At 70.3% G+C, this 57,671-nt stretch carries 49 protein-coding genes and 2 pseudogenes (1 of these 51 running past the window's edge); 24 read left to right on the top strand and 27 right to left on the bottom strand.

The features are described 5' to 3' along the window. From ACIRVH_RS06870 to ppgK, 10 genes are all read right to left on the bottom strand, one after another. A protein-coding gene (locus ACIRVH_RS06870; RefSeq protein ID WP_403948895.1) for a YbhN family protein crosses the window boundary here: on the bottom strand, positions 1-187 show its start. 821 nt of this gene lie to the left of the window's left edge; the window shows 187 of its 1,008 coding nt (coding positions 1-187); its start codon is at positions 185-187; its stop codon lies off the left edge, out of view. 502 nt (positions 188-689) lie between these two features. Next, positions 690-1,259: a transposase gene (locus ACIRVH_RS06865; protein WP_403948892.1), complete on the bottom strand. Its 570-nt coding sequence runs from the start codon at positions 1,257-1,259 to the stop codon at positions 690-692. A 230-nt stretch (positions 1,260-1,489) separates the two neighbouring features. Continuing rightward, a complete protein-coding gene (locus ACIRVH_RS06860; protein ID WP_403948890.1) occupies positions 1,490-1,702 on the bottom strand; it encodes a hypothetical protein in 213 nt (70 codons plus the stop codon). Between the two features lie 64 nt (positions 1,703-1,766). Beyond that, a complete protein-coding gene (zwf, locus tag ACIRVH_RS06855) occupies positions 1,767-3,176 on the bottom strand; it encodes a glucose-6-phosphate dehydrogenase (protein WP_403948887.1) in 1,410 nt (469 codons plus the stop codon). 42 nt (positions 3,177-3,218) lie between these two features. Further along, positions 3,219-3,920 (bottom strand): 6-phosphogluconolactonase, encoded by a 702-nt coding sequence (gene pgl, locus ACIRVH_RS06850; RefSeq protein WP_403948885.1) that lies wholly within the window; start codon positions 3,918-3,920, stop codon positions 3,219-3,221. A gap of 5 nt (positions 3,921-3,925) precedes the next feature. Continuing rightward, positions 3,926-4,957, bottom strand: a complete 1,032-nt coding sequence (gnd, locus tag ACIRVH_RS06845; protein ID WP_403948884.1) for a phosphogluconate dehydrogenase (NAD(+)-dependent, decarboxylating) — start codon at positions 4,955-4,957, stop codon at positions 3,926-3,928. Between the two features lie 10 nt (positions 4,958-4,967). Next, entirely contained in the window at positions 4,968-6,596 is a 1,629-nt protein-coding gene (pgi, locus tag ACIRVH_RS06840) for a glucose-6-phosphate isomerase (RefSeq protein ID WP_403948882.1), read from the bottom strand. Between the two features lie 50 nt (positions 6,597-6,646). Beyond that, complete coding sequence (gene tal / locus ACIRVH_RS06835) at positions 6,647-7,720, bottom strand: transaldolase (protein WP_403948880.1); 1,074 nt, start codon at positions 7,718-7,720, stop codon at positions 6,647-6,649. After that, positions 7,717-9,783 carry a transketolase gene (tkt, locus tag ACIRVH_RS06830; protein ID WP_403948877.1) on the bottom strand — a complete coding sequence of 689 codons (2,067 nt, stop codon included), beginning with the start codon at positions 9,781-9,783 and terminating at the stop codon, positions 7,717-7,719. The genes tal and tkt overlap by 4 nt, the downstream gene beginning before the upstream one ends. 51 nt (positions 9,784-9,834) lie before the next feature. After that, positions 9,835-10,575 carry a polyphosphate--glucose phosphotransferase gene (ppgK, locus tag ACIRVH_RS06825; protein WP_403948875.1) on the bottom strand — a complete coding sequence of 247 codons (741 nt, stop codon included), beginning with the start codon at positions 10,573-10,575 and terminating at the stop codon, positions 9,835-9,837. A 429-nt stretch (positions 10,576-11,004) separates the two neighbouring features. Here ppgK and ACIRVH_RS06820 point away from each other — a divergent pair, with 429 nt between their 5' ends. From ACIRVH_RS06820 to ACIRVH_RS06800, 5 genes are all read left to right on the top strand, one after another. Next, on the top strand, positions 11,005-11,610 hold the full coding sequence (locus tag ACIRVH_RS06820; RefSeq protein ID WP_403948873.1) for a hypothetical protein: 606 nt from the start codon (positions 11,005-11,007) through the stop codon (positions 11,608-11,610). 108 nt (positions 11,611-11,718) lie between these two features. Continuing rightward, positions 11,719-13,605, top strand: coding sequence for an SMI1/KNR4 family protein (locus ACIRVH_RS06815; protein WP_403948870.1), 1,887 nt, complete (start codon positions 11,719-11,721; stop codon positions 13,603-13,605). A gap of 217 nt (positions 13,606-13,822) precedes the next feature. Continuing rightward, positions 13,823-14,626 (top strand): polyphosphate kinase 2, encoded by an 804-nt coding sequence (gene ppk2, locus ACIRVH_RS06810; RefSeq protein ID WP_403948867.1) that lies wholly within the window; start codon positions 13,823-13,825, stop codon positions 14,624-14,626. 189 nt (positions 14,627-14,815) lie between these two features. After that, a complete protein-coding gene (locus ACIRVH_RS06805) occupies positions 14,816-15,019 on the top strand; it encodes a cold-shock protein (protein ID WP_055635265.1) in 204 nt (67 codons plus the stop codon). Between the two features lie 87 nt (positions 15,020-15,106). Next, positions 15,107-16,804, top strand: a complete 1,698-nt coding sequence (locus ACIRVH_RS06800; RefSeq protein WP_403948864.1) for a DEAD/DEAH box helicase — start codon at positions 15,107-15,109, stop codon at positions 16,802-16,804. 144 nt (positions 16,805-16,948) lie between these two features. Here ACIRVH_RS06800 and narI (ACIRVH_RS06795) read toward each other — a convergent pair. The 3 genes and pseudogenes from narI (ACIRVH_RS06795) to ACIRVH_RS06785 form a co-directional block, all read right to left on the bottom strand. Continuing rightward, a pseudogene (gene narI, locus ACIRVH_RS06795) lies at positions 16,949-17,511 on the bottom strand (respiratory nitrate reductase subunit gamma); the annotation flags it as partial. Further along, the gene (locus ACIRVH_RS06790) at positions 17,502-17,639 is read right to left on the bottom strand and encodes a hypothetical protein (RefSeq protein WP_403948862.1); all 138 of its coding nucleotides are present in this window, start codon (positions 17,637-17,639) and stop codon (positions 17,502-17,504) included. The pseudogene narI (ACIRVH_RS06795) and the gene ACIRVH_RS06790, both read right to left, overlap by 10 nt. Positions 17,640-17,655: 16 nt before the next feature. Beyond that, a complete protein-coding gene (locus tag ACIRVH_RS06785) occupies positions 17,656-18,951 on the bottom strand; it encodes a phosphatase PAP2 family protein (RefSeq protein WP_403949919.1) in 1,296 nt (431 codons plus the stop codon). A 515-nt stretch (positions 18,952-19,466) separates the two neighbouring features. Here ACIRVH_RS06785 and ACIRVH_RS06780 point away from each other — a divergent pair. Then, positions 19,467-20,141, top strand: coding sequence for a hypothetical protein (locus tag ACIRVH_RS06780; RefSeq protein ID WP_403948859.1), 675 nt, complete (start codon positions 19,467-19,469; stop codon positions 20,139-20,141). Between the two features lie 152 nt (positions 20,142-20,293). Here the strand turns inward: ACIRVH_RS06780 and ACIRVH_RS06775 are convergent, their stop codons facing one another. From ACIRVH_RS06775 to ACIRVH_RS06760, 4 genes are all read right to left on the bottom strand, one after another. Continuing rightward, entirely contained in the window at positions 20,294-21,895 is a 1,602-nt protein-coding gene (locus ACIRVH_RS06775) for a M4 family metallopeptidase (RefSeq protein WP_403948857.1), read from the bottom strand. Positions 21,896-22,075: 180 nt separating this feature from the next. After that, on the bottom strand, positions 22,076-23,056 hold the full coding sequence (locus ACIRVH_RS06770) for a LysR family transcriptional regulator (protein WP_403948854.1): 981 nt from the start codon (positions 23,054-23,056) through the stop codon (positions 22,076-22,078). 305 nt (positions 23,057-23,361) lie between these two features. Next, positions 23,362-23,835 (bottom strand): hemerythrin domain-containing protein, encoded by a 474-nt coding sequence (locus ACIRVH_RS06765; protein ID WP_403948851.1) that lies wholly within the window; start codon positions 23,833-23,835, stop codon positions 23,362-23,364. Between the two features lie 18 nt (positions 23,836-23,853). Further along, on the bottom strand, positions 23,854-25,107 hold the full coding sequence (locus tag ACIRVH_RS06760) for a nitrate/nitrite transporter (protein WP_403948850.1): 1,254 nt from the start codon (positions 25,105-25,107) through the stop codon (positions 23,854-23,856). 289 nt (positions 25,108-25,396) lie between these two features. Between ACIRVH_RS06760 and ACIRVH_RS06755 the strand changes: the two genes are divergently transcribed. Beyond that, entirely contained in the window at positions 25,397-25,819 is a 423-nt protein-coding gene (locus tag ACIRVH_RS06755; protein ID WP_403948848.1) for a pyridoxamine 5'-phosphate oxidase family protein, read from the top strand. 90 nt (positions 25,820-25,909) lie between these two features. Here the strand turns inward: ACIRVH_RS06755 and ACIRVH_RS06750 are convergent, their stop codons facing one another. The 6 genes from ACIRVH_RS06750 to ACIRVH_RS06725 form a co-directional block, all read right to left on the bottom strand. After that, complete coding sequence (locus ACIRVH_RS06750; RefSeq protein ID WP_403949916.1) at positions 25,910-26,920, bottom strand: Acg family FMN-binding oxidoreductase; 1,011 nt, start codon at positions 26,918-26,920, stop codon at positions 25,910-25,912. A gap of 62 nt (positions 26,921-26,982) precedes the next feature. Continuing rightward, complete coding sequence (locus ACIRVH_RS06745) at positions 26,983-27,429, bottom strand: hypothetical protein (RefSeq protein WP_403948846.1); 447 nt, start codon at positions 27,427-27,429, stop codon at positions 26,983-26,985. Then, on the bottom strand, positions 27,429-30,032 hold the full coding sequence (locus ACIRVH_RS06740; RefSeq protein ID WP_403948843.1) for a multicopper oxidase domain-containing protein: 2,604 nt from the start codon (positions 30,030-30,032) through the stop codon (positions 27,429-27,431). Before ACIRVH_RS06740 ends, ACIRVH_RS06745 begins: the two co-directional genes overlap by 1 nt. Continuing rightward, a complete protein-coding gene (locus ACIRVH_RS06735) occupies positions 30,029-31,318 on the bottom strand; it encodes a TIGR04053 family radical SAM/SPASM domain-containing protein (RefSeq protein WP_403948840.1) in 1,290 nt (429 codons plus the stop codon). Before ACIRVH_RS06735 ends, ACIRVH_RS06740 begins: the two co-directional genes overlap by 4 nt. A gap of 398 nt (positions 31,319-31,716) precedes the next feature. Next, positions 31,717-32,214 (bottom strand): hypothetical protein, encoded by a 498-nt coding sequence (locus ACIRVH_RS06730; RefSeq protein WP_403948838.1) that lies wholly within the window; start codon positions 32,212-32,214, stop codon positions 31,717-31,719. A 23-nt stretch (positions 32,215-32,237) separates the two neighbouring features. After that, positions 32,238-33,053 (bottom strand): DUF2249 domain-containing protein, encoded by an 816-nt coding sequence (locus ACIRVH_RS06725; protein WP_403948835.1) that lies wholly within the window; start codon positions 33,051-33,053, stop codon positions 32,238-32,240. Positions 33,054-33,602: 549 nt separating this feature from the next. Between ACIRVH_RS06725 and ACIRVH_RS06720 the strand changes: the two genes are divergently transcribed. The 7 genes from ACIRVH_RS06720 (at position 33,603) to ACIRVH_RS06690 (ending at position 42,348) form a co-directional block, all read left to right on the top strand. Continuing rightward, positions 33,603-37,301, top strand: coding sequence for a nitrate reductase subunit alpha (locus ACIRVH_RS06720; protein WP_403948833.1), 3,699 nt, complete (start codon positions 33,603-33,605; stop codon positions 37,299-37,301). Position 37,302: 1 nt separating this feature from the next. Next, positions 37,303-38,847 (top strand): nitrate reductase subunit beta, encoded by a 1,545-nt coding sequence (gene narH / locus ACIRVH_RS06715; RefSeq protein ID WP_403948831.1) that lies wholly within the window; start codon positions 37,303-37,305, stop codon positions 38,845-38,847. Next, a complete protein-coding gene (gene narJ / locus ACIRVH_RS06710) occupies positions 38,844-39,635 on the top strand; it encodes a nitrate reductase molybdenum cofactor assembly chaperone (RefSeq protein WP_403948829.1) in 792 nt (263 codons plus the stop codon). The genes narH and narJ overlap by 4 nt, the downstream gene beginning before the upstream one ends. Then, positions 39,632-40,411: a respiratory nitrate reductase subunit gamma gene (gene narI, locus ACIRVH_RS06705; RefSeq protein ID WP_403948826.1), complete on the top strand. Its 780-nt coding sequence runs from the start codon at positions 39,632-39,634 to the stop codon at positions 40,409-40,411. The genes narJ and narI (ACIRVH_RS06705) overlap by 4 nt, the downstream gene beginning before the upstream one ends. Then, a complete protein-coding gene (locus ACIRVH_RS06700) occupies positions 40,408-41,013 on the top strand; it encodes a vitamin K epoxide reductase family protein (protein WP_403948823.1) in 606 nt (201 codons plus the stop codon). Before narI (ACIRVH_RS06705) ends, ACIRVH_RS06700 begins: the two co-directional genes overlap by 4 nt. 115 nt (positions 41,014-41,128) lie before the next feature. Further along, complete coding sequence (locus ACIRVH_RS06695; protein ID WP_403948821.1) at positions 41,129-41,977, top strand: class I SAM-dependent methyltransferase; 849 nt, start codon at positions 41,129-41,131, stop codon at positions 41,975-41,977. 32 nt (positions 41,978-42,009) lie between these two features. Beyond that, positions 42,010-42,348 (top strand): cupin domain-containing protein, encoded by a 339-nt coding sequence (locus ACIRVH_RS06690; RefSeq protein WP_403948818.1) that lies wholly within the window; start codon positions 42,010-42,012, stop codon positions 42,346-42,348. A 30-nt stretch (positions 42,349-42,378) separates the two neighbouring features. On the opposite strand, the gene ACIRVH_RS06685 is transcribed toward ACIRVH_RS06690, so the two are convergent. From ACIRVH_RS06685 to ACIRVH_RS06670, 4 genes and pseudogenes are all read right to left on the bottom strand, one after another. Next, a complete protein-coding gene (locus ACIRVH_RS06685; protein ID WP_403948815.1) occupies positions 42,379-43,707 on the bottom strand; it encodes a PP2C family protein-serine/threonine phosphatase in 1,329 nt (442 codons plus the stop codon). 271 nt (positions 43,708-43,978) lie between these two features. Further along, positions 43,979-45,187, bottom strand: a complete 1,209-nt coding sequence (locus tag ACIRVH_RS06680) for a globin domain-containing protein (RefSeq protein ID WP_403948813.1) — start codon at positions 45,185-45,187, stop codon at positions 43,979-43,981. A gap of 234 nt (positions 45,188-45,421) precedes the next feature. Beyond that, entirely contained in the window at positions 45,422-45,985 is a 564-nt protein-coding gene (locus ACIRVH_RS06675; RefSeq protein ID WP_403948810.1) for a hypothetical protein, read from the bottom strand. Between the two features lie 3 nt (positions 45,986-45,988). Further along, a pseudogene (locus ACIRVH_RS06670) lies at positions 45,989-46,861 on the bottom strand (cbb3-type cytochrome c oxidase subunit I); the annotation flags it as partial. A gap of 206 nt (positions 46,862-47,067) precedes the next feature. On the opposite strand from ACIRVH_RS06670, the gene ACIRVH_RS06665 reads away from it, so the two are divergent. The 10 genes from ACIRVH_RS06665 to ACIRVH_RS06620 all read left to right on the top strand — a co-directional run bounded on the left by ACIRVH_RS06665 (position 47,068) and on the right by ACIRVH_RS06620 (position 57,548). Continuing rightward, entirely contained in the window at positions 47,068-47,256 is a 189-nt protein-coding gene (locus tag ACIRVH_RS06665; protein ID WP_403948808.1) for a hypothetical protein, read from the top strand. 224 nt (positions 47,257-47,480) lie between these two features. After that, a complete protein-coding gene (locus ACIRVH_RS06660; RefSeq protein ID WP_403948806.1) occupies positions 47,481-49,061 on the top strand; it encodes an alpha/beta hydrolase in 1,581 nt (526 codons plus the stop codon). Between the two features lie 295 nt (positions 49,062-49,356). After that, entirely contained in the window at positions 49,357-50,331 is a 975-nt protein-coding gene (iolC, locus tag ACIRVH_RS06655; RefSeq protein ID WP_403948803.1) for a 5-dehydro-2-deoxygluconokinase, read from the top strand. Between the two features lie 4 nt (positions 50,332-50,335). Continuing rightward, positions 50,336-51,208, top strand: coding sequence for an aldolase (locus ACIRVH_RS06650; protein ID WP_403948801.1), 873 nt, complete (start codon positions 50,336-50,338; stop codon positions 51,206-51,208). Then, entirely contained in the window at positions 51,205-52,077 is an 873-nt protein-coding gene (iolB, locus tag ACIRVH_RS06645; protein ID WP_403948798.1) for a 5-deoxy-glucuronate isomerase, read from the top strand. Before ACIRVH_RS06650 ends, iolB begins: the two co-directional genes overlap by 4 nt. Next, complete coding sequence (gene iolD / locus ACIRVH_RS06640; RefSeq protein WP_403948795.1) at positions 52,074-53,957, top strand: 3D-(3,5/4)-trihydroxycyclohexane-1,2-dione acylhydrolase (decyclizing); 1,884 nt, start codon at positions 52,074-52,076, stop codon at positions 53,955-53,957. Before iolB ends, iolD begins: the two co-directional genes overlap by 4 nt. Before the next feature lie 13 nt (positions 53,958-53,970). Then, entirely contained in the window at positions 53,971-55,467 is a 1,497-nt protein-coding gene (locus ACIRVH_RS06635) for a CoA-acylating methylmalonate-semialdehyde dehydrogenase (protein WP_403948792.1), read from the top strand. Positions 55,468-55,603: 136 nt separating this feature from the next. Next, positions 55,604-56,617, top strand: a complete 1,014-nt coding sequence (locus tag ACIRVH_RS06630) for a sugar phosphate isomerase/epimerase family protein (protein ID WP_403948789.1) — start codon at positions 55,604-55,606, stop codon at positions 56,615-56,617. Between the two features lie 47 nt (positions 56,618-56,664). Then, positions 56,665-57,138: a MarR family winged helix-turn-helix transcriptional regulator gene (locus tag ACIRVH_RS06625; protein WP_403948788.1), complete on the top strand. Its 474-nt coding sequence runs from the start codon at positions 56,665-56,667 to the stop codon at positions 57,136-57,138. 62 nt (positions 57,139-57,200) lie between these two features. Beyond that, a complete protein-coding gene (locus ACIRVH_RS06620) occupies positions 57,201-57,548 on the top strand; it encodes a tetratricopeptide repeat protein (RefSeq protein ID WP_403949915.1) in 348 nt (115 codons plus the stop codon). Positions 57,549-57,671: the final 123 nt, after the last annotated feature.

Raw genomic sequence — 57,671 nt, 5'->3', positions numbered from 1 at the left:
GCCGCAGGCGCCACCATGCGCCGCCCGCCCGCAGCAACTGCCACGGCACAGCGGCGAAACACGTGATCGACAGCGCCTCGAACACCACAGCGACGGCCATTTCGGGCAGGCGCACCCGGGCGATGAGGCGGGACGCCTCCACGAGTTCCTGCCGCCGCGAGACAGCGACCACGATCGCGGCTGACACAAGAAGTCCAGCACCCAGCCACCATCCTCGGCTCGGCCGGGTCAGACGCGCCGCCCCCCACCCCTCAAGACGTGCCGTCTCGCGCTCCTTGCGACCGGGCATCAGCCATCACCGTCGGAAGGCCGGGCGAGCCCGCGAGGGCCTGAGGACGGGGACCGGCTCATCAGACCCATGCGCCCGCACCGGGCAGGAACGCACCGCGCACACTGATCTCACCCGGGACCTGCAACGGTCCGCACTCAACACTGGCCTCCTGTACGTGTCGCTGCCCTGGGGCAGACAGTTGCGCCGGCCTTTGGTGCCAACAGGTATCGGCTCAGGACAGCAGACAGAGTTTCCGCCACCTCGGCTGTGTGAGCGCGTATCGAATCGTGGCTTTCAATGAGAGCTCTCACCGAGGTCCGCATGCCCAGGTGAACCTGGTTGCTCTCACGAAGGCGGATCCTCTCCGGCACCGGCAACCACCACCGCTGCCACACCGCACTCGGCGGCCGGCCACCCATCAGCCGTGTGAACAACGCTTCAGGTCAATACACCTAGGCGGCCTGGAGGGTCTCTTCCACGGTCCGGCGGCGTCCGGCCACCTTGACCAACGTGGACAGCGGGACCAGGTGGGGCGAGTAGCAGCGACGGAAGGCGAGTTCACTGGTGCGTCGGTTCCGTCGGGTGAGCAGTCACCGGTGGCCCGGACCGGCGGGCCGGCTGTCGACGTCGCCCTGGGCACAGTCGTGGATGCGGTGGCCTTTGGCGCCGGCTCTCGCTGACAGCTGCTGCCAGGCCCTCTTCGGTAGACCGTGGGCCGGTGCACCAGCCCGGAAGTCGCCCGCCGGGTGGGGATCGCCCGCTTGCGCGAGACGGCCAGGACGTAGCCGATCTGACGCCGCTCCAGTTCGGCGCTCAGGTGCGGGTCGCCGCCGTAGACCTCGTCGCCGGTGACCCACGCGGCCGGGACGTCGGCATCCAGGGCATGGCCGATCATCTCGGTGGCCAGGGCGGACTTGGTCGCGAACCCCAGCTTCTCGGGGATGCCTGCCGCCTGGGCTGCGGCTGCCAACGGGTGAGGGAGTGCCATCTTGCCCGGGACCAAAAAAGGGATCTGCAGGTCGCGCCACCGGGCGGCGTCTTCACCGAGTCCGCTGACCGCGGAATCGGACGCTCACGCGGCGGCCCGACCACCGAGATCCACCTCGCGGTCGAGCAATCCCGGAAGCCGATGCCGCTGGTGATCACGGCCGGGCAACGCGGTGACTTCCCGCCACGGTGCTGATCCCGGCCGTCAACGAGTGGCTGTGACCGCTACCGCTAGCGGGCCAGCAACTGCACCGCCTGCGACAGGTGGCCGTTCACCGTGGCGACCCCGATCCTGCGCTCATCCACCAGGTCGAAATCCGACAACAAAGCGCGCAGCTCCGCAATGTCGTGGTGCCGGCACTGTCGCTGATGTCGAAAGCTCCCCGAGGCGTCAATCAGGTCCGGTGGGGACTCCAGGACAGCGAGGCGCAGGTCAGAACCCAACTGACGGCCCCGTGTGTGCCACTCGCGCGGGGGATGTCCGTTGTGTGTCCGGGGCGCGGCCGTGTCAGTCGGGAGACCTCGCCGGCAGCCATGGTTCGTACCAGGGCGGATATCCGGCGACGAGCTTGCTCGCTTCCGCCGGTCCCCAGGTCCCCTGCCGGTAGCGCTCGGGGTCGCCGGGTACCTCCAGCAGTGGCTGGACGATTCGCCACGTCTCCTCCACCGAGTCCTCCCGGGTGAACAGGCTCGCGTTGCCTTGCATTGCATCACTGAGCAGGCGCTCGTACGGCTCGGGTGCCTCACCGAGCGCGGCCTCGAAGAGGAGGTCGAGGTCCACCAACTGCGTGTCCTGCTTGCCCGGCTGCTTGGCCTGGATACGGAAGTTCACGCCAGGACTCGGATCGATCCGCAGGATCCACTGGCCGGGCTCGGGCGCGAACCGTTCCGCGAACGCGAGCCGCGGCGGGCGCTTGAACACGATCCGGATCTCGGTCACTCGCTCGGGGAGCGACTTGCCGGCGCGGATGAAGAACGGCACCCCGGACCAGCGCCAGTTCTCGACCTCCAGCCGCAACCCGACGAAGGTCTCGGTGCGCGAGCGCGGCTGCACGCCGGGGACCTCCAGGTACCCCTCGTACTGCCCGCGGACGTAGTGGGCCGGATCGGCGTCGGGGATCGCCCGGAACACATCGACCCGGCGGTCCCGGAGCGCGTCCGCATCGGCGGCCGACGGCGGCTCGGACGCCACCAGGGCGAGCAGCTGCAGGAGATGGTTCTGCACGACGTCGCGGAGCGCGCCGACCGGGTCGTAGAAATGGCCGCGGTCCTCGACCCCGAAGTCCTCGGCCATGGTGATCTGCACGCAGGAGATGTGGTCGCGGTTCCACACCGGCTCGAACACGGAGTTGGCGAACCGCAGGAACTGGATGTCCATCGCCGGCTCCTTGCCGAGGAAGTGGTCGATCCTCAGCAGTTGGTCCTCATCGAGGAGCTGACGCAGCTCGGCGTTGAGGGCGCGCGCCGACGCGAGGTCGTGCCCGAACGGTTTCTCCACGACAACCCGGGCGCCCTTGGTCAGCCCGACGCCTGCCAGACCCTCGACCACCCGGGCGAACAGCGAGGGCGGGATCTCCAGATAGAAGACCGGGTGCTGCTTGCCGTCGACCGCCCGGGCGAGGCGATGGAACGTCTCCGGATCGGCGTAATCGCCCTGCACATAGCTGAGTCGGGCGGCGAACCGGGCCAGGACGCCTTCATCCAGCGGCTCGCCCGCTGCCTTGATCGCCGCGCGGGCGTGCTCACGCAGCGCGTCGTCGGACCAGTCGTCGCGCGCCACTCCGACGATCGGGCAGGTCAGCAGATTGCGCCGCTCAAGGCGATAGAGCGAGCGGAACGTCATCTTACGAGCGAGGTCGCCACTGATCCCGAAAATGACCAGCACGTCTGCGGGAACGTTCGACGAGTTCGAAGCCACCTCATCCTCCTTACGGAGCAGGCACGGCAATGGGGTCGGGCATCATGGTCCTGCCGGCGGCCGGGCGCCGACGCGAGCAGGATCCCGGCCGGCCGCCGCCGCGTCCGCGAGGACGAGCGACGCCGCCGCCTCGACCCGGCCGGCGGGAATCGACCGGTCTCCCGCAACGAGCCTCGAGAGCGGTTCGTGCTTGTCCGCTCCGGTGATGAGCCAGAGCACCTGCTGGGCGCGAGCCAGCGCAGGGTAGGTGAGTGTCATGCGCTGGTGGCCCAGGTAGGGCGCCGTCAGGGCCACCGGCCGGTCCGAGACTTCGAGCACCGGGTCCCGTGGCACCAGGGAGGCGGTGTGCCCGTCCGGGCCGAGGCCCAGGTGAACGAGGTCGAATCGCTCGGGCAGCGACCGTCCGTAGGCGGCGGCCGCCGCGTCGAGGTCGGTGTCGTTCACGGGCATCGCGATGACCTCGGCCGGGGCCGCACCGAGGCTCTCCCGCAGGTGGGTGAGGTTACGGTCCGGGTCGCCGTCGGGCGCGACCCGCTCGTCGACCTGGAACACCGCCACGTGCTCCCAGGGGACGTCCTCATGTGCGAGCCGCGCGAACATCGCCCAGGGTGTGTGTCCCCCGCTGACGGCGAACGTGAATCGGCCGTGGGCTTGTACGCGGGCCCGGGCCAGCCGCGCCACGAACGCCGCCGCGGTGCCGGCGACCGTGTCGGGGTCGGCGACGACCTCGAGTTCGTGATGCACGGCGGTCAGCCCTTCTTCTCGGCGTGCCCGCCGAACTCGGAGCGCATCGCCGAGAGGATCTTGTCGGTGAACTCCCCGGCCTGCCTGGACTCGAAGCGCTCGTAGAGCGAGGTGGTGATGACCGGTACCGGGACGCCTTCGTCCACCGCGGCGAGGACGGTCCAGCGGCCTTCCCCGGAGTCGGAGACCCGCCCGGCGAAGTCGTCGAGGGAGGGCGACCTGGCGAAGGCGTCGGCGATCAGGTCGACCAGCCACGAGCCGACGACCGAGCCGCGCCGCCAGACCTCGGCCACCTCACCGACGTCGATGTCGTACTGGTAGGCCCACGGATCGCGCAGCGGCGTCGTCTCCGCGTCGACCTCCTGCCGGCTCTGGCCGGCGTTCGCGCGCCTGATGATGGCGAGGCCCTCGGCGATCGCGGCCATCATCCCGTACTCGACCCCGTTGTGGACCATCTTCACGAAGTGCCCGGCACCGTTCGGCCCGCAGTGCAGGTACCCGAGCGGGGCGGTGCCGTCGGTCCGGGACCGGCTCGGCGTCGGCTCGGCGCTGCCCTCGCCGGGAGCGATCGTCTTGAAGATCGGGTCGAGATGGGCCACGACCTCGTCCTCGCCGCCGATCATCAGGCAGTAGCCGCGCTCCAGTCCCCAGACCCCACCACTGGTCCCGCAGTCGACGTAATGCAGCGATTTGTCGGCAAGACGCCTGGCGCGCGTGATGTCGTCGCGGTAGTAGGAATTACCGCCGTCGATGAGGATGTCGCCGGGCTCCAGCAACGGCCCGAGCTGGTCGAGGATGGAGTCGACGATCGCGGCCGGAAGCATGAGCCACACAGCCCGTGGCTTGTCCAGTTTCGCCACCAGATCCTGGAGTGAGTCTGCGCCCGTCGCACCCTCGCCGACCAGTTCGGCGACTGCGTCCGCGTTGACGTCGGACACGACGCAATGGTGGCCGTCTCGCATCAGCCGGCGCACCAGGTTCGCCCCCATCCGGCCGAGCCCGATCATCCCGAGCTGCATGGGCTTGTCTGTCGCCATGTGGTGCCTCCTAGTCCTTGAGCGTGCGGTAGTGCCGGATCAGCGCGTTCGTGGACGAGTCGTGGCCGAGCTCAGGCTCGGTCGCGCTCTCGAGTTCCGGGATGATCGCGACAGCAAGCACCTTGCCGAGCTCGACGCCCCACTGGTCGAAGGAGTCGATCCCCCAGATCGTCCCCTGGGTGAACACGCTGTGCTCGTAGAGCGCGACCAGCGTGCCGAGCCGGTACGGGGTGAGCACCTCGGCCAGCAGCACGTTCGTCGGGCGGTTGCCCTCCATCACCCGGTGCGGCGCCACATCCTCCGCCGTCCCCTCGGCGCGCACCTCGTCCTCGGTCTTGCCGAAGCCGAGCGCCTGCGCCTGGGCGAAGACGTTCGACGTGAGGATGTCGTGGTGGCTGCCGAGCGGGTTGAGCGACTTGCCGAAGCCGATCAGGTCCACCGGGATCAGCTTGGTGCCCTGGTGGATCAGCTGGTAGAAGCTGTGCTGCCCATTGGTCCCCGGCTCCCCCCAGTACACCGCGCCGGTCTGGTAGTCCACTGGCACGCCCTCAAGCGTCACGTGCTTGCCGTTGGACTCCATGGTGAGCTGCTGCAGGTAGGCCGGGAAGCGCTTCAGGTACTGGTCGTAGGGCATCACGCCGATGCTCTGGGCGCCGAAGAAGTCGCCGTACCAGACGGTGAGCAGTCCCATCAGGACCGGCAGGTTCTGTTCGAACGGCGCGGTGCGGAAGTGCGTGTCCATCGCGTGGAATCCGGCGAGGAGATCGCGGTATTTGTCGGGACCGACAGCGAGCATCGTCGAGAGACCGATCGCGGAGTCCATCGAGTAGCGCCCGCCGACCCAGTCCCAGAAGCCGAACATGTTCGCGGTGTCGATGCCGAACTCGGTGACCCGTTGCGCGTTCGTGGACACCGCCACGAAGTGCCGGGCGACCGCCGCCTCGTCACCGAGCTGCGCCAGGACCCAGTCACGCGCGGAGCGGGCATTGGTCATCGTCTCCAGCGTCCCGAACGTCTTCGAGGAAATGATGAACAGCGTCTCTTCGGCGGCCAGATCACGGGTCGCCTCGACGATGTCCGTCGAATCGACGTTGGACACGAACCTGAACGTGAGATCGCGCCGGCTGTAATGGCGCAGCGCCTCGTAGGCCATGACGGGCCCGAGGTCGGAGCCGCCGATGCCGACGTTGACGATGTTGCGGATCGGCTTGCCGGTGGCGCCTCTCCAGGCGCCCGAGCGGATCTGGTCCGCGAACGCCTCCATCCGGTCGAGCACCTCGTGCACCTGCGCGACGACGTCCACTCCGCCGACGACGAGCGAGGACTCCTTCGGCATCCGCAGCGCCACGTGCAGCACCGGCCGGTGCTCCGAGACGTTGATCCGATCGCCGGCGAACATCTGGTCGATGTGCTCGCGCAGTCCCGATTCCTCGGCGAGTCGGAGCAGCAGCCGCAAGGTGTCGTCGGTGATCCGGTTCTTCGAATAGTCCAGGTACAGGCCGGTGGCCTCGGCCGTCATCCGCTCGCCGCGTCCCGGGTCGGCGGCGAACAGCTCGCGCAGGTGGCGCCCGGCGATCTCGGAGTAATGGTCCGCGAGCGCCTTCCACGCAGAACGCTGGCGCAGCACTGTCGATGGCATGGCTCGCTCCTCTGATCTGATGGGTTCCGTCCGGCCGCTCAGCGCCGACGTCAGGCCACGGCCTTGCTCTGCACGTCGATTCGCTCCATGAGGTCGTTCCAGGCCGCGACAAAGGACTTGGCGCCTTCGCTCTGCAACTGGGCGGCAAGCGCCTTGACGTCGACGCCCGCGTCCGCGAAGCGGGCCAGCATTTCCTCGGATTCGCCCCCGTCCGACGGCAGCGTCTCTCCGATCTCGCCATGGTCGAAGAAGGCTTTCAGGGTGTCGTCGGGCATCGTGTTGACCGTGAACGGCGCGGCCAGACCGTGGACGTACAGCGTGTCGGAGGCGGCCGGGTCCTTCGTCCTCGTGCTGGCCCAGAGCAGCCGCTGCATGCGCGCGCCGGCATTCTCCAGCCGCTGGAAGTGCTGCGAGCTCATCACTTCGCGGTACGTGCGGTACACGTCGAGGCCGACGGCGAGGGCGAGGGAGTCGGCGAGGCCGGCCGGTGCGGTGTCCTTGACCGCCACGTCCCAGCGTGACATGAACACCGACGCGACCGAGCCGACAGCGGGGTCGTGGCCGGCCTGCACCCGGCGCTCGACGCCACGCAGGTAGGCGTCGACCGCGGCCCGGTAGTGGTCTGCCGAGAACAGCAGCGTCACGTTGACCGGAACGCCCGAGGCGATGGCTTCCTCGATCGCCGGCAGCCCCTCGGGCGTCCCGGGGATCTTGATGAAGAGGTTGCGCCGGTCGGCCCTGGCGTGCAGCGCCTTGGCAGCCGCCACCGTTCGCTGCGTGTCGTAGGCGAGCAGTGGCGAGACCTCCAGCGAGACCCAGCCGTCGACGCCGTCGGTGCGTTCGTGGATGGGCAGGAACAGGTCCGCGGCCCGCTGCAGGTCCTCGATGGCCAGTTCGAAGAACAGCTCCTCACCCCTGAGCCCGCCCGCCGCCTTCGTGCGGATCGCGTCGTCGTAGTCGCCGGAGCCGATCGCCTTGTCGAAGATCGAGGGGTTGGAGGTGAGCCCTGTCACCGAGTACTGGTCGATGTAGTGCTGGATCTGGCCCGTATCGAGCATCGAACGGGTGATGTTGTCCAGCCAGATGCTCTGGCCCTGCTCATGGAGCGCCTGGGTCACGTTCATGCCTGCTCCCTGCCGGCGGCCACGCACTCGCGGGCGACTTGGGTGACCTTCTCGGGGGTGAAGCCGAATTTGGTCAGCAGCATCTTGAGCGGCGCCGATGCCCCGAACGTGTGCATGCCGACGACCGCGCCGCCGTCACCGACGTAACGGTCCCAGCCGAGAGTCGCCGCCTGCTCGATGGCGACCCTGGCCCTGACCCCGGGCGGGATGACCGAGTCGCGGTATTCCTTGGACTGACGGTCGAACAGTTCCCAGCAGGGCATGCTGACCACGCGAGCCGCGAGGCCCTCGGCGGCGAGCTCGTCACGGGCCGCGAGCGCGAGTTGCACCTCCGACCCGGTGGCGAGCAGGATGACGTCGGGTTTGCGATCCGCCGCGTCGACCAGAACATAGGCTCCCCTGGCCACCCCGGATGCGGCCCCCATCTCGGAGCGGTCGAGGGTCGGCAGTGCCTGACGGGAAAGGACCAGCACCGCCGGCTCGTGCCTGAGCGCGGCGACGACCCGCCAGGTCTCGACGACCTCGTTCGCGTCGGCCGGGCGGAACACCAGCAGCCCCGGCATCGCGCGCAGCGACGCGAGCTGTTCGACCGGCTGGTGGGTGGGACCGTCCTCGCCGACCCCGATCGAGTCGTGGGTGAAAATGTGCACGACCGGGATCTCCATCAGCGCTGAAAGCCGTATCGCGCCGCGTGCGTAGTCCGAGAAGATCAGGAACCCCGACCAGTACGGGCGCAGCTTGGTCAGCGCCATCCCGTTCGTGATCGCGGTGGCGGCGTGCTCGCGGATCCCGAAGTGGAGGTTGCGCCCCGAGCGGTCATCGGCCTGGAAGTCGCCGGCGCCGGAGAACTTGAGGTCGGTCTTGGTCGACGGCGAGAGGTCCGCCGACCCGCCGAGCACCCACGGCACGGCTTGGGCAAGCGCGTTGAGCACCTGACCGCTGGAGTCACGGCCGGCGATGCCTTTGGGGTCGGCCGGGAATGTCGGCAGCGCCGACTCCCAGCCCTCCGGCAGTTCACGCCGCTGGATCCGCACCAGCTCGTCGGCGAGCTCGGGATGGGCGGTTCGGTAGGCCTCGATGCGAGCCTCCCAGCTCGTCCGGGCTTCGCGACCGCGCGCGCCGACTCCTGCGGCGAAGTGCTCGTAGACGCCGTCGGGAACGAAGAAGTCCTTGTCCTCCGGCATGCCGAGGAATCGCTTCGTCGACTTGACGCCCTCCACGCCGAACGGCGCGCCGTGCGCCTTCGGGGTGTCCTCGACCGGCGACCCGTAGCCGATGTGGCTGTGCACCACGATGAGCGTCGGGCGCTCGTCCTCGGACTTGAAGGTGTGCAGCGCGCGGGCCACGGCCTCGAGGTCGTTGGCGTCGGCCACGGTGGTGACGTTCCAGCCGTAGCCGATGAACCGGGCCGCCACGTCCTCGGTGAACGCGATGTCGGTGTGGCCCTCGATCGTCACCCGGTTGGAGTCGTAGATCCAGCAGAGGTTCGACAGTCGCTGGTGGGCCGCGAGCGAGGCGGCCTCCGAGGAGACCCCCTCCATCATGCAGCCGTCGCCGGCCATCGCGTACACGTCGAAGTCGAAGACGGTGAAGTCCTCACGGTTGTACCGGGCGGCGAGCCACTGCCCGGCGATCGCCATCCCGACCGAGGTCGCAACGCCCTGGCCGAGCGGGCCGGTCGTGGTCTCCACGCCGCTGGTCCACCGGTACTCCGGGTGCCCGGGGCAGTGCGAGCCGAGCTGGCGGAACGTCCTGAGGTCGTCGAGGGTGACGGCGGGTCGGCCGAGGACCTCGTAGTCGGGGTCGACGGTCTGCACGCCGGCGAGGTGCAGCAGCGACCAGAGCAACGCGGAGGCGTGTCCTTCCGACAGCACGAAGCGGTCGCGGTTGGGCCAGATCGGGTCGGCCGGGTCGAAGCGCAGGAAGCGTTGCCAGAGCGTGTACGCGACCGGGGCGATTCCCATCGGTGTCCCAGGATGGCCGGAGTCGGCCGCCTGGATGGCGTCCATGCACAGCGTGCGGATCGTGTTGACGGAAAGGGTTTCCAGGTCGTTGCTGCTCAATGCGAGCCTCCCTGAAGGTGCTGCCCCTGCGCTCAAATCGATCGCGGAAGACTAGGGTTGAGCTTTCCCGGCCGGGGCGAAGAGTGCCGCGCCGACAATGCCCGCATCGTTCAACAGCTGCGCCGGCACGATCTCGGTCCTGAGCTCGATGTGCGGCAGGAACTTGTCGGCCTTCTTGCTGACGCCGCCGCCGATGACGATCAGGTCGGGCCACAGCAGCCGCTGGACGAGCTCGAGATACGCCTCCAGACGGTGCGCCCATTTCTTCCAGGACAGGTCGTCGTGCTCGCGCACCGACTCCGCGGCCCAGTCCTCGGCATCCATGTGGTGCAGCGGCAGGTGTCCCAACTCGCTGTTGGGCACCAGGAACCCGTCGGAGAAGACGGCGCTGCCGATACCGGTGCCGAGCGTCACCATGACGACGACGCCCTTGCGTCCCTTGCCGGCGCCGAAACGCATCTCGGCGATCCCGGCCGCGTCGGCGTCGTTCACCACCTTCACGTCGCGGCCGGTCGCTTGCGCGAAGAGCTGGGCCGCGTCCGTCTCCATCCAGGCCGGATCGATATTGGCCGTCGTCTGGACTTTGCCGCCCCGGATGACGGCCGGGAGTGTCAGCCCGACCGGTCCTGGGACGCCTATCTGGGAGAGCACCTGCACGACCACGTCCGCGACTGCCTCCGGGGTCGCCGGATGCGGGGTCGGGATCCGGACCCGCTCACCGATGAGGCTGCCTTGTTCAAGGTCGACCGACGCTCCCTTGATACCGGTCCCGCCGATGTCGACGCCCAGCACGTGGGCCGTCTTGTCCGGACTTGCCTGCGCCACTGCCCGCTCCCCTCAGGGGCTGGCCCAAAATGTGTTGCGTGAATTTTGAACTTCTGGCCCCACAAGGACTTCATCAGACAAACATTAACAATAGCATATATGCCCTATATTCACCACATCACTGCTATCGGGGCATATCTAAATATGTGGGGCATATCCAAGGATTTCATGCACTCAAGGGCATTTGACTTCCTTTCTGTTCGAAAGGATGGCGACCGCGCCACTCACTGCGCCAAGCCGGCACCGTGTCGAGGACCTGCGCCTGTGGAATCCAGTGGAAGAGTCGATTCCCACATACCGTCAAGCGGCCGGTCGAACCCCGAACCACGACGTCAGAACTGACCGTTGCCGGAGCCCGGCCGTCTCCGATGCCGTCACCGGAGCAGGAGCACGCCCATGCGCCTTTACGCCCAGACCCCGGCACGTCGGAGCCGGCAGGTGCTCGCGGACCTGATCGCCGCGGCCCTGATCGCGGCCGCGGTGGAGTTCGCCCTGACCGTCCACGATGCGATCATGCTGCTGGCCGAGCCGGGACGGAAGGCGCAGAGCGCGGGCGACGACCTGGCCACCGGCCTCGACGACGCCGCCGACGCGGCTTCGAAAGTACCGCTCATCGGCGGCTCCCTGAAAAAGCCGCTCCAGTCCGCCGCCGGCGCCGGCACCGGTCTCGCCGACGCCGGACAGTCACTGCAGCACATCGTGGACCAGGTGGCCACCCTGACCGCAGTCGCTCTGATCGTCCTCCCTGTGGCCTTCGTACTGCTGCTGTGGCTTCCTCCGCGCCTGCGATGGATCCGGCACAGCGCCACCACCCGACGCCTCCTCGACACCCCCGGAGGCGCCGACCTGCTCGCCCTGCGCGCCCTCACCGGACCGCAGCGCGACCTCGCTGCGGTCCCCACCCCGCCGGGTGGCCTCGCCGACGCCTGGCGCCGCAAGGACCAGCGAGCCATCTCCGATTTGTCCGAGGTCGCACTCAGACGGGCGGGCCTGCGCCCCTGAGGATTCCGGTTGAAGAACGGCCGTCGGTGCCGGACCGGCAGTCCCTGTGCGGGATCCTGAAAAGCGAGTCGGGGCGCCGTTGTCAGTGCTGGATGACACCATCCGACCATGAGTGGCGAGTCTTTCAACTGGCATGATTTCCTTGGACGTTGGCAGGCGGAGTGGGTCCCGCGCGAGGACGAGGACGACGGGCAGACCCTCGTCCCGCTGGGCCGGCCCGGGGCGGACGAGGCGGCGATCGCCGCGGCCGAGGAGCGGCTGGGGCGGCGACTGCCGCCCTCGTACCGGGAGTTCCTGGCCGTGAGCGACGGGTGGCACGTGGACCAGTCGGCCGGGGTGTATCAGCTCGGCGGCGCCGCGGACATCGACTGGTTCCGGGATCCCTACGACCTGACCCCGCTGTACGAGGAGAACCTGGGCGACCACCCGCGCAGGGAGGACGTCCTGCTGGCCGGGATGTGGCAACGGGCGCTGCGGCTGGAGACGGACTCCGACATGTCGTCCGCTCTGCTCGACCCGGGCGACAGCGACCAGGACGGCGAGTGGGCGCTCTACGTCCACAAGGGCTGGAGCGGTGAATTTCCGGACCGTTACCCGTCGTTCCGCGCGTACATGGAGGCCATGTACCGCGGCTTCCACTCCGATCGGGCGGGGAGACCCGGCTTCGTGAACGCGACCACGCGCACCCAGGACGCCCATGTGGAGGAGGCCCGCCTGCTGGCCCTGCGCGGACGGTACGAGGAGGCCCTGCCCCTGTTCGAGGAAGCGCTGTCCTTCGGACGGCGACGGAGTGCCGTCCTGCTGAACCAGCTCCGGCATCTGCTGGCTCCGTACAACTCCCGGGACTACGGCGACCTGGTGGCCGACCCGCGCTACCTGCCCGAGCTTCTGCCCGTGGCGGCCATGACGCCGGCACGCGGCGAATGGCGGCTGGGCGGGGACGACCACTGGCTCGGGATGATGGCCGCACGCGGGGTCGCCCGGAAGACCGCCGAAGCCGTACTGGGCGTGATGCGGGACGGCACCCATCGCTACGCGCCTCCCGGTCCATGGGGCCGGGCCGTCGCCGAGGCCCGGGAGTCGGCCCGCTGGGGGGCGACCGACGCCGCGTGGCGGGTGCTGCGGGACGCGCTCCCGCTGTGGGAGGCGCCCGGGCCCTTGCTGATCGCCCCGATCGGCCTGCTCGCCGATCCGGTCCTGGGTTCGCTGATCACCCCGGAGCGTGGGCGGGAGATCCTCGCGACACCGCGGGCCGGGGAGACGGGGCCCGCTCCGGAGCCGGTGCCCGATCTCGACCCGCCGGGCCTCACCTGGCTGACGGAGCCTGCCGGGAACCGGCAGCCTCTCGACGGCTACCGGTGTGTCTGGGTCGAGGGGATCGACCCCGCCCGGCTGCCCGCCCTGATCGGCGAGGAGGGCGCCGAACTGAGCGCGCCCGCGGATGCGCGCATGGCCGCCTGGCAGGCACCCAGGCCCCACGAGCGGGAGGGTGTGGAACTCTGGGAGGACCGGGCCGTGGTCGCTGTCGGCCGCACCCCCGAAGGGTGGGCCTTCGCCTTCGACGGCCACTCCCACCGCCATCTGAGCAACCTGTTCCTGTCCCCCGCTCCGGCTGCCTCCTCGTCCGGCCGCGCGGTGGTGGTGTGGCGCGCCCCAGGGGGCTCGTCCCCGGGTGCCCACGCGGCCACGTTGCACCTGTCGGTGGCCGAACAGGGCGTGGAGCTCTACGCGTTCACCGTGCGGGGCACGGAGATCCAGCACTCCGGCGCGATACCCGAGGCTCTCGACCCCGCACGGCTGTTCCGCCCTGGAGATCCTGAACTGGATGACGAAATACGTCTGTTGGAGGCCTTGCACACCGAACTCGGGCTCTCGCTCCCCCGCTTCGCGCTGACGCAGGGCCGGCTCCGCACCTTCACCACACGGTCCTGGACCCGTGCGCCACGCGAGGGCGAGGGGTTCGCCTACCTCAGCTTCGTGCGGCACCGGCAGTGAACGCGGGCGGGCCACAGGGGCCGCTCGTGGACGCCTCCGGGGCGTGCTCGGCGGCGTCAGCGAGCGCAGGTCGTCGACGGTGATCGAACTGTCGTCGTGGACGATCTCGCACCCGATGTGCCCGAAGGTGGAGTATTCGGGTGCGGCCGAAGCCGTCGATGCCGACACGTACGGTCATGGTGTTGAACTCCGCTGCGCTCAGGGGTACGCAGGCGACATGGCCGGTAAGAAGGCGGCGAAGCTGCCGCGCGAGATGTACGAGAAGGAACTGCTGCGCCTGCAGACGGAGCTGGTCAAGCTCCAGGAGTGGGTGCGGACGGAGGGCGCCCGCCTGGTCGTGGTCTTCGAGGGGCGGGACGCGGCGGGCAAGGGCAGCACCATCAAACGGGTCACCGAGTACCTCAACCCGCGGGTGGCACGGATCGCGGCTCTGCCCAAGCCCACTGAGCGCGAGCGCACCCAGTGGTACTTCCAGCGGTACGTCGAGCACCTTCCCGCAGCGGGGGAGATCGTGCTGTTCGACCGCAGCTGGTACAACCGGGCCGGGGTCGAGCACGTGATGGGTTTCTGCACCAAGGAGGAGCACCAGCTCTTCCTGCGCCAGTGCCCGATCTTCGAGCGGATGCTGGTGGAGGACGGGATCCTGCTGCGCAAGTACTGGTTCTCGGTGAGCGACACCGAGCAGCAGGAGCGGTTCCGGCGCCGGCTGGACGATCCTCTGCGGCGCTGGAAGCTGTCGCCGATGGACCTGGATTCGATCACCCGCTGGGAGGCGTACTCGCGGGCCAAGGACGAGATGCTGGTGCACACCGACGTCCGCGAGGCGCCGTGGTACGTCGTGGAGAGCGACGACAAGCGGCGGGCGCGGCTGAACATGATCGCCCATCTGCTGAGCTCCCTGCCGTACCACGAGGTGCCGCCCCCGGTGCTGGAGCTCCCGGAGCGGCCGCCGTCCACCGGCTACGAGCGGCCGCCGCGCGACCTGCAGACCTATGTCCCCGACCACACGGCGAACCTCTGAAGGGTGATCGGTCGGCTGTGCGGGCGCACCGATCATGCATCACGGACCGCCGAGCTGTGCTAGGGTTTTAGCATTGCAGTTGTGGTACCCATGAACCTATGCGCGCCTGACGGATAATGTTTTTCCTCAGGCGCTTATTTGTTTTCCGGCATCTCCGGATGGGGCCTCTGCCTACTGAAGGAGAAGGTCATGGCACAGGGAACCGTGAAGTGGTTCAACTCTGAAAAGGGTTTCGGCTTCATCGCCCAGGACGGCGGCGGTCCGGACGTGTTCGCCCACTACTCGAACATCGCGTCCCAGGGCTTCCGTGAGCTCCAGGAGGGCCAGCGGGTCTCCTTCGACGTCACGCAGGGCCAGAAGGGCCCGCAGGCGGAGAACATCGTCCCCGCCTGATCGCCGGACGCGTATCCGCTCACCGGGGTCCGCACCGTCATGGTGCGGACCTCGGTTTGTGCTGTTTCCAGGAAGGCAGATAACCGCATGTCCCGCAGGTCCCAGAAGCCGAACCGGCGCGCCTCGACGTCGCCCCGACCGTCCACGTCGTCGCCGCAGGAATTCCGGCTGCCGGAAAGCACGACACCCGCGCTTCCCGCCGTCGAGGATTTCGCCGGTCTGGACATGCCGGCGGGGCTGCTGAAAACCCTCACCGCGCAGGGCGTGACCGCCCCTTTCCCCATCCAGGCCGCCACGCTGCCCAACTCGCTCGCCGGCCGTGATCTGCTGGGACGGGGACGCACCGGCTCCGGCAAAACCCTCGCGTTCGGGCTGGCGCTCCTGGCCCGCACGGCCGGGCTGCGTGCGGAGCCCAAGGCACCCCTCGCCCTCGTGCTGGTACCCACCCGTGAACTCGCCCAGCAGGTGGCGGACGCGCTGACGCCCTACGCGACGGCGGTGAACCTCCGGCTGGCCACCGTGGTCGGCGGGCTGTCCATCACCAAGCAGGCCGGTACGCTCCGGCGCGGTGCCGAGGTACTCGTGGCGACGCCCGGCAGACTCAACGACCTCGTGGAACGCGGGGACTGCGTGCTCGACCACGTCCGCATCACGGTGCTGGACGAAGCCGACCAGATGACCGACATGGGCTTCCTGCCGCAGATCACCAAGCTGATCCAGCAAGTGCGCCCCGACGGACAGCGCATGCTGTTCTCCGCCACCCTGGACCGCAACATCGACCGGCTGGTGCAACGGTTCCTGACCGACCCCGTGGTGCATTCCGTGGACCCGTCCGCGGGAGCGGTGACCACCATGGAGCACCATGTGCTCCACCTCCAGGACGAGACCGACAAGAAGGCCGTCACCACGCGCATCGCGGCCCGTGACGGCCGGGTCATCCTCTTCCTCGACACCAAGAGGTCCGCCGACCGGCTCGCCAAGCGGCTCCTGGCCGTCGGTGTCCGCGCCGCGGCACTGCACGGAGGCCGTTCCCAGCCCCAGCGCAACCGCACCCTGGAGCAGTTCAAGAACGGCCAGGTCACCGCCCTGGTGGCGACGAACGTCGCGGCCCGGGGCATACACGTCGACGACCTCGACCTCGTCGTGAACGTCGATCCCCCGACCGATCACAAGGACTACCTCCACCGGGGCGGCCGCACGGCTCGTGCCGGCGGTTCCGGGAGCGTGGTCACGCTGGTCCTGCCCGACCAGAAGCGGGACGTCACCCGGCTCATGTCGGACGCGGGCATCCGCCCCCGGACGGCCCGCGTCACGTCGAGCGACGCGGAACTGGCGACCATCACCGGCGCCCGTGAGCCGTCCGGCGTGGCCGTCACCATCGAGGTCCCCCAGCCGGCGACACCGCCGGCGTCCCGCCCGGACCGCAAGACCGACACCAAGCCCGGCACGCGATCCGGCCGCCGACGCCGGAACGGCGGCGGGGCCAAGGCGCCGACAGGTGCGGCCACCGGGACGGGAGGCCGCAGCTCCGACCGCCGGGCGGGATCGGGCGGTGCTGTCGCCGCGGGCGGCCGCAGCTCGGACCGCCGGTCCGCGGCCGGTGCAGCCACCGGCGCCGCCTCCGGCAAGGTCGTCCGCGGATCCGGCCGACGTACGGCGTCCGGCGGAGCCACGGGGGGCGCGGCCGGGACCGGAGGCCGCAGCTCCGACCGCCGAGGCGGCCGCCGCACCTCTGCCACCCGTGCCGCCTCAGGCAACGTCGGCTCCGGCGACGACTTCTCGTAGGCGTGCCGTCGAGAGCGAACCGGCCCGGGGAGGCGAACCGGGCCGGTTCGCTCGGGCCGAGCCAGGAGCTGTCGGCCGGGGTATGGGCGATCTCCACACATCCCGATCAGACGGTCGACGGGCCGAAGTGGCCGGAATCGGCGGTCAGTCGCGAGCAGTGGCGCGGCCGCGGGAGCGGTGGACGACATAGGGCCGGGCCGCATATCCGAGGGGCAGCGCGAAGGCGTGGACGAGGCGGCTGAACGGCCACAGGGCGAAGAGGGCCAGGGCGAGCAGCGCGTGCACCTGCTAGACGAGCGGGGCGTGCGCCATGGCGGTGACGTCGGGGTCGAGGGTGAACAGGCTGCGGAACCAGACGGCGGCCCCGAGCCGGTAGTCGTAGGGATGGTCGCCGACGAGACGGTGGCGGTGAGCCCGGCGAGCAGGACGAGGGCCAGGAGCGGGTGGGTGACGCGGTCGCTGCGACTGGTGGCGCGGCGTACAGCGGGCACGCGCAGGCGCAGGCGCCGGTACAGCAGCACGCCGAGAACGGTGACGGCGGCGACGCCTGCCGTGCCGCCCAGGGTCAGGGCCACGGTGTGGTACTGCTCCTCGCCGATCCCGAGGCGCCGGGTGAGCGCTTCGGGGACGAGCAGGCCCATGACGTGGCCGCCGATGACGAGGAACAGCGCGTAGTGGACGAGCGGGCCGCCGATGCTCAGCAGCCGACCTGGACCTCGGAGTGGACCCGGTCGGCGAAGTCGGCCGCCTGGCCGGCGTGGTCGGCGATCCGCTCAACCCCACGCCGCAGGACAACGGCGGCGGGATGCGTGTCGGTGGCTGTCCGAACCCGCAACCCGAGATCACATGATTCAGACCAGTTCGGGTTGTGGGTCCGGTTGCGGCGCCGGTACGGCCGTCGGTTCCCACACTTTGATGGTTCGCGCGTAGCCGTAGACCACTGAGCCCATCGCCAGGACGAGAAGTGGTCCGAACAGGTACGGGTGCTCGGCCATTTCCGTCGGCAGACAGCGATACGACAGCAGGAGCGCGGTGAAAACCGTTGTGCCGTACGCGACCAGCTGGAGTCCCGACCGGTCCCAGCCATGGTCGAACGCGCGGAGAGCCGTCTCGATCGTGAGCGTGAACACCACGCCGGCGATGAGGTCCGCACCGTAGTGGTAGCCGAAACCCAGCGTCGCGGTGAGCGTGGCAATCAGCCAGAACGCGCCTGCGTATCGCAGAACGCGTGGGCCCTTGCGGGAATGAATGAAGATCGCGGTGGCCCATGCCGTGTGCAGGCTGGGCATGCAGTTGCGAGGGGTGATCGAGTCGTACGGCACCGGGTGCGGGCTACTGATCGACGGCGGCGTGTCCGGCCACAGGTTGGCCACCGCCCACTGGACGCCGCCGGTGCCGGAGGCGCCCGGGCCGTAGGCGAAGACCGGTCCGACCACCGGGAAGAGCATGTAGATGCCCGGACCGAGGAGGCCGATCACCAGAAACGTGCGCAGCAGATGATGACGCGGAAAACGGCGCTCGGCCGCCACGTTGCGCAGCTGGTACAGCGCGACGACGACCGCGGCCACCGCAAGCTGGGCGTAGACCCAGTCGAGAACATGGGTGCCGATCGGGTCGGTGGCCCTGACGATCCGGCCCATCAGCCACGACGGATTGCCCAGCGCGTGATCGACGGTCGCCACGTACGGGTCGAGCACCAGGGGGCGGGTCTTCGCCGTGATGAGCAGCCAGGTGTCGCCGGTCTTGCGGGCGGCCACCAGCAGCAGGCCCAGCCCGACACCCTTCAGCAGCAGGACGCGCTCCCGGCCGGTGCGGCGCGTGACAGCTATGACCGCACAGCCCAACATCACCCACAACGCGCCGCTGCCAAAAGACTGACCGTCGGGCGCCCTGGCGTCGACCACCCACCGCACCAGCACGAAGAAGACGTCTATGCCGATCGCGACACCGGCCGCGATGAACCGTTGCCGCCAGGTGAGCACCACCATCATCAACGCCATACCGGCATAGAGCGGACCCGGTTTGGGGGCGAATATCACCCCTTTCACCTGGTTGGTGATCGGTCCCGGCAGGCCGTAGTGACGGGCGGCGATCTCCAGCGCGACGAGCAGTCCGAGGGCCCCCACACCCGCCGTGGCCCACAGCATCGCCCGCGGTTGACGCCATGCGGCGAACACGGTTCTGCCGTCTGTTCGCGAGAGCACCCGCGAGGATCTAGGTATCAATTGTTCGGCCGATTGTTAGATGTTGGTCATAGCGGTCGAGAGCCGATCATGCCATTGGAGCGGTGCCGGTGGCTGCGCCGGTCATGCGCGGGACGAAGGTCAGCCGAAAGATGCCCCTCGACGCCCGGCGGGCAGGGAGGGCGTCACTGCTTGCTCAGGCGCTCCGAGCGCCGCGTCCCGCCTCATCACAGCGGGTGACTCCAGCGGCTCTCTCCGCGGTCGTCGGCCGGGGAGGGTGGCACGTCATCGCGGAGCCGAAGCGGGTTCCACCGATCATTTACAGGCAGAAGCGCGCCCATGGCTGGGATTTCATCAACCGGTGGTGTAAATAAGTCAGTTGTTGCGGCTCCTAGATCGCAACAGGCGGTGATCGCGGTGGCTTCATTCGCTCTTCCTGCAATCGCCGACCCCCCTCATGCACAGCGAAAGGCACATGTATGGCGAACAACCGCAGGATGCGCTACAGCGGACGCATGCTGGCGCTCTCGGCGGCTGCCCTGGGCATGGTCGCGGCGATAGCCTCCCCGGCCTCGGCCGACGACCAGCCCACCCGGGCACAGCTCATAGCCGACTGCGACTCGGGGCAAGGGAAGTGCACCTTCAACGACCCGCAGTTGGGCGACGCGTACCTCGGGGACTTCCACCGGGTCTCCGACTCGCTCTACAACTGCAGCACCTCGCCTGCCACCCAGTCGATGACCTGGTCCGACACGGTCGGTTCCACGGACTCGGCGGGCGTGTCCGTGACCGTCGGCGGCAAGATCGCGGACATCATCGATGTCAGCGTGACGGCGACCTACAGCCACACCTGGTCGAGCTCGCACTCGGAGACCAGCTCCGTCAACATGACGGTGAAGCCCGGTGAGGTCGGCTGGCTCTCCCGTGCACAGGTGATGCAGACCGTCTCCGGCACCTGGCAGACCCACTACGACGACCGGAAGTGGGGCCACTACTTCTGGTTCGTCCCCGACGTCATCACGGGGCCTGCCCCGAACGGAACGGACGGCCAGAGCAACGCGGTGGTCGTCAAGTCCCGGAAGATGACCGCGAAGGAGAAGCAGTCCTGCTCCAGCCGCTCCGGCCGGGCCAAGACGTTCGTCGTCCAAGGCTGATCCGCCGACCGCGCGCCCGGCTGCCTCGCGGTCGGGTGCGCTGAGCCGGCAGTGGTGAAACGGGGTCGGCCCGGACGGACGGTGCATGCTGGGCAGCATGCACCGACTCCTCGTCGTCCGGGCCGGCTCCCGCGGATCAGGTGGTGGGTCGGTCAGTTGACGTTGACCGCGCTCCAGGCGGCGGCCACGGTGGCGTACTCGGGGCCGGTGGCGCCGTAGAGGTCCTTCGCCGCGTTCAGAGTCGCGGCGCGGGCGCCCTTGTAGTCCGTGGTGGAGGTCATGTAGACGGTCAGCGCCCGGTACCAGATGGCGGAGGCCTTCTTGTTGCCGATGCCGGTGACGGTGGAACCGTTGTACGTCGGGCTGTTGTAGGTGATGCCGTTGATCGTCTTGGTACCGCTGCCTTCGCTGGCGAGATAGAACCAGTGGTTGCCGACGCCCGAGGAGTTGTGCACGTCGAGCCGGCCGACGGACTTCGACCAGTAGTCGGCGGAGCGGCCGTCCAGGGACGGCTTGTCGAAGCGGCGCAGCCAGGGCGGGGTGGACTGGTCGCTGAAGAGGTAGTCGGGGGTGTCGACCGGGTTGTTGGCGTACCACTCGACCATCGTGCCGAGGATGTCGCTGGTGGCCTCGTTCAGGCCACCGGACTCACCGCTGTAGCGCAGGTTGGCGGTGGCCGAGGTGACGCCGTGGGTCATCTCGTGGCCCATGGTGTCGAGGTCGACCTGCTCGGGGTCGGTGGTGCCGTCGCCGTCGCCGGTCATCATGCAGAAGCAGGCGTCCGACCACTGGGCGTTGTCCCAGTTGGTACCGACGTGGACGAAGACGGTGGCGCCGCGGCCGTCGTTCTTGATGCCGTTGCGGCCGAAGGTCGCCTTGTAGTAGTCGAAGGTCTCCGCGGTGTTGGCGTGCGCGTCGACGGCGGCGGTGGCGCGGTCGGTGGAGAACTTCCGGCCGTCGCCCCAGATGTTGTCGGCGTCGGTGAACAGGGTGCCTGAGGTGCTCTTCAGGGACGAGGAGGAGATGTTGTGCGCGTCCCTGGTGATGTGGCCGCGCACCGGGTCGATCAGGGCGAAGGTGCCGTCGGCCTGCTGGGTGGTGTCGATGCCGACGTCACCGGTGTACTCGGAGTGGCCGGTACCGGTCGCCTCGTGCTCGACGTCGTAGTTCTCGATCGCCGCGCCGGTGGTGGCATCCGTGACGAAGACCTCGCCGTGCGGCTGGCCCTTGTCGCCCAGGCCCTGCGCGCTGGTGCGCCAGGCCAGGCGGGGGGTGCCGTCGGCGGCCCACACGATCAGTTCGGGGGTCGTCCTGGCGTCGCGCACCAGTCCGTGCGAGCGCTTCAGGGCGCCGGCCGCGGCGCCCCTGGCGTCGACGGCGGGAGTGACGGACTTGAGCGCCACCTTGTGGGCCTTGGCGCGGGTGGATCCCTTGAGCGAGCCGTCGGCTTTCTGGTGGACGACGAAGTCGCCGCCGACGACGGGGAGGCCGTGGTAGGTCCGTTCGAAGCGGACGTGCTGGGTGCCGTCGGCGTCGATGACGACGTCCTTGACGTGGAGTCTCTGGCCCGCGCCGAAACCGAAGGTGTCGGCGTGTCGGGTCACGTTCGCCTTGGCCTGGGATATCGCCGTGTCGCGGACGGAAATTCCGCCTCGCACCGCGTTGGTCTGCGAGTGCGCGGGTACGGCCATCGCTCCCGTGGTGATGACTCCGGCGGCGACCATCGCGGAAAGGGCAATGAGGGGACGGGGCATGACGGGGTGATTCCTTCGCTCGTCGTGGGGTGACGACGTCGTCGGACGTTCGCTCGTCGTGGGGTGACGGCGTCCTCGGACGTTGACGCGAAGTGTTCACCAGGTGACATGTTCCTGACGCGACTCCATCTGAGATATAGCCCCGGAGTTATAGGGCACCGGGAACCGTGGCCCGGCCGGTCACTTGCCCTGGCCGAGGGCGAACTCCTCTCCCCCGTCCTGCCACCAGGCCAGGTACTGCGGCCGCTGCCGCACCAGCGCCAGATAGGCGGCCAGAACACGCTCACCGGCCGCGTCGGCGAGTTCGGGCGGAACCGACTCCGTGTTCCAGGCCAGCAGCAGCCGCCGGTGGAACGGGACGTCCACGAGCGGCCGCTGGACGGTGCCCTGGGCGGGGACGTCGGCGGTCGGCCATACGCCGCAGACGGCGCGGCGGCCGGCGACCAGGATCTGCGCCACGGACAGATCCGGCGTCACGTGGGCGATGCGCGGAGTGAACCCCGCCGACCGACAGGTGAGATGAAGGTACGCGTGCACACCGCTCTCGTCGGCCTCCGGCATGACCCACTCCTCGCCCGCCAGCTCGTGGAGACTCACCTTCTCCTGGCATGCCAGCGGGTGGTCCTCGGCGAGCAGGACGAAGACCGGCTCGCGCAGCAGTGTGCGGGTCGCCACCGACTCGCCGACCGGCAGGGGGAAGCCCGGGAACTCGCCGAACACCGCGATGTCGCATTTCGACTGACTCAGCGACTTCACCAGGGTGTGCACGGAACGGCGGGCGTCTATGGTGAGCCGGCGTTCCGGTACGAGTTCGAACAGGGCGGAGACCAGCAGGGACACCAGAGGGCCGGCGGTTCCGCCCGCCCTCAGCGGCGCCGCGGCCTTTCGGTCCGCCTCGGCTGCCGATCGCGCGTACTCGCGCAGCCGGTCGAAGCCGACGACGAGGTCACGGGCGCAGCGCAGGACGTACTGACCGTTCTCGGTCGGTTTCACGCCGTCGGCACTGCGGATGAAGAGCGGTCCGCCCAGTTCGTGTTCGATCCGTTTCAGCTGGGCGCTCGTGGCCGGCTGGGAGAGCTGCAGCCGCGCGGCGGCCCTGCGGATGCTGCCGGCCTCGGCGACGGTGAGCAGGATACGGAGGTGCCGGAACTCGAGGTGCATGAACATTCCCCGCTCAGCGCGGGGGACCCATGCACCCCCGTGACCAGCAGAACCAGCTGCCCGACGGCATGGTGACCAAGAGTCTGACGGACCGGTGGGGGCGGCAACCATGGGTTGGCAAAACATCCGTGCGAACGCCACGACGCTCCACCGGCATAACGGTTCCGGTCCGCCAATATCGGCATGACTCACCGGGCTGCCCTTGCCCCTGACAGGCCGTCGAGCCGGAGCCCCGGATCGCAGCGGTCCGCCCGGCGGCAGAGGCTGCGCCGGGCGGACGGTGGGACGGAGACGGGAACGTCGGGTCAGGCGGTGCGCTGCGGCATGCAGGTGCCGACCCGGGCGCGTACCGCCTCGATGGCCTCCCACTGTTCGGTGTTCAGGAGCGCCAGTGCGGCGGGGAAGACGCCGTCCTGCTCCCTCAGAATGTGGTCACGCAGCAGATCGAGTGCCTCGATCAGCCGTCCGGGCCAGTGCGGGTCGGTCAGGAACGGTCCGTCCGCCTCGGCCAGCACTGCCTCGATGCGGCGGTGCTCGTCCTCCAGCGCGGCGATCTTCTCGGGGAAGTCGGCGGCCATCGCCGGGAACAGGCCGTGCTCCTCCACCTGGGTGTGGGGGGCCAGCACGGCGGTGATCTCCCGGGCCAGCTCCGCCATGTACGCGATCTTGCCGTCGCGGTGGGCGTCGCGCACCCGGCTGATGAGGTTCACCACCGTCTCGTGCTCCATGGTCAGCTGGTCGATGGACTCCAGTGCCTGGCAGCCGCAGTACTCGCACATCGTGTGCTCTCCTCCTGATCAGTGAGCCTGGACCGTGGGGACGCGCCGGGTGAGCGCGTGGCGCACGCCGGTGCCGGTGAAGACCAGGGCCGTGGCGGCCACCGCCGCGAGCAGGACCAGGCCGAGGGCGTAGGAGCCGTAGGCGCCGTACAGCGAGCCCATCACCAGCGGCGGCAGGAACCCGCCGAGGCCGCCCGCGGCGCCGACGACACCGGTCACGGAGCCGACCTTGTCCGCCGGGGCCAGCAGCACGACCAGGGCGAAGACGGCGCCGCTGCCCGCGCCGAGCGCGGCGGCCATCGCGAGGAACGCGATCGTGCCCACCGGCGCCAGATCCGGTGTGAACGCCTGGACGAAGGCTCCGGAGAAGACCACGGTCAGGGCCGCGGCCAGGACCCGCACCGGACCGATCCGGTCCGAGAGCCAGCCGCCGACCGGCCGCATCGCGACGGCCAGCAGCACGAAGCCGGCCATCCGGTTCGCGGCATCCGCCGTGGCCAGGCCGTATCCGGTCTTCAGGTAGGTGGGCAGGTAGACGGAGAAGGCGACGTAGCCGCCGAAGGCCACCGCGTAGAGGGCGGACGCCTGCCAGGTGATGCCGAGCTTCAGGGTCGCGGCCAGTCGGCGGGCCAGCGGTTCGGTGGGCACGTTCCGGCCGGGCGCGTCCCGCAGGACGAGGGCGGCCAGCACGGCGTAGATCGCGAGTACCGCGGCGGTGAGCAGGAACGGGTCGGCCATGCCGTGCGCCTTCACCAGCCTGACCGTGGTCAGGGCGCTGATCGCGGTGCCGCCCATACCGGCCCCGAAGACGCCGATGGCGAGGCCGCGCCGCGCCGGCGGGAACCAGGCATTGACGAAGGGCACTCCGACCGCGAATGCGGTGCCGCCGATGCCGAGGAAGAACCCGCCCACCAGCAGCGCCGTGAGCGAGGAGTGCCCGGCCAGACCGAGGTAGAGCACCGGCATGATGGTGGCCGCCGAGACCAGCGGGAACATGACGCGCCCGCCGAACCGGTCGGTCAGCGCGCCCACCGGAATCCGGCCCAGCGAGCCGACCACCACGGGCACCGCCACCAGCAGCGACTGCTGGAACGACGACAGCCCCAGGTCGTCCTTGAACCGCGGGCCGAGCGGGCTGAGCAGCGCCCAGGCCCAGAAGTTGACGGCGAAGCCCACCGTGGCCAGCGCCAGCATCAGCCAGGCCTGGCCGGACACGGGCGCAGCCGGTGCTGGTGCCGGTGTCTCGTTCTGCTTCCTCGACGGCTGGAGCATGCCGCCCGTCCCTTCGTTCGCAGTGGTACGGCCCCGGGTCGGATCCGGGAGCGCAGGACCTCCGGCCGCGTGGTGCGGCCGGCGGCTTACCGCCACTATTCGCGCAGGAGACTCTCCGCGGGGTGGGCCGTACGGCCTCATCCCCGGGCCCGGCAGTCCCCAGGTTTCCCCCCGCCGGACCACGGTCCCCGGTACGTGGCTGCCGGCATGCCCCGGCTGTGACGGCGGACGACGGGACAAGGGCCGTACGGCCCTAACGTGCCCCGCTCCCGCGAGAGACCATGGACGGATGATCCACCAAGACGGCTTCCGCGCGCTCGATCGGCAGGAGTGCCTACGCCTGCTGGCGAAGGCTCCGGTCGGTCGTGTCGTCTACACCCGGCAGGCACTGCCCGCCGTGCTCCCGGTCAACTTCTCCGTGGACCACGACTCCTCCGTACTCCTGCGCACCTCCGCGAGCTCGGACCTCGTCCGCGCCATCGACGGCGTCGTGGTGGCCTTCGAGGCCGACGACTTCGACGTCGCGACCCGATCGGGCTGGAGCGTGGTCGTCACCGGCCGGGCGGCCGTGGTGACCGACCCTGCCGAACAGGAACGGCTGGAACGGACCGGTCCGCGCTCCTGGGTGGTCACGGACGACGGGGTCTTCGTGCGCGTCGAGTCGGAGATGGTCACGGGCCGCGAGATCGCCGGCACGCGCGACACGGACTGACCACGGTGCGGGCGGCAGGCGCCCCGCACCGTGGCAGCGGGGAAGCGGTCCGCGAAGGCTGTCGGATTCAGGGCGTCGGCCCCGTAGCCGTCAGGGACGCGTTGCGTCGGGCTCGCCCACGAGCTCTGTCACCGCCTGCCCGCGGGCGCGGGGTGTACGGCCGCCGTCAGGGCCGTAGCCGAAGCGGATCAGCACCTGCGGGTGGCACCGCTTGCGGGAGAGGCTGGTGGCCTGGCGCAGATCCGGCCATTCCATCGCCTGGTGAAGGAGCGAGGTGCGCACCCCGTGCACCGTTGCCGTCAGCAGCACGTGCTGCAGGGCCTGGCCCGCGCCCAACCAGTCCTGCGGCCGGTCGTGGGAGGTCCACAACAGCGCGACCTGGGCGTGGCGTTCGAAGCGGAGCGCAGGCAGACGCGGCACCGGCAGCGGGCCGGTGAAGTCCCGCATCGGCATCCGCCCGCCCGCGTCCGACGGGCCGAGGGCGGTGACGGGGATGCCGTAGGGGGCGCCCGTTCCCGGGACGGTGATCCAGTGGCGGGTTTCGGCGGTGCGCGCCGCGCTGGCCTGGTTGCGGGCCTCGGCCACGGCGGTCAGACGCAGGAGCCGCCGGGTGCCGACGATCTCCGGCAGATACAGTTGCGCGCCCTGGGTGTGCGCAGCCGCGGTCATTTCCACCACGACCGGATCGGGTACCGGACGCCCGGTGAACGGCATCCGGCTGGTGTGCCGCCGGGCTATGGCCTCGTACAGGTCCGTGTCCCGCCCACGGTGGGCGTGCGGACCGGTCGGGTCGGCGAGCCACAGGGTGGCGAGCAGCTCGGGCTCGGCCGGATCCGGCAGCAGCCACACCTCCGGGCGCCGGCCCAGATGCTCGGCGGCCAGCCGAAGGTTGAACACGGCAGCGCCCACGGACAGATACTGCGCGCGGCTGTCGGGGTCGGCCAGCGGCAGCATCCGCTCCGGCACGGCGCGGATCTCCAGGCTCTGGTCGTGCGGGTCGACGCGGAAGCGCCAGGGTTGGGTGTTGTGGATGGACGGGGCCGCCACCGCTGCCGCGAGCAGCGTTTCCAGGCTTGCCGCATCGAGGTGAGGGGTACGCACCATGCTTCCTCTCTTGTCCGGGACCGCCGAAGCCCGAGGGGCGGGACCCGCACCGTCGGCGGTCATGTGACGGGCAGGGCGGTGGCGAGCAGGACGACGCCCAGCGAGCCGACGAGCGACACGACGGCCAGGGCTCGGGCCAGTTCGGCACGGCCCTTGGCGTACGCGATGCCGTGGCCGGCCGCGGCGAGCATCACCAGCACGAACAGCCCGAGTTTGGTGGCCAGCGTGCGCCCGTAGCCGGGCTCGGCGAGCGAGGCCCAGGTGACGCCCCGGTGCCAGGCCATGGCCCAGCCGGTGCCCAGCTGGACCGGGAGGAACACCGTCCCGGTCAGCAGTCCGAACCGGCGGCCCGCCGCGGCCGCGAAGCGGTCCCTGGCTTCCGCGGACAAACTGCGCCGCGCGAGCGGCAGCACCACCAGGGTCAGGGCCAGCTGTCCGCCGACCCACAGGACGGCACCGGTGACGTGGAGGAACCGCACCAGGGACCACAGGCCGACGGTGCCCACTACCCGTTCACCTCCACCGTGCCTGCCGCCCCGGCCTCGGCGTGCCGCATGTCGTGGTCCACGAAGGAGTAGTGGCCGGCCGCCGGGAACGTCGTCTCGACGAAGCCGCCCTGGGCCACGGCCAGGTCCAGGACCTGCGAACCGCCCGGCCGGCCGGGTTCGAGGAGGTAGGCGCCCTCCTTGTACACGGTGTCGAAGACGGTGCCGACGACATGGAAGGAGACGCCGTCGCTCGGTCCGGCGGCCACCACCCAGAAGCGGGCCCGCTCGCCGGCCTTCACCGACAGCGGCGCCTTGGCGTACTGGGCGGCGCTGCCGTTGAACACCCAGGCGTCCGGGATGTCCTGACGCATCTTCGCCACCTGGGCCGTGCTGCCGGGGGTGCCGAGGTAGAGCTCGGAGGCGACCAGTACGTACTCGTGGTCCACCTCGGGCAGGCCGGGCGGGTCGATGACAACGGCGCCGTACATGCCGTTGCCCATGTGCTGCAGCATCGGTGCCGTGCTGCAGTGGTACAGCCACGCGCCGGCCCTGTCGGCACGGAACCTGTAGACGAGACGCCGACCCGGCCGAAGGGTGCGCATCGCCCGGTCGGGAGCGAGAGAACCGGCGTGGAAGTCGATGCCGTGGCCCATGGTGGGGTCGTCGTTGACGAGGGTGACCTCAAAGGTGTCGCCCACCTTGCCGTGCAGGGTGGGGCCCGGCACGGTGCCGCCGAAGGTCCACATCTGCTGCTCGACGCCCGGGGCGACCTCGATGGTCCGGCGGACGGCGTGCAGCTCGATACGGTGCAGGGTTCCGGCCGCTGCGGGAGGCAGCGCGGCGTCGCGGGCCTTCCACCCGTGGGAGAAGTCGGCGGCGAGGTCCAGACCGCTGCCGTCCGTCATGGACATGTGGCCGTCGTGCGCCACGGTGTCCTCACCCGCGCTGTGCTGCACCACGATGCTCAGCGACATCCCGGCGGCACGGTGTCCGGGCAGCGTGCACCAGGCCGTGCGGTCCTTGGTGACCTGCCCGAGATCGAGCGTGCGGCTCTCGCCCGGGGAGAGGAGCGGGGTGGCGGGGCCGCCATCGACCTTGAGGTCGTGGCGTTGCCCGTCCCTGTTGGTGACGTTCAGCTTCAGGGCGGTTCCCTGGGTGACGTCGATCCTGCCGGGCCGGATGCGCATGTCGGCCAGGGTGACGTCGACGGTGCGTGTGACGGCGGCACCGCCCCTGCCCGTCCCGGCGGCGACGGCCGGGGCGTCGGTGCCGCCACCGCTGTCGGCCACCAGCACGGCCAGCACGATCAGCACGGCACCCGCCGCGGTACCCAGCAGGACCGGCCGTCGCGACGAACCGTCCTCCCGAGCACCGAGACCACCGCGGAGGAGCGCGGAGACCACGAGCGCGACGAATGCCACTCCGGATGCCGCGGCCAGCAGTGAACCCGCGGTCGCGGCGGGCCCGGGCAGCGGCAGCGCCAGCAGCGCGACGCCGGCGTTGAGGCTCACCAGCCGGGCCGGCCAACCGCGCTCCAGCACCGCCCGCAGCGCAGCCCGCTCCTTCGGACCGGCGGCGAGCACGATCGGCAGCAGATAGGTCAGGGCGCCGATGAGGACCTGTGCGACGAACCCGATGAGCAGGACCGGGACAAGGGAGCCGAGCGCCTCCCCCGCCTCGGCGAGCGGCCGGGCGGCCAGGATGCCCGCGTCCGCTGCCACACCGGCGCACAGCCACCCGGCCGCCGCGCCCAGCATCCAGGCGGCCGCCGCTGACACCGGGCGACGCCCGCGCACCGTACGGACGAACAGCTCCATCGCCACCGCCACGCCGATGGCGTACGCCGCGACACCGGTCAGTGTGGCCCAGCGCCGGCCGACCGCCGGCGCCGCCACCGTGATCAGCAGTCCACTCCCCGTCAGCCTCAGCACCCAGGGCGCGACCCGGGTGGTGCGTTCGGCCATGCGCACGCCGAGCACGGTGGGCCACAGCATGAACAGGGTGCCGAGCACCGGCAGTCCGATCCAGCCGAGCAGCATCACGTGGATGTGGGCCAGCCGCAGCCCGGCATAGTGCCGCGGATCTGCGTGACCGGTGGCGAGCAGGCCGCCCAGTACCACACCGGCGAGCATGGCCACGGCGGCCGCCCGGTAGAAGCCGACGACAGGGGTGAGGCGTCCGCCGAGCGCGCCACGGCCCATGCGCACCAGCACCACCAGGTGGGCGGTGATCGCTCCCACCAGCAGCGCGCACGCGGCGCCCGTCATGACGGGCTGATCCGCCCACACACCGGTGAGCACGCCTGCCACGGCGAGGTTCACCGCCATCAGCCGGGCATCGCTCCACCGCTGGTCAGGACGCCGGGCATGCAGCAGGGCGACAGCGAAGTGCTCGCTCCAGACCACGATGGCGGTGGTGGCGGCTCCGAGCAGGAACAGATGGATCGCCAGCCAGCGGGCGACGGGCAACGTCTGCTGGGCGGCAGCGGCCAGCAGTGCCAGGATCACCCACGCCACGACGACGATGTGGGCGCGCAGGTGACGGGCCTTCAGGCCGGACTGTCCGAACCTGCTGGGATACCGGCCTGCGGTGACTTCGGGGGGTTCGAGCCGGCCGGTCATGTGACGTCCTGTCGCTGTGCGCATGGCGCGGACGAGGCAGGGTGGACCGGCGGGTCGGGATGGACCGGCGGGTCGGCGGTATGCGCCACAGCGGCGTCGTCGGCCAACAGCACGGCCAGTTCTTGCTGGTGGGGGAAGGATCCGGGCCGGTAGCCGCACCAGGGCTCCTCGGCGTACGGATCGCCGGTGAGGCCGTAGGCGCGGGAGCGGGAGCCACCGCAGACGCGGCGGAACTCGCACGATCCGCACCGGCCGCCGAGCCGGTCGGCGTCCCGCAGACCGGTGAACAGCTCGGACGTGCGGTAGATCGCGGGCAGGGGCGTCTCGCGTACGGTGCCCGCGCCCAGCGGCAGGAAGCCGCTCGGGTGGACCGTGCCGGTGTGGGAGACGAAGACGAAGCCACGGCCTGCGTTGACATCCAGCGGCGGGCGGCGGGCCCGGCGTCCCCCGGCGTCCAGGCCCAACTCGAGGGCACGATCACGCAGGCGCCGGTACAGCGGCCCGAGTCCCAGCGCCGCGACAGGATCCTCGCCCGCCTGCGCCAGCACCTTTCTCTGGAGCGCCACGCGGCGGAAGTGGTGTGCCTCGGTCGTCTTGGCGGGCACGGTCAGCCCGACGTCGTACACGAAGTTCAGGACGTCCTCGGTCTCGGCCGCCGTGAGCACGCCGAGTGCGCGGCCACGGCCGGTGGGCACCAGGAAGAACGCGCTCCACAGCATGGCACCGTGTTCGGCGACCAGTCGGACGATGTCCGGCAGCTCGTCGAGGTTGTGCCGGGCGACCGTGGTGTTGATCTGCACCTTCATACCGAGTGCGCGGGCGGTGTCCCAGGCGTCGAGGGTCCAGCGGTACACCCCGGGCACACCCCGGAATCCGTCGTGCGACTCGGCTGTGGAACCGTCCAGGCTGAGCGAGAGCCCGACGGCGCCCGCCTCGTGTACGGCGCGCAGCCGGGCCGGGGTGAGCGTGGGGGTGCCAGAGGGGGACACGGCGACGCGGACGCCCGCCTCCTGGCCGTAAGCGATCAACTCCAGCAGATCGGGACGCTGGAACGGGTCTCCGCCAGTGATCACGAACAATGGAGCGGGCTGCCCGAACGCCGCCACCTGCCGCAGCAGTCCACGCGCGGCGGCGGTGTCCAGCTCGCGCGGGTCGCGGTCGGGCACGGCCTCGGCGCGGCAGTGCAGGCAGGCCAGCGGGCAGGCGCGGGTGCACTCCCAGATCACGATGAACGGCTTGTCCGCCACGTTCTGATGCTGTCGACGGATCGCTCGGGCGTCGTTCACCGGATCCTCCATGCCGGATCCGTCCGCATCGTGCGTCCGGCCGCCCGGGAGTCAGGGCAGACGTGGCGGGCGGCCGGACGGTGACCGGTCCGGCCCGTGCACGGCACCCGTCGCGGGGGACGACGGCGAAGACACCCGCGCGGGCGCTCGGTTCGGTCGTACACGGGATACCTCCGGATCGGTCGGCAGTCAGCATCCGGCATCCGACGGCCTCGGCGCGGCGGCCGATGGGCCCGTCGGCAGGGGCCGAGGGTCCCTGGTTCCGGCGATCAGGGCTGGGCCGTACGGACCGGCGGAACATGGATGCGTTCGGGGTGGGGGATCGACAGGGCGTGCGAGCTTCCCAGGTCTCGGGCGACTTGGGGCCCCGGCATGGGCGGCTCGCGAGGCTGAGTGGATCAGGGGAGCCGCGGATTCGCGCCCAGGGTGTTCGCCGTGGCCACCAGCGCCGCACCGAGGCCGGTCAGCGCACCCCCCAGGCCTGTGACCAGCGTGGTCAGGTGCCAGGCCTGATAGGCCGACAGCAGCGAGCCGCGCAGCGTTTCGCCCATGAAAGCGGTCTGACGCAGCTGGGCGAGCTTCTCGTCGTCGCCGGTGGCGTGCAGCTCTTCGGTGATCTCGGCGTAGGTGCGGCCACCGGTCGCCTGGACGACATGGTCCTTGATCAGTTCGGCGTAGGCGTGGGCCTGGGGCCCGGTCTCCACGCTCCGGCCGGCGAAGGCGGCGAGATGGGCCGGCAGCCCGTGATCGGGGAATGTGATCTTCTGCGCGGCGAGTTCGGTACGGATCTCCTTCCGGCCTTGTCGGCCGCGGGCCAGCATGACAGGTCCGGTGACCATCAGGGTCGCGCCGACCGTCCCGACCAGTGCGCCGATCCAGCGATGCGCTGCGTTCATGACGTGCCTTCCTTGTTGCGGGTTCAGCGGTGGCCGAGGCGGAGCCGCCAGGCCTCGGGGCCCCGCTGCAGGTACTCCACCGCGAAACGGCCGGGGTGGCGTTGCTCGATCTGCGCAAGCAGCGGCAGCGGGTCGTGCGGCGCGACGAGCACCATGGCGCTGCCCGCCGACACGGCGTCGAGCGCGCCGAAGACCGTGGCATGACGCAGGGCGTGGGGCACGGACCGCACATCCAGTTCGGGCACGGCTTCCTCTGCGTGACCGTCGCAGCCACAGCCCTCCTGGGCCATGTCGACCGTGAGATCCGCCTCTGCTCCGGATGCCTGGGAGCCGGACCTGCCGTCGGCGGGCGTGGCCGCCGAGGCCCGCTCGTGCAACTCCTTGAGCAGCGTGGCGAGACGTACGCCGGGTGCCACGGCGAGCAGCGGGAGGACGAGCCCGTTCTCCTTGGCCACGTGCTCTTCGAAGAGCACCTGAAGGGCGCGGGCGTCGGCCGCGGCACCGGTCGGCCCGGGCGCGGCACGCAGGGCGTCCACCAGCGCGGTCATGCAGCTGTTTTCCGCGATCAGGCTCTCGATGAGGAGCCGGCTGTCCGGCAGAGAGCGCGCGGCGGGGTAGAACACGGACTCCTCGGCGGTCGCATACGGCAGGAGTTCGCGGTCACAGAAGGCGACGAGGCCGGCGCGGATCTTCTCCGCGGCACCGGGATCGCGGTCCGCGGCGGTGAGCAGCATCGCCACCCGCCCGGCCAACTCGCCTGCCAGGCGGACATGATGCCGCTCTGCGGCTTCGAGAGCCTCGGCGTCCTCGGGGGCCGAGGCAAGGGTGAGAGCACTCATGAAGTGGCTCCAGCGGTTCAGAGCCGGACCAGCCGGCCAGTCGGGCAGAGGCGGCCGTCCGCCACGTCCCCTGAGCGACCGGCGCACCAGGCGGCCAGGCACAGAGACGCACGCCGGGGCGGGGTCGTGGCGGACGGCTGTCCGGCCGTGGCTCTGGCAGAGGCAGCGGGCCGGACGGTGACCGGACCGGGAGCGAGCCGCGCCTGCCCCGGCCTGTACACGAGGAGACGTGGCCGCGGACAGCGGGACCCGATGGTCCGTGGCCGCTCCTGGCCGGTCACAGCACAGCATCACCGTGCCGCAGCCGCCGACGCCTGGGCCGAGCGGTCCTCCGGCACCGCCCACCGGCCCCTGATCACGGTTCCGAGCAGGGCCGAACGGCCATCCGGAGCAGGGAACTTCGGCCCAGGTGCACGCTGCTCGCACATGCCTGGCGTCCGGTGGCCTCCACTGGACAGGCTCCGACGGGAAGGTTGGGCCGGAAGGCGGTCAGGACAGGGCCGTTCGGCCCCAGGACCGGGCCGGCGCCGGCGCCTAGCGTTCGTGACCATGGAGAACGACAGGACCGCAGGCCCCTCGCAGCAGCGCGCAGGCGAGGGCTGGCCGCTGGCCGCCCGCAGGTTGTTGACCCGTCGCGAGGTCTCGGCCGACGGACGCGCCGTCTTCGGTGCGGGCGACCCGAAGTGGGAAGGCTTCTACCGGGACCGCTGGGCGCACGACAAGGTGGTGCGTTCCACGCACGGCGTCAACTGCACGGGCTCCTGCTCGTGGATGGTGTACGTCAAGGACGGCATCATCACCTGGGAGCACCAGGCCACCGACTACCCGTCGATCGGCACCGACTGTCCCGAGTACGAGCCCCGCGGCTGCCCGCGCGGTGCCTCGTTCTCCTGGTACACCTACTCCCCCAGCCGCGTCCGCTACCCGTATGTGCGCGGCGCGCTGCTGAAGCTGTGGCGCGAGGCCCGGCGGCGGCTCGGGGACCCGGTGGCCGCATGGGCGGAGATCACCGGCGATCCGGCGAAGGCACGCGCCTACAAGCGGGCCCGCGGCAAGGGCGGACTGGTGCGCGCCGACTGGGACGAGGTGTCCGAGCTGGTCGCCGCCGCCCAGGTCCACACGGTCAAGACGTACGGCCCCGACCGCGTCGCCGGCTTCTCCCCGATACCCGCGATGTCGATGGCCTCGTTCGCGGCCGGTGCCCGTTACACGTCGCTGATCGGTGGCACGCTCCTCTCCTTCTACGACTGGTACGCCGACCTGCCGGTCGCCTCGCCGCAGGTCTTCGGCGACCAGACGGACGTGCCGGAGGCCGCCGACTGGTGGAACGCGGGCTATCTGATCATGTGGGGGTCCAACATCCCCGTCACCCGCACGCCCGACGCGCACTTCCTCACCGAGACCCGCTACAACGGCACGAAGGTCGTCGCGGTCAGTCCCGACTACGCGGACAACGTCAAGCACGCCGACGAGTGGCTGGCCCCGCACCCGGGCACGGACGGCGCGCTGGCGATGGCCATGGGGCACGTGATCCTGCGCGAGTTCCTCGTCGACCGCGAGGTGCCGTACTTCCAGGACTACCTGCGCAGGTTCACCGACGCCCCGTTCCTGGTGACGCTGCGCGAGCACGGACACGGTCTCGTCCCGGACGGTTTTCTGACCGCTGCCGACCTCGGCAGCAGCATGGAGCATGCCGATTCCAAGACCGTGCTTCTCGACTCGGCCACCGGCGAACCGGTCGTGCCGAACGGCTCGCTCGGCTTCCGCTGGGGGGAAGCCGAGCGAGGCCGCTGGAACCTCGACCTGGGCGACACCGTGCCCGAGTTGAGCCTGCTCGAGAGCGCTGAGGACACACTGGCCGTGGCGTTGCCCCGCTTCGACCAAGGCGGCACGGAGGGCGGCTCGGTCATGGTGCGCGGGGTGCCCGTGCGGCGGATCGGCGGGCACCTGGTGACGACGGTCTTCGATCTGATGCTGGCGCAGTACGGGGTGCAGCGGCCGGGTCTGCCAGGCAGTTGGCCGTCGTCCTACGACGACGCGTCGGAGCCCTACACCCCGGCCTGGCAGGAGACGGTGACGTCCGTCCCGGCCGAGCAGGCTGCCCGGATCGCCCGGGAGTTCGCCCGCAACGCGGAGCGGACGCAGGGACGTTCGATGATTGCCCTCGGCGCCGGCACCAACCACTGGTTCCACTCCGACACCATCTACCGCGCCTTCCTGGCGCTGCTCACCATGACCGGCTGCCAGGGCGTCAACGGCGGCGGCTGGGCGCACTACGTCGGCCAGGAGAAGGTCCGCCCGGTCACCGGTCAGCAGCACCTGTCGTTCGCCTTCGACTGGCAGCGGCCCACCCGGCACATGGCGGGCACCTCCTACTGGTATCTGAACTCCGACCAGTGGCGCTACGAGGCGTTCGGGCCCGAGGAGCTGGCCTCCCCGCTGGGGGAAGGGCGGTTCAAGGGCAAGGGCTTCGCGGACTGCCTGGCGCAGGCGGTGCGGCTGGGCTGGACACCCGGCCACCCCGGCTTCAACCGCAACCCGCTCGACCTGACGGACGAAGCGGCGCGGGCCGGGCGTCCGGTCGCCGAGCACATCGTCGACGAGCTGAAGTCCGGGCGGCTGCGGTTCGCGGTCGAGGATCCCGACGATCCGGCCAACTTCCCGCGCGTGCTGACCGTGTGGCGGGCCAACCTGCTGGGCTCCTCCGGCAAGGGCAACGAGTACTTCCTGCGCCACCTGCTGGGCACCGACGCGGCGGTCCGCTCCGAGGAGACCCCGCCCGAGGGCCGCCCGAAGGAGGTGGTGTGGCGGGAGGAGGCCCCCGAGGGCAAGCTGGACCTGCTGGTCTGCATGGACTTCCGGATGACGTCCACCGGTCTGCTGGCCGACGTGGTCCTGCCGGCGGCGACCTGGTACGAGAAGGACGATCTGTCGAGCACGGACATGCATCCCTTCGTGCACGCCTTCACGCCGGCCATCGCCCCGCCCTGGCAGGCCCGCACCGACTACGACACGTTCCTGACGATCGCCGACCGGTTCAGCGAGCTGGCCGCCGAGCACCTCGGCACCCGTACCGACGTGCTCGCGGTGCCGCTGCTGCACGACACCCCCGACGAACTCGCCCAGCCGGGCGGCGTGGTGCGGGACTGGAAGACCGGCGAGTGCGAGCCGGTTCCCGGGCGGACCATGCCGAAGCTGGTGGTCATCGAGCGGGACTACGCCGCGATCGCGCAGAAGATGCGCGCCGTCGGTCCGCTGCTCGACACGCTGGGCACGACCACCAAGGGCGTCACCGTCCACCCGGACCAGGAGATCGAAGACCTTCGGCACCGCAACGGCACCGTCAGGGACGGAGTCGCCGCCGGGCGGCCCTCGCTCGCCACCGCCAGCGACATGTGCGAGGCGATCCTCGCCCTGTCCGGCACCACCAACGGCCGTCTGGCCACCGAAGGCTTCCGCGAGCTGGAGCGGCAGACCGGCAGCAAGGGCCTGGTGGAACTCGCCGCCGAGCGTGAGGCGGACCGGATCACGTTCGCCGACACCCGCACCCAGCCCCGCTCGGTGATGACGTCGTACGAGTGGTCGGGCTCGGAGACCGGCGGGCGCCGCTACTCGCCCTTCGTCATCAACACCGAGCACAAGAAGCCCTGGCACACCCTCACCGGCCGGCAGCACTTCTTCGTCCAGCACGACTGGATGGCCGAACTGGGCGAGCAACTCCCCGTCTACCGGCCCCCGTTGAACACCCCCAGGCACTACGGCGACGAACACCTGCACGACAAGGACCGCGCTGAGGTCACCGTCCGCTATCTGACCCCGCACTCGAAGTGGTCCATCCACTCGAACTACCAGGACAACAAGTACATGCTCGACCTGTCCCGCGGCGGACCGACGGTCTGGATGTCCACCGCCGACGCCGACAGGATCGGGGTCAAGGACAACGAGTGGATCGAGGCGTACAACCGCAACGGTGTCGTCGCCGCCCGGGCCGTGGTCACCCACCGTATGCCCGAGGGCACGGTGTACATGTACCACGCCCAGGACCGCAACGTGAACGTGCCGAAGACCGAGGTCAGCGGCAAGCGCGGCGGCATCCACAACTCCCTGACCAGGCTGCTGCTCAAGCCGACCCATCTGGCGGGCGGCTATGCGCAGTTCACCTACGCCTTCAACTACTACGGACCGACCGGGAACCAGCGCGACGAGGTCACCGTGATCCGCCGTCGCTCGCAGGATGTGGAGTACTGAGATGCGCGTGCTCGCTCAAGTGGCGATGGTGATGAACCTCGACAAGTGCATCGGCTGCCACACCTGCTCGGTCACCTGCAAGCAGACGTGGTCCAACCGCACCGGCGTCGAGTACGCCTGGTTCAACAACGTCGAGACCAAGCCCGGCGTCGGCTACCCGCGCCGCTACGAGGACCAGGAGCACTGGAAGGGCGGCTGGATGCTCGACAAGCGCGGGCGTCTGGTCCTGCGCTCCGGCGGGAGGATCAAGCGGCTCCTGTCCCTCTTCGCCAACCCCGACCTGCCGTCCATCGAGGACTACTACGAGCCGGTCACCTACGACTACGACAACCTCGTCAACGCCCCCGCTCAGAAGGACATCCCGGTCGCCCGCCCCCGCTCCGTCCTCACCGGCAGGCCCACCGCCATCACCTGGGGCGCCAACTGGGAGGACGGCCTGGGCGGAGCGCCCGAGAACGCCGGCGGCGACCCCAACCTCAGCGGGGAATGGGCCCAGAAGGTGAAGTTCGAGTTCGAGCAGACCTTCCTCTTCCACCTGCCCCGCCTGTGCGAGCACTGCCTCAACCCGGCCTGCGTCTCCGCGTGCCCTTCCGGCGCGATGTACAAGCGGGTCGAGGACGGCATCGTCCTCGTCGACCAGGACCGCTGCCGGGGCTGGCGGATGTGCGTGACGGCGTGCCCGTACAAGAAGGTGTACGTCAACCACGCCACCGGCAAGGCCGAGAAGTGCACGTTCTGCTTCCCGCGCATCGAGGCCGGCCAGCCCACCGTCTGCTCCGAGACCTGCGTCGGACGGCTGCGCTACCTCGGCCTGCTCCTGTACGACGCCGACCGCGTCGGCGAGGCCGCCGCCACCCCCGACGAGCACGACCTGCTCGACGCCCAGCGCGGCGTCTTCCTCGACCCGCACGATCCCGAAGTCCGTGCGGCCGCACGGGAGTCGGGCATCCCCGAGGACTGGCTGGACGCCGCCCGCCGCTCCCCCGTGTACGACCTCGTCATGCGCTACAAGGTGGCGCTGCCGCTGCACCCGGAGTACCGGACGATGCCGATGGTCTGGTACGTGCCGCCGCTCTCCCCCGTCCTCGACGCCGTCGACGCGGCGGGCGGAAATCAGGACGACCCCGACCACGTCTTCGCCGCCGTCACCCGGCTGCGCATCCCGCTGGAGTACCTGGCGGAGCTGTTCACCGCCGGGGACACGGACGTCGTCGCCGGTGTGCTGATGAAACTCACCGCGCTGCGCTCGTACATGCGTGAACGCACCCTCGGCGAGACCGGCGACGAGGCCACGCTGAAGGCCGTGGGACTGACCCCGCGCGAGGCGGAGGACCTGCACCGGCTCCTCGCCGTCGCCAAGTACCAGGACCGGTACGTCGTCCCCGCCGCCCACAAGGAGGACGCCGCCGCGCTGACCGCGATGGAGAACCGCTGCCCGGTCGAGACGTCCGGCGAACCGGCGGACGCCGGTGGCCGGCGCGTGATGCTCGGCATCCCCACCCTGCGCCGCCGTACTCCCGAAGCTCCCGCCGGAGGCCGTCCGTGAGCCCGCTGCCCGCAACGATCCCCGCCATCGTCCGGACCCGCCTCCGCGCGGCCGTACGCCGCCCGGTCCGCCTCACCGCCGAGGAGGCCGAGGCACGCGCCCTGCTGCTGCGGCTGTGCTCGCTGCTGCTGCAGTACCCGGACGGCGAACTCGTCGCCTCCCGACCGGTGTTGAAGGACGGTGTCACCGCGCTGCCGGCCTCTGCTGCCGCCGGCCACCTGGCCGCCTTCACCGCGTGGATGGCCGCCCAGGAGCCCGACGGGCTGGAGCGCCACTACGTCGAGATGTTCGACCTGCGTCGCAGGAGCAGCCTCTACCTCACCTACTACCTGCACGGTGACACCCGTCGCCGGGGCATGGCCCTGCTCGCCCTGAACCAGCGGTACCGGGCCATGGGCTGGGACATCGACGGGGGTGAACTGCCCGACCACCTCCCGGTCGTCCTGGAGTTCGCGGCTCTGGCGGGTCCCCGGGGCGGCGAGGCACCCCTGCGCCAGCACCGGCGGGGACTGGAGTTGATCCACCGCGCCCTGGCCGACGCCGACTCCCCCTACCGGCACGTCCTGGCCGCCCTGCTCACCCTGCTGCCGCCGCCCACCGAGGCGGACCGCGCAGCGGTGGCCCGGCTCGTCGCCGAGGGACCGCCGAACGAGGAGGTCGGTCTCGACCCCTACGGGGCCTACGGCGACGGGGAGTTCGCCCCGCCCGACACCTTCGTGCCGCCGCCGGCCGCCCCGCCGACCCTCGTGCCGCCCGCCCCGACCAGCCGCCCGGAAGGCCCCCGATGAACACCCCGCTCTCCCCCTCGGCCGCCGCCTCGGCGGGCGGCGCCGATCTGCTCCTGTGGGTCGCCTTCCCCTACATCTGTCTCGCCGTGTTCGCCGTCGGACACGTCTGGCGCTACCGCCAGGACCAGTTCGGCTGGACCTCCCGCACCAGCCAGCTCCTCGAACACCGCTGGCTGCGCTGGGGCAGCCCGCTGTTCCACCTCGGCGCCTTCGCGGTGATCGCCGGACACGTGGTGGGCCTGGCCGTCCCGGCGTCCTGGACCGAGGCAGCGGGCATCAGTGAGCACGCCTACCACACCACGGCCGTCGCGCTGGGCTCCGTCGCCGGGGTCGCCATGGTCACCGGCCTGGGCATGCTGTGCGCCCGCCGGCTGCTCGCCCGCCGGATCCGCCTCACCACCGACCGCAGCGACAAGCTGCTGTTCCCGCTCCTGTCGGTCACGGTCCTGCTGGGCTTCAGCGCCACCGCCGTACACAACGTGTTCGGCGGAGGCTACGACTACCGGTCCACCGTCTCCGTCTGGTTCCGCGGCATCTTCACCCTCCACCCTCATCCGGAGGCGATCGCGGGAGCGCCGCTGCTCTTTCAGCTGCACGCCCTGAGTGCCTGCCTGCTCTTCGCCGCCTGGCCCTTCACCCGCCTCGTGCACGTCTGGAGCGCCCCGATCGGCTACCTCGCCCGGCCCTACCTGGTCTACCGGCGGCGCGCGGCCACACCGGCACCCGCCGTGCACGGCGTGCAGTCCCCAAAGCCGCGTACGCGGCGTGCCGCATGAGGCAGCCCCGCACGGCGCAGCCGGGCCGGCGCATCGGCTGGCTGCTGACCCTGACCGGGCTGATCGGCTGGCTCGCGTCCTTCGAGCTCACCGTGGACGACTGGCGGCTGCTGAAGAACCCGGCCTACCAGCCGCCGTGCAACATCAGCCCGGTCATCAGCTGCGGCAGCGTCATGGCCAGCCCCGAGGGCAGCGTCTTCGGCTTCCCCAACATGCTGCTCGGTCTCGGCGCCTTCGCCGCCGTCGCGGTCCTCGGCCTGGCCGTGCTCACCGGGGCGCGCCTGCACCGGGCGCTGTGGCTCACGCTGAACGCGGGGGCGGCCGCCGGTGTCCTGTTCGTGCACTGGCTGATCTACCAGTCCCTCTTCGGGCTGGGCCGGCTCTGCCCTTACTGCGCCGTCGTCTGGGCGGTCACCATCGCCCTGTTCTGGTACATCACGCTGCGCAACCTCGGACGCGGTCTCATCCCCGTACCGGCAACCGGCCGGAGCTGTCTCGCCCTGGTGCTGGAGACACACTGGATGCTTCTGGCGGCCTGGTACGGCCTGATCGCCGTCCTCGTCCTGACCCGGTTCTGGCCGTACTGGAGCAGCCTGCTCTGACGGGGCCGCCAGGTCCCGCGGATCGGGACGTTCGGCCCAAGCACACCTGGACCGCCGGAATTAGGCTCCCCTAAGTAGGTACGGAAAGGGCAGGTAGAGAGCGAGGCTTCACTCCATGGCGACGACAGACCGCAACCAGCCACTCCCCCAGGACATGCCGATACCCGGCGAAGGTCTCGACGCCTCCCGCATGCCCGGCCACTGGCTCCTCGCCCGCCTGGGCAAGCGCGTCCTGCGCCCCGGCGGTCTGGAACTGACCCGCTCGATGCTCGACGCACTCGCCATCGGTCCCGACGACCGCGTGGTGGAACTGGCCGCAGGACTCGGGGCGACCGCCCGGCTTGCGCTCGCGCGCACGCCCGCCACCTACACCGCCGTCGACCGCGACGCAGCCGCCGTGACGCGCCTGAGCGCCCTCACGGCTCCCGGACCGACCGAGGTCCGCGCGGTGCGGGCGGATGCGGCGGACACCGGTCTGCCGAGCGGGAGCGCCACCGTCGTGTACGGCGAGGCGATGCTCACCATGCAGCCCGAGCCCGCCAAGCGGCGCGTCGTACGAGAGGCACGCCGTCTCCTCGCCGACTCGTCCGGTCGCTACGCCATCCACGAGATGTGCCTCGTGCCCGACGACATCGATCCGGCCCTCGCCCGGCAGATCGCCGCCGACCTGCACGAGGCTATCCACGTCGGCGCCCGCCCGCTCACCCCGGCCGGCTGGAAGAACCTGCTCGCCGCGGAGGGCTTCACCGTCACCGCCCGCAGAACGGCACCGATGGCACTGCTGGAACCACACCGTGTCATCGCGGACGAAGGACTCATCCGTGCTCTCGGCATCGCCGGCCGCGCCCTGCGGTACCCGGCGGCTCGGCAGCGTGTGCTGCACATGCGCAGCGTCTTCCAACGTCACCGGGACCACCTGGGCGCGATCAGCCTGGTCGCCGTCCCCGACTCGTTCGCCCGGTGACCAGTAAGGAGAGCAAGGGTATGGAAACCCGCATGACCGCCACCCTGATCCAGGATCTGGCCGCCGAACTGCCCCTGTCGGAGGACGGCACCCTCAGCCGCGTCCTGTACCGCGACGACCGGCTGCGCGTGGTCGGCTTCGCGTTCGCGACCGGCCAGGAACTGACCGAGCACACCTCGGCCCTCCCCGTGGTCATCCAGGTCGTCCAGGGCCGCCTCGACCTCGTGCTCGGCGAGGAGAAGGCCGAGGCGACCCCCGGCACCTGGATCCACCTGCCCGCCCGGCTGCCGCACTCCGTCCGCGCCCTTGAGCCCACCGTCATGCTGCTGACCATGCTGCCCGCCCCGGCCGACAGCTCTGCGGACTCCTGACCGTCAGGGCCGGTCGGGTCGGCCGGCCGATCACTGGGCCGGGTCGCCCGGCGTGCGCAGGGCGAGGACGGCGACGTCGTCGTCGAACACCCGGCGACTTCGAGGGACGAGGGCGTCGCACAGGTCGTCCAGCGGTGCCCGGGCCAGGGCGGCGGCCTGCTCGGCCAGATCGCCCAGGCCGGCGTCGATGTCCTGGCCGCGGCGCTCCACCAGCCCGTCGGTGAACAGCAACAGGGTGCTCGCCGGCGGGAGCGGGTGCACGTGGCTGAACCGGGGGACGGACGCGTCGATGCCCACCGGAATCCCGTGCTGGGCGGGCGCCAGGTAGCGGGCGCTGCCGACCGCCCCGATCAGCAGCGGGGGCGGGTGCCCGGCGTTGCTCCAGCTGAAGGTGTGTCCATCAGGGCCGGATTCGATGCGACCGAACACGAGGGTGGCCATGGGCGGGTCCTCGAACATCGTCAGAGCGCGGTCGAGACGCGAAACGGTCGGGCCGGGCGGCTCGCACCGGTCGAAGGCGAGCGCCCGCAGCATGTTGCGCAACTGGCCCATCAGCGGGGCGGCCTCGACGTCGTGGCCGGTCACGTCGCCCACCACCACGCAGGTGGCACCGTCGGGCAGGACCATGGCGTCGTACCAGTCCCCGCCCAGCCTGGGCAGCTCGGAGGCGGGCTCATAGCGCACCGCGGCCTGCAGCGGCGACAGGTCCGGGAGGACGGGCAGCATGCGACGCTGGAAGTGTTCGGCGGCGCGTTTGAGGTGCTCGTACAGGCGGGCGTTTTCGATACTGATGCTCGCGGCACTGGCCAGCGTCGTCAGCAGGTTCTCGTCGTCATCGTCGAAGGGCGTGCCGTCCGTCTTGTCGGCGAGGTAGAGGTCGCCGTAGACGGTCCCGCGCACCGTCAGCGGTACGCCCAGCAGGGTGCGCATGACCGGGTGCCCGGCCGGGAATCCGGCGGAACGAGGGTGTGCTGCCACGTCCGACACCCGCAACGGCCTGCGGTCGGCCACCAGTGTGTGCAGCAAGCCGTGCCCCTGCGGCAGGCCCATGGCGGCGCACAGGTGCGGGTCGTCGATGCCCACGGTGATCAGGTCGGTGACGGCGCCGTCGTCCCCGAGCACGCCGAGTGCTCCGTAGCGCGCGCCGACGAGGTCGGTGGCCGCTTCCACGATGCGGTGCAGCACGGCACGGATGTCCATGTCGGCGCTGATCGCCGCGACCGCGCCCAGCAGCCGCCGCAGTCGCTGTGGACCGAGAACGAACGGCGACGCCGGCGCGGCCCCTTGCTGCGGCTCGTCGGCCGGTACGGCGCCGAACGGCGGGCTGTCGTAGGACCGCTGCCACGGATCGTGCGCCATGGTGCTTCCTCCCGACGCCTCCCGGCGCCGTCATCACCTCGCCCTGCCCTGTCACCCTACGGGCTCGGCCGACCGAACGCAGGGCCCCACGACACGGGGCGATCGGCAGGCCTTCGGCACCAGTTTTTACCCATCCCCAGGCAATGACTACTGCGGCATCCGCACAGCCCGGCCGGAGCCCTTCGCCGATGTCTCTCTGTGCCTGGCCCACCTCACACCCGTGGAACAGCACCAGCCGAGCCACACCGCCTGACGGGTGGGGGCGAGGGTCTCAGCCTTCGGCGGCGTGAGCCAGCCACAGGTCCGGGCCGAAGACCTCGTAGCGGATGTTGCGGGCGGGGATGCCGGCCTGGAGCAGCTGGGTGCGGACGGCACGCATGAAGGGCAGCGAGCCGCACAGGTAGACGTCGGCGTCGGTGGGCAGCCCCAGGCCGTCGAGGTCCATCAGTCCCGTGCGGGACCCCGGTTCCTCGGCCGCATCCTCTTCGTACCAGAACTCGGCCCTGGCGTCGGGCAGTTGCTCCACCAGGCGTCGGGTCTCCGCGCGCAGGGCGTGGTCGGCCGGGGTGCGGTCGGCGTGCAGGACCCGGACCGGCCGGGACGAACCGGTGGCAACGAGGTGTTCGAGCATTCCGGCCATCGGGGTGCAGCCGATGCCGGCGGAAACCAGCACGAGCGGGGTGTCGGCGTCGTCGAGGACCACGTCTCCGAACGGGGCCGACAGGGTCAGCTCGTCGCCGGCCCGTACCGTGCGGTGCAGTTGGTTGGAGACCTCGCCCTCGGGGGCGTCTGCGACGCTCGCCGCCCGTTTGACGGTGATGCGCCGCAGGCGGTCGCCGGGCGCGTTGGACAGGCTGTACTGGCGGGTCTGGTGGATGCCGTCGGGCATGAGCACCCGGACGCTGACGTACTGCCCGGCACAGGCCCGGGGCAGGGGGCCGTCGTCGGCCGGGCGCAGCAGGAAGGAGACCACGTCCGGGGTTTCCTCGCGCCGCTCCACGACGGTCCACCGCCGCCACGGCCTGCACGGGTCGACCTCTGCCTCTTGGTAGAGGCGGGCCTCCCGGGCTATGAGGGCGCCGGCCATCAGCCAGTACACCTCGTCCCAGGCGGCCGCGACCTCCGGGGTGACCGCTTCGCCCAGCACGTCTCCGATCGCGCGGAACAGGTACTTGTGGACGATCGTGTACTGGTCCGCGGTGACGCCGAGCGCGGCGTGCTTGTGGGCGATCCGGGCCAGGAGGGCGTCCGGCCGGGCGTCGGGGTCGGCCAGCAGGGCCTGGGCGAAGCCCGCGATGGATCCGGCCAGTGCCCGGCGCTGCTCGCCGCTGGCCTGGTTGCCGCGGTTGAACAAGCCGTCGAGCAGTTGGGGTTGCTCGGCGAACATGGTGCCGTAGAAGCGTGTGGTGATCTCGTCCAGGGCGCCGCCGACGGCGGGCAGGGTGGCGCGAACGACAGCGGCCGACTCGGGCGAAAGCATGGATCTCCTCTGGAGTGTGAGCAGGTGGAGGGACGGCGTTCACCGTCCCAGCCGGGATCCGTCGTGCGGGTCCGACCGGCACATCGATCATCCGGGTGACCCCGTCACCCGGAATAGGGCCGAACCGCCCTGGGGACAGGGCCCGTCGGTCCGCTCGCCGTGCCGGGCACGATGCCTGTCACAGGCATGCGGACCGGTGCGCCCGACGGCGGAACCGCGACCGTCGGTGTGGGGTCACGGACGGCGACCGCTCCCGTCGGCACGATGACGGCGAAACGCCCGCCCGGAGACGGCCGCGACACCGAGAAACAGCGCGACGATCATGGCCGGTACGGCGGCGACCGCCCATCCGGCCATGCAGTGCCCGGGCTGCACGACCACCATGACTGTTGCCGCGATCACGGCGAGAGCCAGCCCGCAGCCGACGAGCAGGGCGACGACGGCCGTTCGGACGGGTTCGGTGTCCGGCGGTTGCTGATCCTTGCGCAACTCCGCCCACTGGCGTGCGGTCTCGCGCGACTCGCGGCGGCGCTGCAGGGACGCCCGGACCCGAAGGCCCAGCGTGACGGCAACGCCGGCCACGGCCGCACCGGAGGGTACCCACCATGCTTCCGAGACGAGCAGCAGTACGGCGACAACCCCGACCGTGGTCCAGCCGCCGAGGCAGGCCGCGGCCGCCCTGCGACGGGACACCGGCCGGTCGGCTCCCGCCCGTAGGTCGGCGAGCGCCGGCAGGTACCAGACGCAGCCTGCCGCGGCCACCGTGGCGGCCCCCAGAGCGAGTACGGCTTGGGCCATGACCTACTGCGCCGCCTCGAGCGCGGCGATCTCAGGGTGGTGCAGGTCGAACGCCGGAGACTCGCTGCGGATGACAGGGAGGGAAACGAAGTTGTGGCGGGGCGGCGGGCAGGAGGTCGCCCACTCCAGCGAACGGCCGTAACCCCACGGGTCGTCGACCTCCACCCGCTCACCGTACTTCGCCGTCTTCCAGACGTTGTAGAAGAACGGCAGGATCGACAGGCCGAGCAGGAACGATCCGATCGTCGAGACGGTGTTGAGAGCCGTGAAACCGTCGGCGGCCAGGTAGTCGGCGTACCGGCGGGGCATGCCCTCGGCGCCCAGCCAGTGCTGCACCAGGAACGTGGTGTGGAAGCCGACCGTGAGGGTCCAGAACGTGATCTTCCCGAGGCGTTCGTCGAGCATCTTGCCGGTGAACTTGGGCCACCAGAAGTGGAATCCGGCGAACATCGCGTACACGACGGTTCCGAAGACCGTGTAGTGGAAGTGCGCCACGACGAAGTACGAGTCGGAGAGATGGAAGTCCATCGGCGGGGAGGCCAGGATCACCCCGGTGAGGCCGCCGAAGAGGAACGTGATCAGGAAGCCGGTGGTCCACAGCATCGGAGTCTCGAAGGACAGCGAGCCCTTCCACATGGTGCCGATCCAGTTGAAGAACTTCACCCCGGTCGGCACCGCGATCAAGAACGTCATGAAGGAGAAGAAGGGCAGCAGCACGCCGCCCGTGACGTACATGTGGTGCGCCCAGACCGTCACCGACAGACCGGCGATGGAGATCGTCGCCGCGATCAGTCCCAGGTATCCGAACATCGGCTTGCGGGCGAAGACCGGGACGACCTCGGAGACGATGCCGAAGAACGGCAGTGCCAGGATGTAGAAAGCGGCCCACCGGCCTTGCCGGTCCGGCCCCGGTCGGAGAGGCGGCAGGCGCCGGGGTCCGCCGACGAAGGTATAGCCGGCTACACCACAGGTCCGGGAGTGCACTCCCTCGTGCCGCGTCACGGCAAGCGGGATCGTTGACTTACGCAAGTTCAGCGACGCCCCGCAGGGGAGTCCGCGTCCGTCCCCGAAAGGAAGCTCCCGTGAAGCAACTGCTCTCCTCCCGCCCGGTCCTGTGGTTCCTGTTGCTGTTCAACCTCGCCGTCGCCGCGGTCGCACCCTTCGCCGTCGACGGCACCCAGGCGGTGATGACCAGCGTCGGCATGGGCGTCGTCTCGCTCGGCGCGGGCACCGCCCTGCTGCGCGGCCGGACACAGCGACAGCACGGCTGACCCTCCGCGAACTCACGGACCGGGGCGCCGGAGCGGAGGCGCCCCGCCGCCACTCCGCCCCTGGCGGCGCGGACGGTGATCAGCCCGTTCGGGTTCTCCTCCGTACGTCTTGTTCTGCGTACTCCGCGAGTTGTAGCAAGACCGCCCTGCAGAGGGATTCGCCGGCCTCCACGGACACGAAATGGTCGTACCTTCCCGGAAGTTGACGGAAAGGAACGACCATCGTGCGGATAGGACGCATTGCGCCCTTGCTCGCCGTGGGGGTCACGGCAACGCTGGTCCCCGCCCTCGCCCCGGCTCAGGCATCCGCGGCGGAACCGCTGAACAGATTCGAGAGCCAGAGGCCCGCGTGGCACAGATGCGACAGGTCGCTGCCCGCTGCGTACCAGTGCGCGACGCTCAAGGTCCCGCTCGACTACAGCCGCCCCGACGGCAAGACGATCAAGCTGGCCGTCTCCCGCATGAAGACCAGCGTCCCGGGCAAGCGGCACGGCGCCCTCCTCCTCAACCCCGGTGGTCCGGGCGGTGAGGGCCTGGACATGCCGGTCATGATGAAGGACGTGATGCCCAAGAAGGTCCGCGAGCAGTACGACCTCATCGGCTTCGACCCGCGCGGCGTGGGTCACAGCAGCCCGGTCACCTGCGGTCTCACGGGCAAGGAGCAGAACACCGAACACCCCTACCATCAGCGGACGTTCAGCCATGACGTCAAGTGGGCCCGGACCGTCGCCGACAAGTGCCGTGCCAGGAACGGTGACAAGCTCCCGTACATCACCACCCGCAACACCGCCCGCGACATGGACGTCATCCGCGGCGTTCTGGGCGAGAAGAAGATCTCTTACCTGGGCTACTCCTACGGCACGTACCTGGGCGCCGTCTACGCGCAGATGTTCCCCGAGCGGACCGATCGCTTCGTGCTGGACAGCGCGGTCGACCCGGCACGGGTCTGGCGGGGCATGATCCAGGTCTGGGCGGAGGGCACGGAGCCGGCGTTCGCCCGCTGGACGAAGTGGACCGCGCAGCACAACCGCACCTACCGGCTCGGCGACACCCCGGCCAAGGTGAAGAAGACCTTCTGGGACCTGGTCGCCCGGGCGGACCGCACGCCCATCGACAACGGTGGCGAGAAGGTCACCGGGGACGACATCCGCGCCTCTCTGCGTCCCACGTTCTTCAGCCCCAAGTACGCGGCCGAGGCGGTCGTCGAGCTCAAGAAGGCCGCCGACGGCCACGCGGTCTCCCACCGTTCCCCCGCGCCGGACGACCAGCGGGCACCGCGCCGGTCCGGGGCCACCGCCGCACAGCCGCCGGCCGACAACGGCGCCGTCGCCTTCTGGACCGTGGTCTGCGGCGACACCGCGGCATGGCCGCGCGACCCCGAGCAGTACCGGCGTGACGCGATCCAGGACAAGGCCAAGTACCCGCTCTACGGCGACTTCGGCTCCAACATCACGCCCTGCGCGTTCTGGGACAAGCCGGTCGAGCCCGTCACCACCGTCGACAACAACGTCGGCATACTCACCGTGCAGAACCAGTGGGACTCCCAGACGCCCCTGGTCAGCGGCCTCGGCATGCACCGCGCCCTGAAGGGCTCGCGGATGGTGTACGTCAAGGGCGGCGAGGGTCACGGCGTCTACGCCAGCGACCCGGGCTCCTGCGCCGAGCGCACCATCAACGCCTACCTGAGCAGCGGAAAGCTGCCGGCACAGGACGTCACCTGCAAGCCGTCCGGTCGACAGAGCCCCGGCGTGAACCAGCGCATCGTCCCGATGCCGCAGAACACACCGCAGGCACCCCGCTTCTGACACGCCTCGCCGAGGCGTGCTGCCACCGCACGGTGCCGGGTGGACCCCGGCACCAAGTGGCACACCTTGACTGCCGGCTGCGCGCCGGGCTCTGCGAGAAGCAGGGCCCGGCGCGCAGCCGTTGGTGGGCGCGACCCACGACCGGCCCGCACCGTGGTCACGTAGCAACATCCTATTGACATGACATTTGATGGACGGCATCGTACTGGCCTTGAGAGCGCGTACTTAAAGCGCTTCAAGCACTCGTCTGCCCCACCGCCTCCGGGGACGGTCGGAGCGAAGGGAAACCAGCCTGATGTCATTCGAAGTGCTGACCATGGGCCGTGTGGGAGTGGATGTGTATCCGCTCCAGACAGGTGTGGGGTTGGCGGAGGTCACGTCGTTCGGGAAGTACCTGGGTGGCAGCCCCACGAACGTGGCAGTGGCCGCCGCGCGGTACGGCCGCAGCTCGGCTGTGATCACGAAGACGGGGCGGGATCCGTTCGGTGCGTTCGTGCGGTCGGCGCTGGAGGGTTACGGCGTGGACGGCCGGTTCGTCGGTACGTCTGGGGTTGCGCCGACGCCTGTGACGTTCTGTGAGATCTTCCCGCCGGATGACTTTCCGTTGTACTTCTATCGGCTGCCCAAGGCGCCTGACCTGGACATTCAGCCGGGTGAGCTGGATCTGGAGGCGGTGCGGGGCGCGGGGATCTTCTGGATCACCGGGACGGGTCTGAGCGAGGAGCCGAGTCGTTCGGCGACCCTGGCCGCGCTCGCGCATCGGGCCGGGGCCGGGACGACGGTCTTCGACCTCGACTGGCGGCCGATGTTCTGGAAGGACCCGGCCGAGGCTCGTTCGTCCTACGCGGAGGCGCTGCGGCACACGACGGTCGCGGTCGGCAACCTCGACGAGTGCGAGGTGGCGACCGGCGAGCGTGAGCCGTACGCGGCGGCGAAGGCGCTGCTCGCCGCAGGGGTGGAGCTGGCCGTCGTGAAGCAGGGCCCGAAGGGTGTCCTTGCGGTGGATCGGGACGGCTCGGCGGTCGAGATCGCGCCGGTGCCGGTGGACGTGGTGAACGGCCTGGGTGCCGGTGACGCGTTCGGGGGCGCGCTGTGTCACGGGCTGCTGTCCGGCTGGGACACCCGCCGCACGGTCTCCTTCGCGAATGCCGCCGGCGCCATCGTCGCAGGCCGGCTGTCCTGCTCCGACGCCATGCCGACCGAGGCCGAGGTCGACGCCAAGCTCCGCGAGGCATCCCTCGTCCGCACCTCCACCGAACGAAAGGCGTGACGACGTGTCGTCCGACATCGCGAGCCGCATCATGTCCGCCCGGGTCACTGACCCCGGCGCCATAGCGGCAGCGGCCGCTCGCCGCGTCCGAGCGACCTCGCTGCTGGGTGAGCACGGCAAGGCGATGATCATCGCTGCGGACCATCCGGCGCGGGGTGCCAACGGCGTGGGCGACGACCCCACGGCCATGGCAGACCGCTTCGAGCTGCTGGAGCGGCTGTGCACCGCCCTGGAGCGCCCGGGGGTGACCGGGGTGCTGGGCACCGCCGACATCCTGGAGGACCTGCTGCTCCTCGGCGTCCTCGACAGCAAGAGCGTGTTCGGCTCGATGAACCGGGCCGGCCTCGCGGGTTCGGTGTTCGAGATCGACGACCGGTTCACCGGCTACGACGCCGAGACCATCGCCGCCATGGGCTTCGACGGCGGCAAGATGCTCACCCGTATCGCCCTGGACGATCCGGCCACTCCGTCCGCCCTGATGGACACCGCCCGCGCGGTGAATGAACTCAACGACCATCAACTCGTTGCCATGGTCGAGCCGTTCATCTCGTTCTGGCAGGACGGGAAGATCCGTAACGACCTCTCCCCCGAGGCCGTCGTCAAGTCGGTCACGATCGCGTCGGGGCTGGGCCGGCGTACCGCCTACACCTGGCTGAAGCTGCCTGTCGTCGACGACATGGAGCGCGTGCTCGCCTCCTCCACGCTGCCCACGCTGCTGCTCGGCGGCGAGGTCACCGACCCCGACACGGCCTTCGCCTCCTGGGGCCGCGCACTCAAGCTCCCCACCGCGCAGGGCCTGGTCGTCGGCCGCTCCCTGCTCTACCCCTCCGACGGCGATGTCGCCGGTGCCGTGGACCGGGCGGTGAGCCTGCTGTGACGAGCACGAGCAAGTACCACCTGCCGAAGGGAACTTCGGCCGACGGACCCTACGACCTCCTGGTCACGCCCAAGTCGGCGGGCTGGGGATACTCCGGCCTCAGGATCCTCACCCTGAAGCCGGGCGAGGCGCACACCCTGTCCACCGGCGACTCGGAGTTCCTGGTGCTGCCGCTGACGGGCGCGTGCACCGTCACCACGGACGGCCGCGGCTTCGAACTCCGGGGCCGTGGCAGCGTGTTCGCCTCGGCCTCCGACTTCGCGTATCTGCCGCGGGAGTCGGAGGCCCTCATCAGCAGCGTGTCCGGCGGGACGTTCGCGCTGCCCTCCGCCCGTACCGAGCGAGGTGGCCTCCCCGCTCGGTACGGGCCCAAGGAGGACGTCCCCGTCGAACTCCGGGGGGCCGGGGCCTGTTCCCGGCAGGTCAACAACTACTGCCTGCCCGGCACCTTCGACGCCGAACAACTGCTGGTGTGCGAAGTGCTGACCCCCGGCGGCAACTGGTCCTCCTATCCGCCCCACAAGCACGACGAGGCACGGCCGGGCGTCGAGTCGGAGCTGGAGGAGATCTACTACTTCCAGATCGCCGGCGAGAACGGCTTCGGCTACCAGCGTGTCCACGGCACCCCGGACCGCCCGATCGACGTGCTCGCCGAGGTGCGCGCAGGCGACACGGTGCTGATCCCGCACGGCTGGCACGGCCCCTCGATCGCCGCACCCGGCTACGACCTCTACTACCTCAACGTCATGGCCGGCCCCGGCCACGACCGCGCATGGCTGATCTGCGACGACCCCGCCCACGGCTGGGTGCGATCGACCTGGACCTCCCAGGACATCGACGACCGGCTGCCCTTCGGAGAGAACGAATGAACACCGTACGACTGACCACGGCCCAGGCTCTCGTCCGCTTCCTGGCCAACCAGTACAGCGAGCGGGACGGGCAGGAGCAGCGGCTGATCCCCGGTGTGTGGGGGATCTTCGGGCACGGCAACGTCGCCGGGATCGGGCAGGCGCTCCTTCAGGCGGCCGTCACGCAAGAAGCGGATCTTCCCTACTACCTGGCCCGCAACGAGCAGGGCATGGTGCACGCCTCGGTGGCGTACGCGAAGATGCGCGACCGGCTGGCGACCTTCGCCTGCACCGCCTCCACCGGCCCGGGCTCCACCAACATGATCACGGGTGCGGCCCTCGCGACGACCAACCGCATCCCGGTCCTGCTGCTGCCGTCCGACATGTTCGCCACCCGCTCCGCCGACCCGGTCCTGCAGCAGCTGGAGGACACCCGAGGCGGGGACGTCACCGTCAACGACGCCTTCCGCGCCGTGTCCAAGTACTTCGACCGCATCTCCCGCCCCGAGCAGCTCATCCCGGCCGCACTGGCCGCGATGCGTGTCCTCACCGACCCGGTCGAGACCGGCGCGGTGACGTTGGCCCTGCCGCAGGACGTGCAGGCCGAGGCCCACGACTGGCCGCTCTCCTTCTTCCGGCGCCGGGTCTGGCACGTAGGCCGCCCGGTGCCGGAACCCAGCGCCGTCGAGCGAGCCGCGCGGCTGCTGCGCAACGCCGAGAGGCCGCTCATCGTCGCGGGCGGTGGCGCCGTGTACTCCGGTGCCGAGACCGAATTGCGGGCGTTCGCCGAGGCCACGGGCATCCCGGTCGCCGACACACACGCCGGCAAGGGCGCGGTGCCGTGGGACCACCCCTACGCCGTCGGCGGCATCGGCTCCACGGGCTCGTACGCGGCGAACGAACTGGCCCGCGAGGCCGACGTCGTCCTCGGCATCGGCACCCGCTACAGCGACTTCACCACTGCCAGCCGCACCGTCTTCGCCCACCCCGACGTCACCTTCGTCAACCTCAACGTCACCCGTCTCGACGCCGTCAAGCACTCCGCCGAACCGCTGGTCGCCGACGCCCGCCTCGGCATCCAGGCCCTCGCGGGGGCGCTGGCGGACTGGGAGGTCTCCACGGACCACCGGACTCACACCCGCCGGCTCATCGCCCGCACACGGGAGATCGAGGACGAGTGCTTCGCTCCGGACCGCAGTACCGGTGAACTGCCCGCTCAGACCCAGATCCTCGGCGCGCTGGGCGGCGTACTCGGCGACCGTGACGTCGTGATCAACGCGGCCGGCTCCATGCCCGGCGATCTGCAACAGTTGTGGCGAGCCCGCGACCCGAAGGCCTACCACGTCGAATACGCCTACTCCTGCATGGGCTACGAGGTGGCCGCCGGTGTCGGCGCCAAAATGGCCGATCCCTCCCGTGAGGTCGTCGTCCTGGTCGGCGACGGCTCCTATCTCATGATGGCCCAGGAGATCGTCACGATGGTCTCCGAAGGACTCAAGGTCATCATCGTCCTCGTCCAGAACCACGGCTTCGCCTCCATCGGCGCCCTCTCCGAATCACTCGGCTCCCAGCGCTTCGGCACCAAATACCGCTACCGCGACGACGACTCGGGCCTCCTCGACGGCAGCGTCCTCCCCATCGACCTCGCCGCCAACGCCGCCAGCCTGGGCGCGGACGTCCTGCACGCCACCGGCGTCGAGGAGTTCCGCTCGGCGATGGAGAAGGCGAAGGCCGCCGACCGGACCACCGTCGTCCACGTCGAGACCGACCTCTACGGACCCAACCCGCCCGCGCACGGCTGGTGGGACGTCCCCGTCAGCGAAGTCTCCGCCCTCGACACCACTCGCGCCGCGTACGACATCTACGCGGCCCACAAGCAGACCCAGCGCCACTACCTGTAAGGAACCCGCTCCCGTGAACACCATTCCCCACTGGATCAGCGGCTCCCCCACCCAGGGCTCCGCCACCGCCACGCAGCCGGTCTTCAACCCCGCCACGGGGCAGGAGCAGGCCCGGGTCGTGCTCGGGGGCGCAGCCGACGTGGACGCCGCCGTCCAGGCCGCCACCGCCGCCTTCGCGGCCTGGTCGGAATCCTCGCTGACCCGGCGCACCCAGGTGATGTTCGCCTTCCGTCAACTCCTCGTGGAGCACGAGGAGGAGCTGGCCCGGATCATCTCCGCCGAGCACGGCAAGACCGTCGACGACGCACGCGGCGAAATCGTCCGCGGCCGCGAAGTCGTCGAATTCGCCTGCGGTCTCGGCGACGTGCTGAAGGGATCCTTCTCCGACCAGGTCTCCCGCGGCATCGACGTCCACAACTTCCGCCAGCCGCTCGGCGTCGTCGCCGGCATCACACCCTTCAACTTCCCGGCCATGGTGCCACTGTGGATGCACCCCATCGCCATCGCCACGGGCAACACCTTCATCCTGAAGCCCAGCGAACGCGATCCCTCCGCCGCCAACTTCGTCGCCGAGCTGTACAAGCGGGCCGGGCTGCCGGACGGCGTCTTCAACGTCATCCATGGCGGCAAGGATGCCGTGGACGCGATCCTGACGCACGCCGGCATCGAAGCGGTCTCCTTCGTCGGTTCCACGCCGATCGCCAAGTACGTCCATGAGAAGGGGACTTCTTCGGGCAAGCGCGTCCAGGCCCTCGGCGGCGCCAAGAACCACGCCGTCGTCCTCCCCGACGCCGACCTGGAATTCGCCGCCGACCACATCACCGCAGGCGCCTACGGTTCGGCAGGCGAGCGCTGCATGGCCGTCTCCGTAGCCGTGGCCGTGGGTGACGCGGCCGACGGACTGGTGGCGGTGCTGGAGCGCAAGGCCCGCGAGGTGAAGGTCGGCCCGGGCAACGCGCCCGGCACCGACATGGGCCCCCTGGTCACCAAGGCCGCGCGGGAACGCGTCGAGAACGCCGTCGGTACCGCCGCAGCCCAAGGCGCGACAGTCGTCGTGGACGGCCGCGGCCTGAAGATCGACGGGTACGAGGAAGGCTTCTTCACGGGCCCCTCCCTCCTCGACCACGTCACAGCGGAGATGGACGCCTACCAGGAAGAACTCTTCGGTCCCGTCCTCGCCGTCATCCGCGTCGACACGCTGGACGAGGCCATCGCGCTGATCAACGCCAACCCCTACGGCAACGGCACCGCCCTCTTCACCGCCTCCGGCGAAGCCGCCCGCCGATTCCAGCGCAACGTCAAGATCGGCATGATCGGCATCAACGTCCCCGTCCCGGTCCCGATGTCCTACTACTCCTTCGGCGGCTGGAAGGACTCCCTCATCGGCGACTCCCCCGTCCACGGCCCCGAAGGCATCCGCTTCTACACCCGCCCCAAGGTCGTCACCACCCGCTGGCCCCAGCAGACACAGCAGATCACCGCAGGCTTCACCTTCCCCACCTCCAGCTGACGATCCGGCAGCAGGTGCGGGAGGCCCGCTCGGACCGGTCCAGCACTTCAACGGCCACGGTGACCCCCCTCTTCCTGCCCACCCCGCACCGCACACCAGGACCCGTACCGTCGAGAAGTGGCCGAGGAACGACACGATGAGGCTCGGACTCCACAACGCGGTCCTGCACGACCGGCCGTTGCCGGAAGCGATCGAAGTCGTCGCCGGTCTGGGCCTGACCGGCATCGAGATCAACACCGGTGGCTTCCTGCCCGCCGTCCATGTCCCGGCCTTCGACGACATCCTCGTCAGCGACGCCGCCCGGGACGACTTCCTGGGCCTCTTCGAGGGCACCGGCGTCTCCGTCGCGGGCCTGAACGCCAACGGCAACCCGCTGCACCCGAACCCACGGATCGGCGCGAAACACGCCGAGGACATCCGCCGCTCCATCCGCCTGGCCGAGCGGCTCGGACAGCACCGCGTAGTGACCATGTCGGGCCTGCCCGGCGGCGAACCGGGCGCGTCCCGCCCGAACTGGATCGTGAACGCGTGGAACTCCGCGGCCCTGGACGTGCTCGACCACCAGTGGAGGATCGTCGCGGACTTCTGGCGCGAGACCGACCGCCTCGCCCGTGACCACGACGTCAAGATCGCCCTCGAACTGCACCCGCAGAATGTCGTGTTCAACTGCGCCGACGTGCACCGGCTCATCGACCTCACCGGGGCCACCCACGTGGGCGTCGAACTGGACGCCTCGCATCTGTTCTGGCAGCAGATGGACCCCGTCGAGGTCGTCCGCCACCTGGGCGAGCTGGTCTTCCACGCGGCCGCCAAGGACGTCCGGATCAATCGCGCACACGTCGTCCTCAACGGCGTGCTCGACAACAGCTTCCGCCGCCTGTCGCCCGACGAGCCGCGCACCGACCTCGGCGGCGACGAGTGGGCCAACGAGTGGCCCAAGGGGTCCTTCTGGGACTTCGTCGCGCTCGGCAAGGGCCATGACGTCGCCTACTGGACCGAGTTCCTGCGCGCCCTCCACGAGGTCGACCCGGACATGCTGGTCAACATCGAGCACGAGGACACCGAGCCGGGACCCGTCGAGGGCGTCGCCGTGGCCGCCGAAGTGCTCAAGGCCGCCGACGCGGCACTGCAGGGGTCGCTGCGGTCGTGACCGGGCGCTTCACAGGAGCGCCATAGTAGCCATGTACGGTATCCGTCATGAGCGAGACATCCGAAGGGGCCACCCCGGGATTCCTGGTGTGGCGGCTGTCGATGAAGTGGCGGGTGGCCGTCGACCGGGCGGTGGCCCCGCTGGGCCTCACCCACGCCCAGTACTCCCTGGTGGCGTCGCTGTACGGCATGCAGCGCTCCGGCGAGCGGCCCAGCCAGCGGCGCCTCGCCGACCACACCGGCCTGGAACCGCTGTACGTCTCCAAGCTCGCCCGCAGCCTGGAGTCCGCCGGGCTGCTGGAGCGCACCAAGGACCCGCGCGACCCGCGCGCGGTGCAGCTCGCGCTCACCGAGGAGGGTCTCGAGACCACCCGGCGGGCGATCGACGTCGTCCACGGCCTGCTGACCCAGCTGCTGGAGCCGCTCGGCGGGCTGGACGGCGCCCGGACCCGGGAACTGACCCGCGATCTGGCCACCCTGCTCGACACTCCTCTGGACCCGACGGCCACCGTCCCGCAGTAATGGAATATTGAACTACCGCGTTCCGTTGTGGCCGTCGAAGGAGGTCACGAGTGGAGACGCAAGTGGAGACCACGTACTACGACCACGGCACCCCCGCCGAGCGCTGGGAGCGCGCGCAGCAGTTCTTCGCCGCCCAGGACTACGCGGGCGCCGCACGGGTGCTGGCAGGCCTGGTCGAGGAGGCGCCGGAGCAGACCGGCCCCCGGCTGCTGCTGGCCCGCGCCTACTACCACTCGGCCCAACTGCGCCGCGCGGAGGCCGAGTTGCGGCTCATCGTGGAGCGCGACCCGGTGGAGCACTACGCCCGGCTGATGCTGGGCCGCACGCTCCAGCGGCAGGCGCGGCACGACGAGGCGGACCAGCACCTGCGGATCGCCTCGGCACTCGCGGGAGACTTCCCGGAGGACTGACACGACGCACGAAGGGCCCGGTTCCCTCCTTGAGTTCTAGCGGTCGTCGCAACATCCCAGTTCAAGGGGTGCGATGGACTTCGAGGTCCGAGGAGACCGGAAGCCGCAGGGAGCCAGGAAGCT

Source organism: Streptomyces sp. NPDC101165 (assembly GCF_044768135.1).
Taxonomy (GTDB): Bacteria; Actinomycetota; Actinomycetes; order Streptomycetales; family Streptomycetaceae; genus Streptomyces.
Note: the sequence above shows the minus strand (reverse complement) of the source record. Positions and strands in the feature narration are given on the sequence as shown.

Excerpts from the sequence above, each read along its gene's own strand:
- ACIRVH_RS06755 (WP_403948848.1), top strand. The coding sequence starts at position 25,397 with ATGATCCACCAAGACGGCTTCCGCGCGCTCGATCGGCAGGAGTGCCTA.
- ACIRVH_RS06675 (WP_403948810.1), bottom strand. The coding sequence starts at position 45,985 with ATGGCCCAAGCCGTACTCGCTCTGGGGGCCGCCACGGTGGCCGCGGCA.
- ACIRVH_RS06765 (WP_403948851.1), bottom strand. The coding sequence starts at position 23,835 with ATGTGCGAGTACTGCGGCTGCCAGGCACTGGAGTCCATCGACCAGCTG.
- ACIRVH_RS06820 (WP_403948873.1), top strand. The coding sequence starts at position 11,005 with ATGCGCCTTTACGCCCAGACCCCGGCACGTCGGAGCCGGCAGGTGCTC.
- ACIRVH_RS06625 (WP_403948788.1), top strand. The coding sequence starts at position 56,665 with ATGAGCGAGACATCCGAAGGGGCCACCCCGGGATTCCTGGTGTGGCGG.
- tal (WP_403948880.1), bottom strand. The coding sequence starts at position 7,720 with ATGAACGTGACCCAGGCGCTCCATGAGCAGGGCCAGAGCATCTGGCTG.
- ACIRVH_RS06685 (WP_403948815.1), bottom strand. The coding sequence starts at position 43,707 with ATGGCGCACGATCCGTGGCAGCGGTCCTACGACAGCCCGCCGTTCGGC.
- ACIRVH_RS06815 (WP_403948870.1), top strand. The coding sequence starts at position 11,719 with ATGAGTGGCGAGTCTTTCAACTGGCATGATTTCCTTGGACGTTGGCAG.
- narH (WP_403948831.1), top strand. The coding sequence starts at position 37,303 with ATGCGCGTGCTCGCTCAAGTGGCGATGGTGATGAACCTCGACAAGTGC.
- ACIRVH_RS06630 (WP_403948789.1), top strand. The coding sequence starts at position 55,604 with ATGAGGCTCGGACTCCACAACGCGGTCCTGCACGACCGGCCGTTGCCG.
- ACIRVH_RS06805 (WP_055635265.1), top strand. The coding sequence starts at position 14,816 with ATGGCACAGGGAACCGTGAAGTGGTTCAACTCTGAAAAGGGTTTCGGC.
- ACIRVH_RS06865 (WP_403948892.1), bottom strand. The coding sequence starts at position 1,259 with ATGGCACTCCCTCACCCGTTGGCAGCCGCAGCCCAGGCGGCAGGCATC.
- ACIRVH_RS06700 (WP_403948823.1), top strand. The coding sequence starts at position 40,408 with ATGAGGCAGCCCCGCACGGCGCAGCCGGGCCGGCGCATCGGCTGGCTG.
- ACIRVH_RS06780 (WP_403948859.1), top strand. The coding sequence starts at position 19,467 with ATGGCGAACAACCGCAGGATGCGCTACAGCGGACGCATGCTGGCGCTC.
- ACIRVH_RS06695 (WP_403948821.1), top strand. The coding sequence starts at position 41,129 with ATGGCGACGACAGACCGCAACCAGCCACTCCCCCAGGACATGCCGATA.
- iolC (WP_403948803.1), top strand. The coding sequence starts at position 49,357 with ATGTCATTCGAAGTGCTGACCATGGGCCGTGTGGGAGTGGATGTGTAT.
- ACIRVH_RS06725 (WP_403948835.1), bottom strand. The coding sequence starts at position 33,053 with ATGAGTGCTCTCACCCTTGCCTCGGCCCCCGAGGACGCCGAGGCTCTC.
- ACIRVH_RS06785 (WP_403949919.1), bottom strand. The coding sequence starts at position 18,951 with ATGCTGTGGGCCACGGCGGGTGTGGGGGCCCTCGGACTGCTCGTCGCG.
- narI (WP_403948826.1), top strand. The coding sequence starts at position 39,632 with ATGAACACCCCGCTCTCCCCCTCGGCCGCCGCCTCGGCGGGCGGCGCC.
- ACIRVH_RS06730 (WP_403948838.1), bottom strand. The coding sequence starts at position 32,214 with ATGAACGCAGCGCATCGCTGGATCGGCGCACTGGTCGGGACGGTCGGC.
- ACIRVH_RS06720 (WP_403948833.1), top strand. The coding sequence starts at position 33,603 with ATGGAGAACGACAGGACCGCAGGCCCCTCGCAGCAGCGCGCAGGCGAG.
- ACIRVH_RS06800 (WP_403948864.1), top strand. The coding sequence starts at position 15,107 with ATGTCCCGCAGGTCCCAGAAGCCGAACCGGCGCGCCTCGACGTCGCCC.
- ppk2 (WP_403948867.1), top strand. The coding sequence starts at position 13,823 with ATGGCCGGTAAGAAGGCGGCGAAGCTGCCGCGCGAGATGTACGAGAAG.
- ACIRVH_RS06775 (WP_403948857.1), bottom strand. The coding sequence starts at position 21,895 with ATGCCCCGTCCCCTCATTGCCCTTTCCGCGATGGTCGCCGCCGGAGTC.
- ACIRVH_RS06690 (WP_403948818.1), top strand. The coding sequence starts at position 42,010 with ATGACCGCCACCCTGATCCAGGATCTGGCCGCCGAACTGCCCCTGTCG.
- iolD (WP_403948795.1), top strand. The coding sequence starts at position 52,074 with ATGAACACCGTACGACTGACCACGGCCCAGGCTCTCGTCCGCTTCCTG.
- ACIRVH_RS06740 (WP_403948843.1), bottom strand. The coding sequence starts at position 30,032 with ATGACCGGCCGGCTCGAACCCCCCGAAGTCACCGCAGGCCGGTATCCC.
- pgi (WP_403948882.1), bottom strand. The coding sequence starts at position 6,596 with ATGCCATCGACAGTGCTGCGCCAGCGTTCTGCGTGGAAGGCGCTCGCG.
- ACIRVH_RS06680 (WP_403948813.1), bottom strand. The coding sequence starts at position 45,187 with ATGCTTTCGCCCGAGTCGGCCGCTGTCGTTCGCGCCACCCTGCCCGCC.
- ACIRVH_RS06760 (WP_403948850.1), bottom strand. The coding sequence starts at position 25,107 with ATGCTCCAGCCGTCGAGGAAGCAGAACGAGACACCGGCACCAGCACCG.
- ACIRVH_RS06770 (WP_403948854.1), bottom strand. The coding sequence starts at position 23,056 with ATGCACCTCGAGTTCCGGCACCTCCGTATCCTGCTCACCGTCGCCGAG.
- gnd (WP_403948884.1), bottom strand. The coding sequence starts at position 4,957 with ATGGCGACAGACAAGCCCATGCAGCTCGGGATGATCGGGCTCGGCCGG.